Source organism: Dyella dinghuensis, assembly GCF_003977615.1.
In the GTDB taxonomy this organism is placed as follows: Bacteria; Pseudomonadota; Gammaproteobacteria; order Xanthomonadales; family Rhodanobacteraceae; genus Dyella_B; species Dyella_B dinghuensis.
Map to the genome: position 1 here is coordinate 230686 of NZ_RYZR01000008.1, position 57151 is coordinate 287836.

General features: G+C 60.3%; 53 protein-coding genes (2 of these 53 running past the window's edge). 35 read left to right on the top strand and 18 right to left on the bottom strand.

The annotated features are described in order from the left end of the window. The 3 genes from EKH79_RS18075 to EKH79_RS18085 form a co-directional block, all read left to right on the top strand. Positions 1-381: the 3' portion of a DUF2501 domain-containing protein gene (locus tag EKH79_RS18075; protein WP_126675246.1), read on the top strand. Its footprint begins 63 nt before the window's first position; the window shows 381 of its 444 coding nt (coding positions 64-444); the start codon falls outside the window, past its left edge; its stop codon occupies positions 379-381. Between the two features lie 174 nt (positions 382-555). Then, complete coding sequence (locus EKH79_RS18080) at positions 556-1305, top strand: SDR family NAD(P)-dependent oxidoreductase (protein WP_126675247.1); 750 nt, start codon at positions 556-558, stop codon at positions 1303-1305. Positions 1306-1319: 14 nt separating this feature from the next. Continuing rightward, positions 1320-1610 (top strand): putative quinol monooxygenase, encoded by a 291-nt coding sequence (locus EKH79_RS18085; protein ID WP_158621285.1) that lies wholly within the window; start codon positions 1320-1322, stop codon positions 1608-1610. Between the two features lie 51 nt (positions 1611-1661). Here EKH79_RS18085 and EKH79_RS18090 read toward each other — a convergent pair whose 3' ends face one another. After that, the gene (locus EKH79_RS18090; RefSeq protein WP_126675249.1) at positions 1662-2039 is read right to left on the bottom strand and encodes an ArsR/SmtB family transcription factor; all 378 of its coding nucleotides are present in this window, start codon (positions 2037-2039) and stop codon (positions 1662-1664) included. Between the two features lie 110 nt (positions 2040-2149). Here EKH79_RS18090 and EKH79_RS18095 point away from each other — a divergent pair, with 110 nt between their 5' ends. Beyond that, positions 2150-2896, top strand: coding sequence for a glucose 1-dehydrogenase (locus EKH79_RS18095; RefSeq protein WP_126675250.1), 747 nt, complete (start codon positions 2150-2152; stop codon positions 2894-2896). Positions 2897-2991: 95 nt separating this feature from the next. Here EKH79_RS18095 and EKH79_RS18100 read toward each other — a convergent pair whose 3' ends face one another. Further along, positions 2992-3954, bottom strand: coding sequence for an alpha/beta fold hydrolase (locus tag EKH79_RS18100; RefSeq protein WP_126675251.1), 963 nt, complete (start codon positions 3952-3954; stop codon positions 2992-2994). A 593-nt stretch (positions 3955-4547) separates the two neighbouring features. On the opposite strand from EKH79_RS18100, the gene EKH79_RS18105 reads away from it, so the two are divergent. The 4 genes from EKH79_RS18105 (at position 4548) to EKH79_RS18120 (ending at position 10898) form a co-directional block, all read left to right on the top strand. Further along, a complete protein-coding gene (locus tag EKH79_RS18105) occupies positions 4548-5783 on the top strand; it encodes a parallel beta-helix domain-containing protein (RefSeq protein WP_126675252.1) in 1236 nt (411 codons plus the stop codon). Positions 5784-5793: 10 nt separating this feature from the next. Further along, positions 5794-6948, top strand: coding sequence for an SO2930 family diheme c-type cytochrome (locus EKH79_RS18110; RefSeq protein ID WP_233590388.1), 1155 nt, complete (start codon positions 5794-5796; stop codon positions 6946-6948). 62 nt (positions 6949-7010) lie between these two features. Then, positions 7011-9476, top strand: coding sequence for a TonB-dependent receptor (locus EKH79_RS18115; RefSeq protein ID WP_126675253.1), 2466 nt, complete (start codon positions 7011-7013; stop codon positions 9474-9476). Between the two features lie 6 nt (positions 9477-9482). Then, positions 9483-10898, top strand: a complete 1416-nt coding sequence (locus EKH79_RS18120) for a coniferyl aldehyde dehydrogenase (RefSeq protein ID WP_126675254.1) — start codon at positions 9483-9485, stop codon at positions 10896-10898. 36 nt (positions 10899-10934) lie between these two features. On the opposite strand, the gene EKH79_RS18125 is transcribed toward EKH79_RS18120, so the two are convergent. From EKH79_RS18125 to EKH79_RS18135, 3 genes are all read right to left on the bottom strand, one after another. Next, positions 10935-11579, bottom strand: coding sequence for a hypothetical protein (locus EKH79_RS18125; RefSeq protein ID WP_126675255.1), 645 nt, complete (start codon positions 11577-11579; stop codon positions 10935-10937). Further along, complete coding sequence (locus tag EKH79_RS18130) at positions 11549-12709, bottom strand: mannosyltransferase family protein (RefSeq protein ID WP_158621286.1); 1161 nt, start codon at positions 12707-12709, stop codon at positions 11549-11551. The genes EKH79_RS18125 and EKH79_RS18130 overlap by 31 nt, the downstream gene beginning before the upstream one ends. A gap of 154 nt (positions 12710-12863) precedes the next feature. Then, positions 12864-14303, bottom strand: a complete 1440-nt coding sequence (locus EKH79_RS18135; protein WP_126675257.1) for an OmpP1/FadL family transporter — start codon at positions 14301-14303, stop codon at positions 12864-12866. Positions 14304-14550: 247 nt separating this feature from the next. Between EKH79_RS18135 and EKH79_RS18140 the strand changes: the two genes are divergently transcribed. Continuing rightward, positions 14551-14835, top strand: a complete 285-nt coding sequence (locus tag EKH79_RS18140; protein WP_126675258.1) for a YcgL domain-containing protein — start codon at positions 14551-14553, stop codon at positions 14833-14835. 66 nt (positions 14836-14901) lie between these two features. Beyond that, positions 14902-18357, top strand: a complete 3456-nt coding sequence (locus EKH79_RS18145; RefSeq protein WP_126675259.1) for an ankyrin repeat domain-containing protein — start codon at positions 14902-14904, stop codon at positions 18355-18357. A 16-nt stretch (positions 18358-18373) separates the two neighbouring features. Here EKH79_RS18145 and EKH79_RS18150 read toward each other — a convergent pair whose 3' ends face one another. Continuing rightward, positions 18374-19465, bottom strand: coding sequence for a glycosyltransferase family 9 protein (locus EKH79_RS18150; RefSeq protein WP_126675260.1), 1092 nt, complete (start codon positions 19463-19465; stop codon positions 18374-18376). A 246-nt stretch (positions 19466-19711) separates the two neighbouring features. On the opposite strand from EKH79_RS18150, the gene EKH79_RS18155 reads away from it, so the two are divergent. Continuing rightward, positions 19712-20497, top strand: coding sequence for a glutaminyl-peptide cyclotransferase (locus EKH79_RS18155; protein ID WP_126675261.1), 786 nt, complete (start codon positions 19712-19714; stop codon positions 20495-20497). A gap of 227 nt (positions 20498-20724) precedes the next feature. Here EKH79_RS18155 and EKH79_RS18160 read toward each other — a convergent pair whose 3' ends face one another. After that, the gene (locus tag EKH79_RS18160) at positions 20725-21600 is read right to left on the bottom strand and encodes a LysR substrate-binding domain-containing protein (RefSeq protein ID WP_126675262.1); all 876 of its coding nucleotides are present in this window, start codon (positions 21598-21600) and stop codon (positions 20725-20727) included. Positions 21601-21744: 144 nt separating this feature from the next. Here EKH79_RS18160 and EKH79_RS18165 point away from each other — a divergent pair, with 144 nt between their 5' ends. After that, on the top strand, positions 21745-22365 hold the full coding sequence (locus tag EKH79_RS18165) for a DUF4865 family protein (protein WP_126675263.1): 621 nt from the start codon (positions 21745-21747) through the stop codon (positions 22363-22365). Continuing rightward, entirely contained in the window at positions 22346-22726 is a 381-nt protein-coding gene (locus tag EKH79_RS18170; protein WP_126675264.1) for a tautomerase family protein, read from the top strand. Before EKH79_RS18165 ends, EKH79_RS18170 begins: the two co-directional genes overlap by 20 nt. An 18-nt stretch (positions 22727-22744) precedes the next feature. Here the strand turns inward: EKH79_RS18170 and hemB are convergent, their stop codons facing one another. Next, the gene (gene hemB / locus EKH79_RS18175; RefSeq protein WP_126675265.1) at positions 22745-23743 is read right to left on the bottom strand and encodes a porphobilinogen synthase; all 999 of its coding nucleotides are present in this window, start codon (positions 23741-23743) and stop codon (positions 22745-22747) included. A gap of 214 nt (positions 23744-23957) precedes the next feature. Between hemB and EKH79_RS18180 the strand changes: the two genes are divergently transcribed. From EKH79_RS18180 to EKH79_RS18195, 4 genes are all read left to right on the top strand, one after another. Beyond that, positions 23958-25493 carry a S53 family peptidase gene (locus EKH79_RS18180; protein ID WP_126675266.1) on the top strand — a complete coding sequence of 512 codons (1536 nt, stop codon included), beginning with the start codon at positions 23958-23960 and terminating at the stop codon, positions 25491-25493. A 136-nt stretch (positions 25494-25629) separates the two neighbouring features. Beyond that, on the top strand, positions 25630-26646 hold the full coding sequence (gene glk / locus EKH79_RS18185; protein ID WP_126675267.1) for a glucokinase: 1017 nt from the start codon (positions 25630-25632) through the stop codon (positions 26644-26646). Positions 26647-26752: 106 nt separating this feature from the next. Further along, the gene (locus EKH79_RS18190) at positions 26753-27436 is read left to right on the top strand and encodes an HAD family hydrolase (RefSeq protein ID WP_126675268.1); all 684 of its coding nucleotides are present in this window, start codon (positions 26753-26755) and stop codon (positions 27434-27436) included. A gap of 110 nt (positions 27437-27546) precedes the next feature. Further along, complete coding sequence (locus tag EKH79_RS18195) at positions 27547-28053, top strand: hypothetical protein (RefSeq protein WP_126675269.1); 507 nt, start codon at positions 27547-27549, stop codon at positions 28051-28053. Positions 28054-28122: 69 nt separating this feature from the next. Here the strand turns inward: EKH79_RS18195 and EKH79_RS18200 are convergent, their stop codons facing one another. From EKH79_RS18200 to secB, 3 genes are all read right to left on the bottom strand, one after another. Beyond that, positions 28123-31149: a DEAD/DEAH box helicase gene (locus EKH79_RS18200; protein WP_126675270.1), complete on the bottom strand. Its 3027-nt coding sequence runs from the start codon at positions 31147-31149 to the stop codon at positions 28123-28125. A gap of 94 nt (positions 31150-31243) precedes the next feature. Beyond that, on the bottom strand, positions 31244-32269 hold the full coding sequence (locus tag EKH79_RS18205) for an NAD(P)H-dependent glycerol-3-phosphate dehydrogenase (protein ID WP_126675271.1): 1026 nt from the start codon (positions 32267-32269) through the stop codon (positions 31244-31246). A gap of 31 nt (positions 32270-32300) precedes the next feature. Next, positions 32301-32801: a protein-export chaperone SecB gene (secB, locus tag EKH79_RS18210; protein WP_126675272.1), complete on the bottom strand. Its 501-nt coding sequence runs from the start codon at positions 32799-32801 to the stop codon at positions 32301-32303. 397 nt (positions 32802-33198) lie between these two features. Between secB and rpmB the strand changes: the two genes are divergently transcribed. Both rpmB and rpmG read left to right on the top strand, forming a co-directional pair. Continuing rightward, a complete protein-coding gene (gene rpmB / locus EKH79_RS18215; protein WP_126675273.1) occupies positions 33199-33435 on the top strand; it encodes a 50S ribosomal protein L28 in 237 nt (78 codons plus the stop codon). Between the two features lie 11 nt (positions 33436-33446). After that, positions 33447-33614 (top strand): 50S ribosomal protein L33, encoded by a 168-nt coding sequence (gene rpmG, locus EKH79_RS18220; protein ID WP_126675274.1) that lies wholly within the window; start codon positions 33447-33449, stop codon positions 33612-33614. Between the two features lie 96 nt (positions 33615-33710). Here the strand turns inward: rpmG and EKH79_RS18225 are convergent, their stop codons facing one another. Together EKH79_RS18225 and EKH79_RS18230 are read right to left on the bottom strand one after the other, a co-directional pair. Then, positions 33711-34070, bottom strand: coding sequence for a hypothetical protein (locus tag EKH79_RS18225; RefSeq protein WP_126675275.1), 360 nt, complete (start codon positions 34068-34070; stop codon positions 33711-33713). 125 nt (positions 34071-34195) lie between these two features. Beyond that, on the bottom strand, positions 34196-35395 hold the full coding sequence (locus tag EKH79_RS18230; RefSeq protein ID WP_126675276.1) for a DesA family fatty acid desaturase: 1200 nt from the start codon (positions 35393-35395) through the stop codon (positions 34196-34198). Positions 35396-35561: 166 nt separating this feature from the next. On the opposite strand from EKH79_RS18230, the gene EKH79_RS18235 reads away from it, so the two are divergent. From EKH79_RS18235 to mutM, 5 genes are read left to right on the top strand one after another with little or no spacing between them, the layout of a single operon-like run. Next, positions 35562-36314, top strand: coding sequence for an ABC transporter ATP-binding protein (locus EKH79_RS18235; protein WP_126675277.1), 753 nt, complete (start codon positions 35562-35564; stop codon positions 36312-36314). Next, entirely contained in the window at positions 36311-37084 is a 774-nt protein-coding gene (locus EKH79_RS18240) for an ABC transporter permease (RefSeq protein WP_126675278.1), read from the top strand. Before EKH79_RS18235 ends, EKH79_RS18240 begins: the two co-directional genes overlap by 4 nt. Then, positions 37084-38412: a GldG family protein gene (locus tag EKH79_RS18245; protein ID WP_126675279.1), complete on the top strand. Its 1329-nt coding sequence runs from the start codon at positions 37084-37086 to the stop codon at positions 38410-38412. The genes EKH79_RS18240 and EKH79_RS18245 overlap by 1 nt, the downstream gene beginning before the upstream one ends. Beyond that, positions 38409-38903, top strand: coding sequence for a hypothetical protein (locus tag EKH79_RS18250; RefSeq protein WP_126675280.1), 495 nt, complete (start codon positions 38409-38411; stop codon positions 38901-38903). Before EKH79_RS18245 ends, EKH79_RS18250 begins: the two co-directional genes overlap by 4 nt. Position 38904: 1 nt before the next feature. After that, positions 38905-39732: a bifunctional DNA-formamidopyrimidine glycosylase/DNA-(apurinic or apyrimidinic site) lyase gene (gene mutM, locus EKH79_RS18255; RefSeq protein ID WP_126675281.1), complete on the top strand. Its 828-nt coding sequence runs from the start codon at positions 38905-38907 to the stop codon at positions 39730-39732. Between the two features lie 7 nt (positions 39733-39739). Here the strand turns inward: mutM and EKH79_RS18260 are convergent, their stop codons facing one another. Continuing rightward, on the bottom strand, positions 39740-40519 hold the full coding sequence (locus EKH79_RS18260) for a hypothetical protein (protein ID WP_126675282.1): 780 nt from the start codon (positions 40517-40519) through the stop codon (positions 39740-39742). Positions 40520-40552: 33 nt separating this feature from the next. Continuing rightward, positions 40553-41185 carry a thymidine kinase gene (locus tag EKH79_RS18265; protein ID WP_126675283.1) on the bottom strand — a complete coding sequence of 211 codons (633 nt, stop codon included), beginning with the start codon at positions 41183-41185 and terminating at the stop codon, positions 40553-40555. A gap of 141 nt (positions 41186-41326) precedes the next feature. On the opposite strand from EKH79_RS18265, the gene EKH79_RS18270 reads away from it, so the two are divergent. Continuing rightward, entirely contained in the window at positions 41327-43309 is a 1983-nt protein-coding gene (locus EKH79_RS18270; RefSeq protein ID WP_126675284.1) for a UvrD-helicase domain-containing protein, read from the top strand. 8 nt (positions 43310-43317) lie between these two features. Beyond that, the gene (gene bluB / locus EKH79_RS18275) at positions 43318-44025 is read left to right on the top strand and encodes a 5,6-dimethylbenzimidazole synthase (RefSeq protein ID WP_126675285.1); all 708 of its coding nucleotides are present in this window, start codon (positions 43318-43320) and stop codon (positions 44023-44025) included. Between the two features lie 6 nt (positions 44026-44031). On the opposite strand, the gene EKH79_RS18280 is transcribed toward bluB, so the two are convergent. Then, positions 44032-45096 (bottom strand): AI-2E family transporter, encoded by a 1065-nt coding sequence (locus EKH79_RS18280; RefSeq protein ID WP_126675286.1) that lies wholly within the window; start codon positions 45094-45096, stop codon positions 44032-44034. 50 nt (positions 45097-45146) lie between these two features. Between EKH79_RS18280 and EKH79_RS18285 the strand changes: the two genes are divergently transcribed. The 3 genes from EKH79_RS18285 to plsB all read left to right on the top strand — a co-directional run bounded on the left by EKH79_RS18285 (position 45147) and on the right by plsB (position 49940). Beyond that, positions 45147-46058, top strand: a complete 912-nt coding sequence (locus tag EKH79_RS18285) for a 5'-nucleotidase, lipoprotein e(P4) family (protein ID WP_126675287.1) — start codon at positions 45147-45149, stop codon at positions 46056-46058. A gap of 238 nt (positions 46059-46296) precedes the next feature. Then, positions 46297-47274: a hypothetical protein gene (locus tag EKH79_RS18290; RefSeq protein WP_126675288.1), complete on the top strand. Its 978-nt coding sequence runs from the start codon at positions 46297-46299 to the stop codon at positions 47272-47274. 29 nt (positions 47275-47303) lie between these two features. Beyond that, positions 47304-49940 carry a glycerol-3-phosphate 1-O-acyltransferase PlsB gene (gene plsB / locus EKH79_RS18295; RefSeq protein ID WP_425478529.1) on the top strand — a complete coding sequence of 879 codons (2637 nt, stop codon included), beginning with the start codon at positions 47304-47306 and terminating at the stop codon, positions 49938-49940. Positions 49941-49996: 56 nt separating this feature from the next. On the opposite strand, the gene EKH79_RS18300 is transcribed toward plsB, so the two are convergent. Beyond that, positions 49997-50911, bottom strand: a complete 915-nt coding sequence (locus EKH79_RS18300) for a LysR family transcriptional regulator (RefSeq protein ID WP_126675290.1) — start codon at positions 50909-50911, stop codon at positions 49997-49999. Positions 50912-51038: 127 nt separating this feature from the next. Here EKH79_RS18300 and EKH79_RS18305 point away from each other — a divergent pair, with 127 nt between their 5' ends. From EKH79_RS18305 to EKH79_RS18330, 6 genes are read left to right on the top strand one after another with little or no spacing between them, the layout of a single operon-like run. Beyond that, on the top strand, positions 51039-52265 hold the full coding sequence (locus tag EKH79_RS18305) for an acyl-CoA dehydrogenase family protein (RefSeq protein WP_126675291.1): 1227 nt from the start codon (positions 51039-51041) through the stop codon (positions 52263-52265). Beyond that, entirely contained in the window at positions 52265-53335 is a 1071-nt protein-coding gene (locus EKH79_RS18310) for a phosphotransferase family protein (RefSeq protein ID WP_126675292.1), read from the top strand. The genes EKH79_RS18305 and EKH79_RS18310 overlap by 1 nt, the downstream gene beginning before the upstream one ends. 2 nt (positions 53336-53337) lie before the next feature. Further along, positions 53338-54027, top strand: coding sequence for a histidine phosphatase family protein (locus tag EKH79_RS18315; protein WP_126675293.1), 690 nt, complete (start codon positions 53338-53340; stop codon positions 54025-54027). Between the two features lie 27 nt (positions 54028-54054). Further along, a complete protein-coding gene (locus EKH79_RS18320) occupies positions 54055-54825 on the top strand; it encodes an SDR family oxidoreductase (protein ID WP_126675294.1) in 771 nt (256 codons plus the stop codon). 15 nt (positions 54826-54840) lie between these two features. After that, positions 54841-55629 carry an SDR family oxidoreductase gene (locus tag EKH79_RS18325; protein WP_126675295.1) on the top strand — a complete coding sequence of 263 codons (789 nt, stop codon included), beginning with the start codon at positions 54841-54843 and terminating at the stop codon, positions 55627-55629. Between the two features lie 25 nt (positions 55630-55654). Further along, complete coding sequence (locus tag EKH79_RS18330; protein WP_126675296.1) at positions 55655-56671, top strand: NADP-dependent oxidoreductase; 1017 nt, start codon at positions 55655-55657, stop codon at positions 56669-56671. A gap of 50 nt (positions 56672-56721) precedes the next feature. Here the strand turns inward: EKH79_RS18330 and EKH79_RS18335 are convergent, their stop codons facing one another. Then, positions 56722-57151, bottom strand: partial view of a c-type cytochrome gene (locus tag EKH79_RS18335; RefSeq protein WP_126675297.1) — the 3' end only. It continues 500 nt past the right edge of the window; only the last 430 of its 930 coding nucleotides appear in the window; its start codon lies off the right edge, out of view; it ends in the stop codon at positions 56722-56724.

Consider the following 57151-nt stretch of genomic DNA (forward strand, 5'->3'; position numbering starts at 1 on the left):
ACTGCAGGCCATGCACAGGATATCGGCGGCCTCGGTAACAAGCTTGGCGGCATGATGCCCGGCAGTTCCATGCAATCGGGAAGCATGGGCAATGTTGCGGGTCTTCTGCAGTACTGCGTAAAGAATAACTACCTCGGCGGCGCTTCCGGCGCGTCGGGTATCCAGAGCCAATTGCTCGGAAAGATGCACGGTCAATCCAGCACCCCACCCACCAGTGATCCGGGTTACACGAGTGGTGCGAACGGCATCCTTCAGGGCGGCAACGGCAAGACCATGGACCTGTCCAGCGTCGGCGGCGGATCGAGCGACATGAAGTCGAAGATCACCACCAAGGTGTGCGATTCCGTGTTGAAGCAAGGCAAGTCGTTTGCGGGTATGTAGTCGACTATCGATGCAAAGAATGGCAGCTCCCTGTGCGCTGCCATTCTTGTTTACATGGGTTGGATGAATCAGCGTCCGTCTTGAAGACATCGCACATGCTGGTTGATTCTAAGTTCAATAGTTCATATAATTAGAACTATTGAATAGCCCCACATTCACTCAGGAAAGACATCCATGGATAGGTTGATAGGCAAAGTCGCCGTCGTCACTGGCGGATCGCGCGGCATTGGCGCCGTTGTTGCCAGCACGCTCGCTTCTCAGGGCGCTGCGGTGGCGATCGTTTACAAAAGCAACGCCGAACAGGCACAAGCGGTAGTCGACAAGATCGCGACTGCCGGAGGCAGCGCTGTTTCCTTCGCTGCTGACGTGACAGACCGCTCGGCGGTGGATAGCGTTATCGAGGCGATCGTGAAGCGCTTCGGCCATATCGACATTCTCGTCAACAATGCCGGCATCTTCGAATCCAGCCCTTTTGGAAATATCGATGCAGCGCTGGTGCAGCGTGTTTTCAGCGCAAACATGGATAGCGTGCTGAACATGACGCAAGCATGCGTGCCGCATTTTCCGGCGTCCGGCGGACGCATCGTCAATGTGTCTACCAACCTGATCTATTCGCCACGCCCGGGCACCAGCATCTACTCGGCGAGCAAGGCGGCCGTTTCAGTACTCACACACGCTTTCGCCAAGGAATTGGGTGCGCGCGGTATTACGGTCAATGCCGTCGCTCCATCCATGACCGACACCGATATGGCAGCCGCGACGCCTGAAGCACGTCGCCAGCAAGTGATCGCCAACACGCCTGCTGGACGCATCGGCGTGCCGGCCGATATTGCAGACGTGATCGCCTTCCTTGCATCTGACGAGTCCCGCTGGATAACTGGGCGCACACTGCTGACGGATGGCGGCCTGACCGACGCTCTTTGAGCAGGTGCATCGCCGTGTATGTTCTTACCGTGCAACTGAGCATCAAGCGTGAACAGGTCGAAGACTTCCTGCGCGAACTGTCTGCGCTACGTGCCTTGATCGAACGCGAACCCGACTGCCTGCGTTTTGATGTCCTGCAGGACGCCGCATGCCCCGAGTCCATCATGTTGGTCGAGGCGTGGACCAGTCGCGACTACTTCGAGCAGGTGCAGCTGAAACGCCCCTACTACACGCCCTATCTGGCGCGCGTGCAGCCCACGTGGGCGAAAGATCGCCGCATGCAGCATTGGCATGCCATCACTTGAACGAACCCATCGGCGCTGCTCGTGCAGCGGTGATTTTCTTGGCTGAAACGCTCAGCTCGCCTTTCTGCCCGCCGACTTCTTCAGCTTGGCTTCGCGAACGCGGCCGGCCGCCTGCAGCTGATGCGCCTTCATGATGGTGGAAATCAGATCTGGGAAACGCTGCTCGATCTCCGCGCAGCGCGTGGTATTGCGCATCTCCACGCCCTGCCGCTCGCTTCGAATCAATCCCGCCTCGCGCAGTGCCCGGAAGTGCTGGGAAAGCGTAGATTTGGGAATGTCCCGATCGCTGATCTTCAGGAAGTTGGAGCAGGTGGCGCCGCTTGAAATCGCCAACTCGGCATAAATGGCAGCACGCACCGGATCGGAGAGGGCGTGCAGGATGCCTTCGACGGTGATGTCTTCGATGGATGGATGGATCAGCGGCCTCATGGCGCCATTTTAGCAGCCCCTTGACAATTAGTTCTATAGTTCATATGTTGCGAACTACGGAAGTTTAGAACCGATTCAGCCCACCCATCCCTCAAAAGTCAGGAATCGTCATGAGTAAGCTCAAAGGTAAAGTCGCCCTCGTTACCGGCGCATCCAAAGGCATCGGCGCCGCTATCGCCAAGTCCCTCGCTGCGGAAGGCGCATCCGTGGTCGTAAATTACGCCTCCAGCAAAGCCGGTGCCGAAGCCGTCGTGGCCGAAATCGAGAAGGCTGGCGGTAAAGCCATCGCCGTGGGCGGCAGCGTCGCCAAAGCGGCGGAAGCCCAGGCGCTGGTCGATACCGCCGTCAAGCATTTCGGCCGCCTCGATATTCTCGTGAACAACTCCGGTGTCTATGAATTTGCACCGCTGGAAGAGATCACCGAGGAGCATTTCAACAAGCAGTTCAACGTCAACGTGCTTGGTCTTCTGCTGACGACCAAGGCCGCCGCGAAGCATCTTGGCGAAGGCGCCAGCATCATCAATATCGGTTCGCTCGTATCGCGCATCACGCCTCCGGGCAGTGCCGTGTACACCGCGACGAAGGGCGCTGTCGATGCCATCACCGGTGTGCTGTCGCTGGAACTTGGCCCGCGCAAGATTCGCGTGAATGCCTTGAACCCCGGCATGGTGGAAACCGAAGGCACACACACTGCCGGTTTTATCGGCTCGGATTTTCATACCCACGCTACAGCGCAAACTCCGCTGGGACGCATCGGCCAACCGAATGACATCGCATCGATCGCTGTGTTCCTGGCCTCCGATGACTCCTACTGGTTGAGCGGCCAACAGTTATACGCGAGCGGCGGTATGCGCTGATCGATTTGCTTGCTTGATGCAATGAAGCGCATTCGCCAGCGAATGCGCTTCTCTCTTATACGGTAAATGGTTTTCCGCCGACGCCGATTTCACCATCAGGCAGAAGATGTCGAACGGTGATGCGTCGATTGCCTGATCAAATCCGCAACGTGATCGGGCTGTGTCACAAGAATCATGTGACCGCCACCTTCCATCACATGCAAATTTCCATTCGGTAAAGCGGCGACGAGTTGTTCGCCATGCGTTTCATGGTTCAACACGGCGTCTTGCCGCCCGAATATCACGCTCACAGGGATCGTCAGTGTTGGATAAGAAGGCGGAATCGCAGCCATCTCGCGCGAAATGGCAACCATGTCCTTGCACGCAGCAGAGAACGCCCAGGGTCGAAGTCCGAGCACAGCACCGCCTGACGTATCGAAGCTTTCCACGGCGGCTTCCGGTGCGAACACCGCCTTGAGTGACTCGCGATGAATCAGCTTGCCGATCGGTGCACTGAACATCCACGCGACCATCCATTGCACCAGCGGCGACTTGATGCGCAGGATCTTCAATCCGTTCGGCGGTGCGCGCTCTACGTTGCTCAGTGGTGCGATAAGAGCAAGCGCGCGCACGCAGTCCGGGTGATCGATGGCTAACGCCAACGACAGCGCACCGCCCATGGAATGCCCAACCACGGTCGGTTGCCCAAGATGTAGTTTGCGGATGAGTTGTGCGATAAGCGCGGCCTGCGCACGCATGCTCGGGTGTTCACCCGAACGCATAGTCGAATAACCGCAGCCGGGCCGATCCACCGCAACGACACGATGATCGACCGACAATCGTTCGATCAATGCGTAGAAGTTGCGCAAATTGCCCGCCAGACCGTGCACCATGACGATGACGGGTCCCGCGCCGCGATCCACGAAATGCAATCGCGCGCCGTCGACGTCCACGAACGTGCCGATGGGCGGCACCAGCTTTTCCGCATATCGTGCCGCCAACAGCGTGAAAAACATCAGCCCTGCACTCAGCAAAACCAACGCGCCAATAACCGCGACAACGACCCATCCGATGATCATCCCGCTCTCTTCGTTTTTCTACTGATATCAGTGGAAAAGTTTAGAGCACGGATCTTTCTTCGCGTGACGTCGTGCCTGCATGCGCAGGACACCACGCCCCCAAGCATTCAATGCGACTTCTATTGGCGACGCATCGTGCCGTCGCCAATACCTAGGCAGAGCCGGGGATGGGTCGGCGATATCTGCGCCCGGACATGCAACGGACTAGCGCCCTTCTCTCGCGGCGACAAAACAGTCTGAACACCCTGCGGCGAGTGGGCAATCAGGCCACCCATCGCCGTCCGATGAAGGAATGGAAGAACCCAGGACGAGCGCATAGCAATCTCCGAAGGCACTTGATGTGAGCTCAAGATAGGAGCGTTGGATCGCTTGGAAAAGCGACATATCTGCAAGCCAGACTTGAGCTTTATTCAACCAAAATCGTCATAAACCAACCCTTCAAAGCGTGCCAGGCCCGACCTGCGCCGCTGTCACAACTCCTACACACTGGCCGCTTTGCCCCCCATATTCGGCCCGCTTGCCCTCCCCGCCACACGCCGCTTGCGGGACAGTGCCTGCATACGGCACCGCAGGGTGCGAGGGGAGGGTTCAACATGCGCAAGACCACCACGCTGATCGCTGCGGCGTTGCTCCTGGCCGGCTGCGGCCACCAGGAAGCGGCTCAGCAAAGCCAGACCGATCAGTCGTTCGAGAGCAAGCTCGAGCAACAACTGCTCGATGCGAAGCCGGGCAGCGTCATCGACATTCCCGCCGGCCATTACTCGTTGAAGCGCGGCCTCAGCTTGCGCACCGATGGCGTCACCATTCGCGGCGCCGGTATGGACAAGACCGTGTTGTCGTTCAAGGGTCAGGTGGTCGGCCCCGAAGGTTTGCTGGTGAATGCGAACGACTTCACCATCGAAAACCTCGCCATCGAAGACACAATGGGCGATGCGCTGAAGATCAATCAGGGCAAGAACATCACCATCCATGGTGTTCGCGTCGAATGGACCGGCGGCCCGAGCAGCACCAACGGTGCGTACGGTCTCTATCCGGTAAAGACGCAGAACACGCTGATCGAAGACTCCGTGGTGATCGGCGCGTCGGATGCCGGCATCTATGTCGGGCAATCCAACAACATCGTGGTGCGCCGCAACCGCGCCGAGCAGAACGTGGCCGGCATCGAAATCGAAAACTCGGTAAATGCAGACGTTTACGACAACACCGCCACGAAGAACACCGGTGGCATTCTCGTTTTCAACATGCCGAATTTGTCGCAGGCCGGACACGCGTCGCGCGTTTTCCATAACAAAGTGGTGGCCAACAACACCGCCAACTTCGCCAAGAAAGGCGCTGCCGTGGCGAGCGTTCCGGCGGGCTCGGGCGTGGTCATCAACTCCAACGACAAGGTGGAGATTTTCGACAACGACATCAGCGACAGCCAGACCGCCAGCATCATCATTTCCAGCTACTTCTCGACGAACTACTACAACACGCGCGGTGTAGCGGCAGACTACAACCCGTATCCGAAAGGCATCTTCGTATACGGCAACCGCATTACGGGCGGCGGCGATTCCCCGGACGGTTTGAAGCTCAAGACGCTGAAAACAGCCGTTTACGGTCTAAGCGGGAAATTCCCGGACGTGCTGTGGGATGGCTACGCCGATCCGAAGGATCTGGTGAATGGCCTGCCGCCAGCCGACGATCGCATCTGTCTGCAGGACGTCAACGGCGTCATCAACGCGGACGGGCCGAACGAATACAAGAATCCGAGTACGGACATGAAACCCTTCCAGTGCACCTTGCCGAAGCTGCCGCCGGTTGTGCTGAATCCGGAACCGAAAGTCTGAGAATGTGCTGATGCCGATGAAGATGTGGATGCGCGGGCTGATGTTGCTCGCGCTCGTTTGCTTGACAGCCTGTCATCGCGGGATGGACCCGGTGACGTTTCACGACGATGGCTATCCGCCGAAGCTGGGCGACTGGCACGTGGTCGAGGCGCGTGACGGCACCTTGCAGTTGAATAACGGCGTGGTGCCTTACGAACTCAACACACCGTTGTTTACCGACTACGCGCACAAGCTGCGCACGATCTGGATGCCCAAGGGTGTCTCGGCGAAGTACAACCCGACAGAGACATTCGATTTCCCGGTCGGCACGATTATCAGCAAGACGTTCTTCTATCCGTTGCCAAAAGGCGAGGCGCGCAATGCCACCGATGTGGCGCGCACATACGACACCAGTCGTGATTTCGCCGGACAGGGATTGAATCTCAATAACGTGCATCTGGTCGAAACGCGTTTGCTCGTTCGCCGCAAAGAAGGCTGGGTCGCGATTCCTTATGTGTGGAATGCCGACCAGACCGAGGCGATACTTGCCCGCACGGGAGACGTTCAAGCGCTGACACTAGTCAGCGATAACGGCCAACGCGAGAACTTCAATTACGTTGTGCCCGATCAAAGCCAGTGCGTCAGCTGTCATGCCCACGACTGGACGACGCGCGCATTGCAACCGATAGGTCCCAAGGCGCGCCATCTGAATCGCGATTATCACTATCCCGATGGCGACGAAAACGAGCTGACATACCTCACACAGGTGGGCTACCTCACCGGCGCGCCGGCGCCCACGGATGCACCGCGCAACGCCAACTGGATGGACCAGAAAGCACCGCTCGACGCCCGCGCACGCGCTTACCTCGATATCAACTGCGGCCATTGCCACAATCCGAAAGGCGCGGCGAATACGACGGGGCTGACGCTGGATATCAACACGCCCGAAGATCGCCACATCGGCTTCTGCAAACCACCGACCGCTGCCGGCCAGGGCACTGGCGATCACATGTTCGACATCGTGCCGGGACACCCGGACGATTCGATTCTGCCTTACCGGCTTAGCTCTACCGAACCGGGCACGATGATGCCCGAGATCGGACGCAGCACCGTGCACCAGGAAGGTGTTGCGTTGATCAAGGCATGGATTGCGGCGCAGCCGGGAGACTGCGTGGTACTTCATTAAAAACCAGGGGACGCAGCGGTTGAAACAAAACCGCGCGATTGACGACCGAGGGGAGACATTGCATGACCATGCGCCAACAACCGCTGCCTGCCTACATACGCCACCTGTTGCTGGGTGGCGTTGCCATGTTGATGTGGGCGCCGATGCCGGCTCTCGCCGATACACCGGCGCAAAGCACAACCAACAACGGCAATGCGCAGAACGCACCCGATGCGAGCAAGGCCAAGCAGCTGGGCAACATCACGGTGACGGCGCAGAGCCGCACGCAGCAGATGGAACAGGTGCCGATTCCGCTGCAGATCATTACGGCGGCGCAGATCGACACGCAGGCTGCTACCGATCTCAGCAAGATCTCCCTGTTCGTCCCTGGCCTGGTGGTGGATGGCTCGCAACCAACGCAACCGAACTATTCGCTGCGCGGTATCACGACCAGCGACTTCGGCATCGGTACCGAATCGGCGGTGGGTGTGTATGTGGACGGCGTTTACGCTGCGCGCACCGGTGGCGCATTGCTGGCCTTCAACGACATCGATCGCATCGAAGTGCTGAAAGGCCCGCAAGGCACGCTGTTTGGTCGCAATGCTGCAGGTGGCGCCATTTCGATTGTCACGAAAGAACCCACCGACAAGTTCGAAGGCAAAGTCGTCGTGCGCTTCGGCAACGAAGGCGAGAAGTACACCAATGCGCTGCTGAACATTCCGATCAACAAGGACATGGCACTGCGCATCAGCGTGGTGGACAACCAGAGCGACGGCTGGATCAAGGATCAGGCCAATGGCCAGCATTACGGCAAGAACGATGACTGGGGTAGCCGCATGGTCTACCGCTGGAACATCACGCCCGACACGCGCCTGCTGTGGTCGTTCGATCACGAGCGGCTGAATCAGCCGCCGCGCCCGGCTTTCGGCTTGGTTGCGCTGTCCAACGATACGAACGAGCGCCCACCGTTTCCGCCGAACCCGCAGACGTATATCAATCCGCTGAACTCGCCGCTGTACAACGATGCGATCACCGCCGACGAACGCCGCGAGTTCAACGACTCGACGCTGATCATCGATCATTCGTTCTCCTGGGGAAGCTTCACGTCGACGACGGCGTGGCGGTACTTCAACACCTATAACGACGAAGACGACGATGGCACCAATCACATCGTCTCGTATCTCGACACCGCCAACATCGAGCACAACAACAGTTACTACCAGGAATTCAAACTGTCGGGCGACAACGACCTGATGGACTGGGTGTCGGGCGTGAGCTTCTATTCCGAGCAGGCGCGTCAGACGAGTCAGGTTAATACCAACACCAGCAGCCTCGATACGCTTGCGCAAAATGTAGATGGACTCGGCCTGCCGCTAACGGAAATTACCGAAGGGTTGCAGGCACAAGGGCTGCCCTTCAGCCTGCTTAATGATCCATGGCGCGAACAGATCAGCAACGACGGCAACTTCAAGGCGTATGCCGCATTCGGTGACGTGATCTGGCACCTGAACGAACAATGGGACCTGACCACGGGCCTGCGCTACACCGAGGATCAGAAGCAATTCACGTGGTACACGCCGCCGCGCACGGCAGCGGCGTTCGATCAAACCATCGCCGAGCTGATGGCCACTGGCATCTACGGCATGTTGCCGCCTGATGCACAGGGAGCGCTGCAGGCATTCGGCGGCAATATCATTTTTCCCAACGCTGTCGGCCAGTGGGTGCAGGCGAAAAACAGCTGGCACGACTTCAGCCCGCGCGCAGTGCTGAGCTACAAAGCCACGCCGAACGTCATGGGCTATCTGTCGGTCACCAAGGGCTACAAGGCCGGCGGTTACAACAGCCTGCAAGTCGGTTCGTTGTACGCGCCGGAAAAAGTTTGGAACTACGAAACCGGCATCAAGATGGTGGTGCCCGATTACAACCTGCTGTTCAACGCATCGGCGTACTACTACCGCTATTCGAATCTGCAATCGTCGGTGCTCAATCCGAACTCGTCGGGTTCCGGCGTGCCGTTCTATACGGTGATGACGAGCGACCAGCATGCGCACGGTCTTGAAACCGAAGTGCAGTGGCAGCCGGCCGATGCGCTGCGCTTGAATTTCACCAGCGCCTATATCGACAGCACGTATATCGAGGGCATTTCCACGTCCGGTGCCAATCTCGCGGGCGAGCCCACCGGCGAACCGTTCTTCTCGGCGACCGCAGGTCTCGATTACACCTGGCACGAGGTCTACAACGGCGATCTGGAATTCAACATGCAGTACGCGTACCGCGGCCCCACGCGCTGCAATGCGGATTCGGGTTTCCAGGGCACCTGTCTCACCACGCCGCTGTTCAGCGTTGGCACCTCGTCGAACCGTACGGACGCACGCCTTGACTGGCATACCCCGGACGAGCGTTGGGGCGTAGGCTTGTACGTGAACAATATGTTCAACAAGCGCTACGTGGTGAGTATCGGCAACGACAGCACCAACGATTTCGGCACACCGTATGCGGTCGTGACGCCACCACGCGTGTATGGTGTGGAACTACGGACCAAATTCTGAGCCGCCATGAACCTGCCCGATCGCCCTGATCTGTCTCTCGAACTGCAGCGATTGCGCGCCGCGCAGTCGCGCGATCCGCTACCCGGCTGGGTGACGCGTGCGCGACGTCTGCATGCCCTTGAAGCGCTGGTACGCGATCACCGCAAGGAGATCGCCGATGCGATCAATGCCGACTTCGGTTGTCGCCCTGCTGAAGAAACCGACATGCTGGAAGTGTTTCCCAGCCTGTCGGCGGTTCGTCACGCGCTTCGCCATGGCAAGCGCTGGATGAGACCGCAGCGTGGCCTGGCCGACATCGCGTTTCTGCCAGGGCGCACCGAAATGCTGCCGCAGCCGCTGGGTGTCGTGGGCATCATCGTGCCGTGGAATTACCCGCTGTTTCTCGCCGTGGGTCCGATGGTGGATGCGCTTGCTGCTGGCAATCGCGTGATGGTCAAGATGAGCGAGTACACGCCACGGTTCTCGCAGCTGTTCGCCGAACTTGTCGCTCGTCACTTCCAGCCGGATGAAGTGTTGGTGGTCAATGGCGACGCTTCCGTCGGTCAGGCCTTTGCCGGTTTGCCGTTCGATCATTTGCTGTTTACGGGCTCGACGGCGGTTGGGCATCACGTCATGCGTTCGGCCGCTGCACATCTCACACCGGTGACGCTGGAACTGGGCGGCAAATCGCCGGCCATCATCGGCCCTGGCGCGCGCTTCGGTCATGCGGTGGAACGCATTGTGTTCGGCAAGATGGTCAACGCCGGCCAGACCTGCATCGCACCGGATTATGTGTTGGTGCCGCGTGCGGATGTCGCACGCTTCACCACGGCCGCGCGCGAAGCGATGGCGCGGTTGTATCCGGATCTGGCGAATAACAAACAATATGCGAGCGTCGCCACCGAGCGGCACTACCAACGACTGACCGGCATGCGCGACAACGCTGTCGCCGCGGGTGCGCGCGCCGAACCGCTCAGCGACACGGCTGACCGGCCCGCGCAACGCTTGCTGACACCGGTCATGCTTACCGATGTGCCCGACAACTTGCCGGTGATGCAGGAAGAGATTTTCGGTCCCCTGCTACCGATTGTTGCGTACAACAGCTTTGACGATGCGATCGATTACGTCGTCAATCGCCCTCGCCCACTCGCGCTGTATCTCTTCGAGGAAGACCAGGCGCGCATCGACGACGTGCTGACGCGCACGCATGCCGGCGGCGTGACACTCAACGACACGCTCTATCACATCGCCCAGCATGGCCTGCCGTTTGGCGGCGTAGGGCCGTCCGGCATGGGCGGGTATCACGGCGAAGCGGGTTTTCGCACGTTCTCGCACATGAAACCGGTATTCCGGCAGGCACGGTTAAATGGCACGGGCTTGCTCAATCCACCATACGGCAAACGCTTCAAGCAGATGGTGGAAATACTGCTGCGCAGAGGTTGACGGAGAAACCTCTCGCTAAGCAGAAGTGATCTGTGATTAGCGAGCCGGCTCGTTACTACTGTCGGCCCTGCGCAGGCCGATGGCGAGCAGCAATAAATCTTGTCCGTTTCTCGCCGCACCCGTGTCTCGCCCAAAGATCGATCCAATATGATCGACATGCACACGCACGTGCCATTGACCATCGGCGACAAGCGATCGAGGCACCCGCACCTCAATGGGTTCGCGCGCATCGGCACCACCGCGCTGCCATGATCCCAGCGATGTACCGTTGATCGACACTTCGATCGTGTTGCGCGGCACCGCTTGCGTGGTGAGCACGAGCGCGTCCAGCCGCAGCAGCATGTCGGTGTCGGGCCGACCCGTCACAAATACAATCCAACCGTCCTGGGTGAGCAATCGCACACCCGGGTAAGAAGGAGCAGCGAGCCAACCACTACCAAGGCGTGCATTGTCCGGACTGTTTTGCCCGAACTGCCACGTGATCGGCGACGTTGCCGGGTGCGTCTCGCCAAACGCCATCGCCCTGCCGTTGCGTTGAACCACGAGAAAGTTCTGGCTGTGCGCAGAAAAAAACAGATAGGCAGCGATGTAGCCCACGCCAAGCGCCAGCAGCGCTGCGAATGACGTCCAACGCCGCGCAGCCGAAGGCTTCACAGCGCGATGATCGATCCCAGTGCCCATGCGCAAGCTATCACTCCGCTGATCATGCCCAACAACGCGCACAGCAGCGTTGCCCCCATAGGTCGAACCGCGACCGAACGTGCCACGGCGATCCAGATCGGAAACAGGATCATCCAGTAACGGAATAGCGACACCACACCTTGACCACACCAGATAAGCAGAATGCTCGCGATACAGAATGCGAATTCCGCATACATTCCATACTGCAGCAGCAACAAAGAACACAGCGCAACGCTAATACTGATGGCGGCACACAACGCTAGCACGCTGCCACTGTGCAACTGCTCGAGCAAATTTTCCCATGGCGGGACGAAGGCCCAACCCCATCCGATCGATTCGGTCGATTCATGCGCAAACGCGTCGCCCGTCGCTACATAGCAGTAGGTCAGGAAGAGAAACATACCTAGCGGCGCGAGCACGATGGGAACGAACTTCTCCGGCATGCGCCATGGGGCAAGCACCGCACGCAGACCGTGCTGCTGCACCAGCAATACGCCGGCAAAGACGATGAAGAGAATGCCATTGGGTCTTACCGCTGTTAACAGCGCGGCGGCGATACCGGCAACGAGATACTGCTCGCGCCGAAAGTGATACATCGCCGCAGCCATCAGCAACAGGAAGATGCTCTCGCTGAGTGGCGCACTAAAGACGATGCTTTGCGGAAACACGCACAACATGCATGCGGTCAGCAATCCTACCGAGCGATTGAGCCCGAGCTCGCGCACATACAGGTACACATAGAAGAGCGCAGCCAAAAAACACAGGTTTGATACGAGTATGCCTGCGTGCAGCACATCGCCGCCCATCAGCGGCGTGAAGAAGCGAACGATGAGCGGGTACAGCGGATAGAACCCGAATGTCGTTTCACCGGGTGCGTGCCCGTAGGCGAGTCCCGGCTCGTAGGTCGAGTAACCATGCTGAGCGATGCCCAGGTACCACTCGCAGTCCCATCGGCACAGCATGGGCGCCAATGAACTGTTCGCCCCATGCGCTCCGGAAAGCTGGAGAGTCATCGAGGCAAGTACCAGCAGCACGAGCCGCGACGCCAGAAACATCGCCACCAACGGGACTAGAACGTCGCGGATTTGATGACGTACGGAATCGTTCTGGGGCATCACATACGCCGTCATGGTTGGCATCCGGAAGTCGGTTTATATCAGAACGACCACACCCCGGTAGCGGTGCAAGGAATAACGACCGCGCATATGTGATGCATGCCGGCGTTTTTCGTAGCCAAATAAAAACCTCCCCGCCGAAGCGGGGAGGTTTTCAAACGTGGAACGCTTAGAATTTATAGACCGCCGACAGCGCGAACAGGTTGCCGTAGTCGTCGTAGGTGCCGGTCAGCGTGTCTTCCGTGGCACTTACGTCGTTGGAGATCACTGCACGGTTCACGAAAATGTGTGCATACGATGCGTTGATCGAGAAGTGCTCGGTCGCCTTGTAGCCGATACCGAACGAGAGCAGCTTGCGGGTTTCATCCGGCACGCGTGCATCGCGGGTGGGAGACGAGGTTGGCGTCGTGTCGAAACCGATACCGCCGCGCAGCGTCAGCTGATCGGTCAGGTAGTACTCGCCACCGAACGAGGTGTACCACGAGTTGTGCCAATTGAACGCCTGCGTGGTCGCGGGCTGTGCCGGGTTGGCGTAGTTCACCGTCAGGTTCTTGAAGACGTCCCATTCGGTGTAGTCAACGTCCGCGCCGAAACCGAACTTGTCTTCCTGATGCCAGTAGCTGATGGCAGCGGTGGCGGGGGTCGTGAAATCCGCCGTACCCTGGGTGTTCTGGAACAGCGAACTCTGACCCGTTGAAGCGAGCAGGTAAGCGAAGTTGGCGGGAATGGTGAAATCGGCCGAGCCGGTCAGGCGATGGCTGATCTTGGAGTGATAGTTGAAGTCGATGCGATCCTGCGAATCGATCGTCCACAGTGCACCCAGCTGGTAGCCCCACGCCCAGGAACTGCCCTGGATGTGCGCATAACCGTCGCTGCCCGGCGGAACGATCGGGTAGATCTGGGAAGTCAGCGTCGGCGCCAAGGCCTTCAGCAGCGCCGGCGTGAGCGGCACGCCCAATTGCCCGGCAGCTTGCTGGGCACCGGCGAGCACGGCGGCGCTGGAGGTGTTGATGGCGTTGGTCAGTGTGGCGCTGGTGCGCTGCGCGATGGCGCTGCCACCAATGGCCAGGTTGTCGGTGACGTTGTACGAAGCCGAGAGCGTGCCATCCAGCGATTCGAACTTCGATTCGATCGCGTTGTAACGGCCCACCCAGTCATTGTCGTACTGTGTCTTGAAGCCGAACGGCACGGAGAAGCCCGCACCGACGTGCCACTTGTCGTTGACCTGGGTCTCGAAGAAGAACGCGGGCACCGGCATGGTGGTACCGGCGTTGCCGCCGTTGCCGCCGCTGATCGGCTGGCCCAGCACGTCATGCGCGCTGCCGTTGAAGGTCGCGCCGAAGTTGATGGCGGTGACGTCCGCTTCGAAATATGTACCCTGCAGCAGGCTCATGGCTGCCGGGGCGTTGGCCACCACGGCAACGTCGCCGCCGGCGGCATCGGAACCTGCGTAAGCGCGGCCCATGGCCTGTGCGTCGTCTTCCTTCAGCTGGAAGGCGCTGGCGTGGGCGGTTTGCGGAGTAACTAGCGCGCTAGCGATGGCCAGACCGAGTCCAGCCAATGCGAGCGGACGGGCACCCCTGAAGGTGTTGCGGAAGAATGTATGCATCGGTTGCTCCTGCTTTTTTGTTGACAGCTCGGGTCGTAGCCGGGGCAGCCTTCCGCCAGAATTTCATACGCGCGTTTGATACCCCAGGCGGGCACTGTGCCGACTCGGGTCGGGCCATGCAAGTGCGGTCGCAGCAATAGACACGCAGTACACGTGGATCGGGGCTTAACAGCGCAGCAAAATCCACGGGCGACGCTGGCTGCCGGTGCTGTTAACCTTCGAAATTACAGGTTACCCGGACACCCTCATGCACTGTTTTGTCTACGCCAGCCAGCGCAAGGCCGACACCTACCTGTGGCTAGCCAAGCGGGACAACTTCGAGCTACTTCCCTCCACGCTGGTGATGCTGCTGGGCGACCTTCGCTTCGTGCTCGAAGTGGAACTGGACCCAGGGCGGAGTCTTCCTCGCGAGAATGTCGAAGCGGTACTCGAAAATCTTCGCGCGCAAGGATGGCATCTGCAGCTGCCTGCGCAAGAGACGGTCGCTGTTGCAGGCGAACCGACATCCATGCCCACACGCCAGGACGAATAGGCGATGACGAACGCTTGTTAACAAGTGATTACCGTCTAACGCGCTTCGGGTTTCTATACTGCTGACATGCCACCAATCAAATCGCGCCGCTCATCGTCCTTTCTCACTTCTCTCATCTGGTTCGCACCTGGACTGATCATGGCGGGTATCTCCGCTGCGATCGGCGCGCATCCGTTGACGCTGATACCGCTGCTCCTGGCCAACACGCTGACAATGGCAGCGGTTTGTCATGCCATCGGTTTCGATCCTGAACCGGATTTCATAAGCACCGTGGTTCGCCGTGGCGGCGCGCATCTGGCGATGTTCACCTGCTACGCCGCGCTGGTGTTCCTGCTGATTGCGTGGCCGATGTTGCTCTTCAGTCAGCACCCGACGTTGGGCGCGAGCCTGCTGCTGGCGGCGGCGCTCGTCGTAGCGCTAATGGTGCTGTGGCGTTTGTGGCCTGCCTTTGCGCTGGCTTTTGTCTGGGACGACGCTTACCCCGCACACGGCAAGCACGAAGGCTCATGGCTGTTTACGGCGACTGCGCGAAGCGTAGCGTTCGGACGTCACCTCTCGCGCGAAGAACATTTCTTCAGTCATTTTCTGCCGAGCGCACTGTCGCTGCTCGTGCTTTCCTTTGCGGCGATCGCGCTGAGCGGCCTTTACGGCATTCTTCCCTCGGAAATGCGCACCGCCGCGCTGGTGCTGTACGCCGTGATCGTGATGCCTGTCGGTTGCCTGGTCATTGCCAACCGCACGTTGCGCGTGATGTTGAGCGAAGGCCGTCCGCGCCGCCAGAACGCGTCTCGCAAGACAGCTGCGCCGATCGTCGCAGCCGTCGCTCCCACCTTGAGTGAAAAAGAACGTATCGCAGGTACACCGGAACAAGCCGACGCGTTACTCGCTGCGACACGTCAAGGCGATATCGCGCGCGCGCTGGCATTGGTCGAGGCAGGCGCCAATCCGAATACCGGTCCCGAAGCCGACGACCGCGATCAGCGTCCCGTATTGATGCTGGCCGCGCTGCTGCCTGATCCACAGCTGTTACGTGCACTGATCATCAAAGGTGCAGACGTCAATCGCGCCAGCGGTGGCCTCACCCCTTTGCTGGCCGCGACGCGCGACAGCTGGCACGGCCGTCCGGACGCGGTGATGACACTGCTCGCCAACGGCGCCAGCCCACTAGTGGCCGATGCAGATGGCAATACACCGCTGCACGGCGCCGTACTCACGGGCGAACCTACCGTTGCAGCGATGCTGCTGGACGCAGGCGCCTCGGTGGATGCGGTCAACAGCACCGGTGCTTCGCCGTTATCCATCGCATGCCGTGCGGCAAATTGGCCGCTGGTGGAATTCCTTCTGGAGCGTGGCGCGAAGACGTCGCCCGCACAGGGCGAGCCTGCATTGGTGGCTGCGTCAGGTATCACGGACGACGACAAGACCGGCGTAAAAATGCTGCTCAAGCATCGTGCCGCCGTGAACGGCGTCGATGCCAAGCAACGTAGTGCATTGATGGTCGCCGCCGCCGAAGGACACGAACACATCGCGCGCGCACTGCGCGCAGCCGGCGCCGATGTGAACCTGGCCGACCGTCACGGCAGCACGGCACTCATGGAAGCCGCGCGCGCGGGCGCCGACGGCATCGTGCAGCTGCTGGCCGAAGCGCACGTCAATGCGTTGGCGCGCGATCATCACGGTCGCGATGCGCTCACACTTGCTTGCCAGTCGCCGCACGCCAAGGCCGAAACGGTGCGCACACTGATCGCACTGGGCGCAGACCCGAAAACAGTAGGCACTGATGAACGCAGCGCGCTGGATCATGCTGCAGCCAGCGGACGATGGGATCTCGTCGCGTTGCTCGATCCGAACACGCCACTGCCCGCCAGCCTCAACCTCGACGCTATTTCCGAAGGCGCCGACACACCCGCACATCTGCTGGACGCACTGCGCTTCGGGCATTGGGCGGTCGTTTCCAGCTTTACCGCGCGCGTGCGCGATTGGTCGCAGTCGCAGCTGGCACAGCTTTATCTGGAACTGGCCGAACCCGGATTGCGCTCTGCACGGCGCTGGTTGCTCGATCACGGCTTGCAGGCTGAAGCACGTTTGCAGCCGCAACTCATTGACGACCTCGACAGCGATCAGCCCACGCTGCCACCGCTGGGGCTTCGTCTGTTCGACGCCTTGCTTCCGCTGCTTCCGCAAAGCACGGAAGCGATCGACGATCTGCTCGACGCCGGCGCAAGCCCCGCCGGTGCGGGTCTGCTTGCGCAAGCGCTGGGCCGTTTGCATGGCGCGTCGTCATCCGCGTCGCTGCCGCTGGCGATGCTCGAACGTGGTGCCGATCCGTTTGGCACGGACGATCGCGAACGCACACCGCTGCACCTTGCCGCCACCAACAATCAACCTGCGCTGCTGCAGGCGCTGCTCGCACGCGGATGCGATCCCAATGGCCGCGACAGCAGTGGCCGCACGCCCCTGTTCGCCGCACTTGAATACGGCGCAGCTGCGTTGCCGCTGGTCCGCGCACTCGTCGCGCATGGCGCGGATGCCGAAGTGGTCGATGCGAATGGCGAAACACCGCTGGGCCTTGCGCTTGAACATCCGGAACTGGAACGCTGGCTGGACTGGAATGGCTGGGAACGTCCACGCCGTCCCTTGCGCGCAGACGATCTGATCCACGCCACCAAACACGGCGCCGGCGTAGCGGTGCAGCGTTTGCTCGAACTGGGTTTCGATGCCGATGCCCGCGATACGCAAGGCGCCACCGCACTATTGCACGCATGTGGCGCAGGTCACCGCGATATCGCTGTCGCGTTAATGGATGCGCACGCCGATGTCGGCATCAGTGCAAGCAACGGCATGACGGCGCTCGCTGCAGCGGTAGCGGCACGTCGCGAACCGCTTGTCGCGTTGCTGCTTGAACGCGGCGCAGTGGTCGATCAGCGTTTGCCCGGCGATGCCACGGCACTCATGGTGGCTGCCGTGCAGGGCTATCCGGAGATTGCCGAGCAATTGCTCGAAGCCGGCGCCGATCCCAATGCGGTCGACGCACGCGGTCATAGCGCGCTGCACGCCGCCGCACAATTCGGCTTCGAGCAGAACGACAGCCTGCGCGCACGACGCCTTTTTGATGCATTGCTCAAGCGCAAGGCCGATCTGAATCTCGCCGACACGGAAGGCAAAACACCGCTGCTGTTGCTGCTTGGCGCACACCTGCGCCCGGGCAGTCCGTGCGATGCGACACATATCGGCGCTCTGCTACCCGTATTGCTCGATGCCGGTGCGCGCATCGAGCATGCCGATCAACGCGGTGTGACGGCGCTGCATGCCTGCGCCATGCACGCGTTGTTACCGCCTGCGCGCGTGTTGCTTGCGCGTGGCGCGGACCGTAATGCGGCCGACGCATTCGGCCGCACCGCGGCAGATGTGGCGCGGCACCTGGGCTTTATCGATATCGCACACGAATTGGCAGCGCGTGGCGGTGCGATTCCCAGCGTGCGGCAAACGCTGCGCCAACCGGCACAGCCGTCCGATCAATAATCCGTGAACGCTTGCGTCATGCCGATGTATCGGCATGACGTATTGGCGATGCCGTAGCGATGCGCGACGGCAATCCACGCCACGCATCGATCACTTCGTCCGGCTTGATCGCATCGACACGCCGACTGCGCGGCGGACCGCCCAGCGCGTGCACAGCCTCGGGGAAACTTGCGCGCTGCATCCAATGGCTGGGCGCCACCGACCCGAACATTACGACCAGTGGGCAACCCATCGCAGCAGCCAGATGTGCGGGCCCCGTGTCGACGGAAATCATGCTGTGTGCGACAGCAAGCAACGCTCTCAACCGCGGTAGCGGCAAGTCTCTGGCGACGACTTCGACGTTCGGCTGCGCCATGTCGGTACGAATGCTTTCCAGATAGTTCGCTTCGGCAGGCGAACCGCACAGCAAAATGCGTGCATCCGGAAGCTTGGCTTGGATCGCAGCAACCACTTTCGCCCAATTCTCGATCGGCCACGACTTATCGTCGTCGCTTGCCTTGCGCACACCGTTCCAACGCATCGTGCGTTTGTTCGCAGGTTGCATCAACACGAGCGGATGACCGGCCAATCCGCGCGCTGCCAACCATCGATCGCAATCGGCACGCTCCTGCGCCGTGATCTCGAAGGCGGGCACGTGACTGCTCGTCGAATTCACGTGTTCGAATCGGTCGCGAAAAGCGGGCGGCGTGGCATCCGCCAGCGTCAGCAGGTGTTCGATCCAATGCCCCGCTTCGGGTAGCGGAATGTCATTGAGGAAAACGCAGTGGTCTTCCGGAATACCGGCGAGTTTCAGCAGCAGACGAATGCGCGCAAGCGAACCTGCCTGCGGCTCGCTGACATAGACGGGCACGTCGCGCATCCGTCGCAACGCACGCACGACGCGCCATTGTTCAGGACTGAGCGCAAACGGGCGATGATGCGACAGCAGGCTCATCACACGCGCCACATCCGGCTGATCGCGATAGAGCTCCAACGAGTGCTTGCCGATACCCAAAAGCTCGCAAGGCTCCCCGTAGCGCGCATGCAACCGGCGCAACAACGGTTGCAGCAGGATCATGTCGCCAACGCGACCGAAGCGAATCACAAGCGGGCGGATAGGTTTTGACATGTGAGACGCGAATCGGCGCTCTTGAGGTGGGTTACGGAAGTTGACCGCTTACTGTCCTACCGACCGCTTGCTTGAAACTTACCTCCCACGAGGAGTTTTAGCTATGACGCAGGGTGGCCGCGGATAGGCATGCTTGCATCTATCTATGGCAAACGACGCTTTTCCGCCGCGATTTCGTACGAAACGCCGCATTTCGCGACCATCCCTGGCTGACGACGCGTGCCGGACATGGGATGATCCGGCGCTATGAAACGACTTGTCCCCCTGCTCGCCCTCATCGCGCTCTGCGGCGCCGGTTTTTCATGTGCGCAAGCCGAGACGCCTGTCTACGGCTACAAAGTGCTGCACACCTATCCGCACGACACCGGTGCTTACACGGAAGGTTTTTTCTACCTCAACGGTTTCTTCTACGAAGGTACCGGCACAGTAGGACAGTCAACGGTGCGCAAGGTCGACATGAAGACCGGCGAGGTACTACAGCGTGCAATTCTGCCGCCGCCGGATTACGGCGAGGGCATCGTGGCGTGGAAAGACAAGCTGCTTGAGCTGACGTGGCAGTCGCACCACGGTTACATCTACGACCTGAAAACGTTCAAGCAACTTGGAACATTTGATTATCCAGGCGAAGGCTGGGCGCTCACGGAAGACGGCCATCATATTTTGATGAGCGATGGCACGCCGGCGATTCGCGTGATCGATCCCGATACGCTCAAGCAGATCGGCCAGATCAATGTCACTGACGATGGCACGCCCGTCACCAATCTCAATGAAATCGAATGGGTGAAAGGCCAGATTTACGCGAATGTCTGGCTGACCAATCGCATTGCGCGGATCGATCCGAAGACTGGCCATGTCGTGGGATGGATCGATTTGACGGGCCTCGCTCCGAAACCGGAAGACACGCCCGATCCGCAGAACGATGTGCTTAATGGCATTGCATATGATGCGAAGCGTGATCGATTGTTTGTTACCGGCAAGCGCTGGCCGATGATTTATGAGATTGAGCTTACGGCGCCGCAAGTGAGCAAGTGAGCAAGTGAGCAAGTGAGTTTTTGTGCGCCACGCCCTTGAGGGAAACGCGTAATAACCCTCACCGTCATTCCGGCGCAGGCCGGAATCCAGTGGCGAAAGAGCGTGTGGTACGGGGCGCGTCTGGAATCTGCGGTCACTGGATTCCGGCCTGCGCCGGAATGACGGTGAGGTTTTGTTTTTATGCTCACTCCGGGCGGAAGCGTCTCAAGCACTTGGTAGCAAAAACCTCAGCCGCGCAAACTCTGCCGAATCAACTCCGCAAGCTGCTCCACCGCCGGTGGAACATCCGCATCGCTGCGATAAAGTGCAAGACCAAGTTGAGGTAACGCAGGCAGATGGCTTCGCTGCGAGTCCACGACACGCACATCCCCGGGCAAGCCAAACGGCGTGCGCACACTGATGCCCAAACCGGCTTTGACCGCCGCCCACGTTCCAGCAAGGCTGGCACTGGTGAACGCAATACGCCACGGCACACCTGCACGATCAAGCGCGTTCGTCGCCGCAGAACGCATCAGACACGGCGCATCGAGAACAACGAGCGGCACAGGCTCGTTAGCTTCTCGCAGAATCTCCATCGACTCGTCAGCGGCAGCGATCCAGCACATCGGTAAGGTAAAGACATGCTCCATGTTCGGCGTATGGGTTTCCGTCTCCCACGCCAGCGCAAGATCGAGCCGCCCTGACTGCAACGATTGCAGCAACGCGTTGTTGCGCGCGATGTGCACTTCCACGCGCAGCTTCGGATGCGCGCGCTTGAAGCGGCCGAGCACCTCTGGCAGCACGTTTTCGCCGAAGTCTTCCTGCATACCCAGACGCACACGCCCTTCCAGTTGCACGCCGCGTACCGCCGTGGCGGCTTCGTCGTTGAGTTCGAGCAGGCGCCGCGCATAGCCGAGCAGCGTCTCGCCCGCTTCGGTCAGCACCATGCCGCGGCCGGATTTGCGCAATAGCGGCGTGCCGGCCTGATCTTCCAGCTTTTTCAGTTGTGCACTGACGGCCGAGGTGGAGCGTGCAAGGCGGTCGGCCGCCTTGGCGAAACTGCCCAAATCGATGCCGGTGACGAAGCTGCGCATGACGTCGAGATCGAAAGTAACGCGTTGCATGAAATTATCCCGTTTTTCAGGATCATTAATCCTATAAATCCCGATTTTCAACACTATGCTCGCGCGCTAAGGTGGCCTCGTCAACCCAAGGAACCGCCCATAGCCCGGGCCGCCCGGGTGGGGGCAACCAGGAGCAAGCGAGCCATGATCACCATGCAATACCGCATCGCCCTGCCGGCCGATTACGACATGGGCATCATCCGCCAGCGCATCGCAGACAAGGGCCATCTGCTGGACGATTTTCCGAATCTGGCCTTCAAGGCCTATCTCTACGCCGATCGCACCGCGGCTTATGCGCAAGGCCGGGAAAATCTGTACGCGCCGTTTTATCTGTGGCACAACACGCAAGGCATGAACGCTTTTCTCGGTAGCGCGGGGTTTTCCGGTGTCGTGGCCGCGTTCGGCCGTCCCGTGGTGCGTACGTGGTCGGTGTGGCGCGCCGATATCGCAGCCGATCTTTCCAGCGCCGAGCGTGCCACGCGTGAAATCGTGCCCATTGCGACTCACACATCGCTGGACATGTTGCGCGAGACAGAATGTGACAGCGCGCAAGACGATCTGGATCGTGGCGCGCTTGCGGCCATCAGCGCCTTCGATCCAACCGGATGGACGCTGCTTCGTTTCCGGCTATGGCGCGAATCCATCCAACGGCCGGTCGGCGACGACGTCGACGTCTATGAGATCGGCCACATCTCTCAGCCCGCGGCCAACGCGGCGCATGCTGCACTTATCAAGGAGCAAACCCATGCCTCTCGTTCGCATTGATCTACGCCGCGGCAAGTCGTCCGCTTATCTCAAGGCCGTGCGCAGCGGCATTTATGCCGCCATGGAGGAATCCTTCAACGTGCCGAAGAACGATCGCTTCATGCTGGTGCATCAGCACGACGCCGAAGAATTCGACTACGACCCGAACTACCTCGGCATCTCGCGCAGCGACGATCTGGTCATCGTCCAAATCGCCTGTAACAACACGCGCACCGTGGATCAGAAAAAGGCGTTTTACAAAGCCATTGTCGACAAGCTTGTAGCCGATCCTGGCCTGCGTCCCGAGGACGTCTTGATCAACCTGCTGGAAACAACCAAGGAAAACTGGTCGTTCGGCCACGGAATCATGACGTACGCGTAGTGCGCGAGTCGCTGGGGATCAGCGACCTTCGCCTTTCAGCCAGCGTGCGGCGTCGACCGCGAAATACGTCAGGATGGCGTCGGCACCAGCACGCTTGAAGGCGGTGAGCGATTCGAGCACGACAGCGCGCTCATCCAGCCAGCCGTTTTGCGCGGCGGCTTTCAGCATCGCGTATTCACCGCTGACCTGATACACGAACGTCGGCATGCCGAATGCATCTTTCACGCGGCGCAAAACATCCAGATACGGCATACCTGGTTTCACCATCACGACATCGGCGCCTTCGGCGATGTCCAGTTCCACTTCGCGCAACGCTTCATCGCTGCTGCCGACGTCCATCTGATACGTGTGCTTGTTGCCTTTGCCAAGATTGGCGGCAGAGCCCACCGCATCTCGAAAGGGACCGTAAAACGCGGAGGCATATTTCGCCGAATAGGCAAGGATGCGCGTATGAATGTGTCCCGCGTTTTCGAGCGCGTCGCGAATGGCGCCGATGCGTCCATCCATCATGTCCGATGGCGCCACGAAATCCATGCCCGCTTCCGCCTGCGCAAGCGACATTTTGATAAGTGCCTCGACGGTCGGCTCGTTCATCACGTAGCCGTGTTCGTCGATCAGGCCATCCTGTCCGTGCGTGGTGTACGGATCGAGCGCCACGTCGCCAATCAAACCCAGATCCGGATATTTCGCCTTCAGCGCACGCGTCGCACGTTGCATCAAACCCTGCGGATTCCACGCTTCTTTCGCATCTTCGCTTTTGACCGATGCATTCGGCGAAGGAAATAGCGCGAGCGCAGGAATACCCAAGCGCACGCATTCACCCGCGAGTTCAAGCAGACCATCGATGGACACACGCTCGACGCCCGGCATGGACGGCACCGGCTCGCGCTTGCCTTCGCCATCGATCACGAAGGCCACCATGATGAGATCGCTGGGCAGCAACGTGTTTTCACGCATCAGGGCGCGGGAGAAAGCATCGCGGCGCATACGGCGCATGCGGACGGCGGGAAAGTTCATACGTCGATCTCTGGGAATGCGTAAGTTCCCCTAGTTTAGCGCTGTGAACTGCCGCACGTTTGGACACCCTACCGCGACGCGGCGACTCAGGCCCTGAGATGCCGTTCGGGAACAATCCTCACCGTAGATAAACGGCGCGCCGCGCGTACGCAAGATCGACACATAGTGTGTGTCATGGTCGGGCGGTGCATGTCCCCCTCTCAGGAGTTGAACCATGAGTCATCCTGCGCGCACGCCGCACTGGACCACCCCCGATGGCATGAAATACCTCGGACCGCACGACAGTTCCGAGCCGATGGATGTGACGCTTGTCTTGCGACGACGCCAGGGTGACGCACCACCGCTCGCGTCATGGCCGCATCCCCCGCGTTGGCCGCGCGGCGAGTTCGGTGAGCATTACGGCGCCGCACCGGCGGATCTGGAAAGTCTCCGCCGTTTCGCGCGGGAACATGGCTTGTCCGAAGTCAGCAACGATCCGCATCGACGCGTTCTGAATGTGCGCGGCACACCCGCCGCGCTGGAAAAAGCATTTGGCGTGACGCTGGGCAAGTATCAATTCAATGGCATGGGGCCGTTCGTCGGTTGCGCCCACGCGCCTGCATTGCCTACCGAGGCGATTGCGGTGCTTGGCCTGGATCGCCGGCCCGTGGCAAAACCTCAATTCCGCAAACCCCTGGCGCAACCGAACAATACGTACACGCCGTTGCAAATCGGCCAGTTGTACAACTTTCCCGCCAATACCGATGGCACCGGTCAGGCGATCGGCATCATCGAGCTGGGCGGCGGTTACAGCACCAGCGATCTCAGCACGTATTTCAGCGGCCTGGGCATTACCAAGCCGCCACAGGTAACTTCCGTTTCGGTCGCCGGTGGCCAGAACACGCCGGGTGGCGATGCCGATGCCGAAGTCATGCTGGATATCGAAGTGGCCGGCGCGTTGGCACCCGGTGCGCACATCGTGGTGTATTTCACGGCGAATACGGATCAAGGTTTTTACGAAGCGATTTCGCAGGCGGCACACGACACGACGAATAAACCATCGGTCATCTCCATCAGCTGGGGCGGTCCGGAAGACAGTTGGACGAGTTCAGCGCGCGCTGCGATGGAAACGGCGATACAAGATGCTGCGGCATTGGGTGTAACCGTCATCGTTGCAGCCGGCGACAACGGTTCCACCGATGGCGAAACCGATGGCGCACCGCATGTCGACTTCCCCGCATCCAGCCCGTATTCGCTAGCGTGCGGCGGCACCACGCTGAGCAGCAGCGGCCAGACCATCAAAAGCGAAGTGGTGTGGAACGAGACGGCGAGCAACGAAGGCGCGACGGGTGGCGGTGTCAGCATCGAGTTCGATCTGCCGAGCTGGCAGGCGAATTCCAATGTGCCGAAGTCACCCAGCGGCAACGCCGGGCGCGGTGTTCCGGATGTGTCGGGCAACGCCGATCCGATGACCGGTTATGAGGTGCTGGTCGATGGGCAATCGCAAGTGATCGGTGGCACCAGTGCGGTCGCTCCGCTTTGGGCCGCGTTGATTGCGCGTCTCAACCAGAGCCTTGGCACACCCGTAGGCGACGTACACGCGGCGTTCTATCAGATCGGCGAATCGGCCTTCCGCGACATTACGCAGGGTAACAACGGCACCTACCAGGCCGGACCCGGGTGGGATGCCTGCACGGGATTGGGCAGCCCTAACGGTCAGGCGTTGTTGACTGCGCTCGCATCGCTCAAGACCACCTCCACACCTTCTTAATTCTCGGCGATTTATGGCCCTTTCCCTTGCGGGGGAAAGGGCCATGAGCTGACCGACTCCGGTCGGCAAACCGTCAAATGCTGGACGAATCGGGTCGCAACGGGCAGTCTTGTCAGGCTCGCTGTTTGGATTACCCATGGATCGCTCCGCCTCACACCCGACCCTGCTAGCCGACCTTGGCGGCACCAACGTCCGCTTCGCGCTTGCCGATACGACGTCCGCCACACCGCTGATGATGGACAGCGTCCGCCGCTACCGCGTGAAGGATTTCGACACGCTGGCCGACACCATCCGCCAGTACTTCACCGACACCGGCCACACCGCGTCGCACGCCATCATTGCGGCAGCTGGACGCATCGCCAACGGCGAAACGGTGCAGATCACCAACAATCCGTGGAATGTTTCTGCGCACGGATTGCAGGCCGAACTGGGGCTCGACGGCGCACGGCTGGTGAACGACTTCGCCGCACAAGGCATGTCGATTCCCTTGCTGCGCAAGGATCAACTGCAACCGGTCGGTCCCGACCTGTTGCCGGAGCACGATCAAAAATCGTCGCAGACTTTCGTGGTGATGGGTCCGGGTACCGGACTGGGCGTCGCCGGTTTGCTGCTGCGCTACGGGCACTGGATCGTGCTGGAAACCGAAGGTGGTCATGCGGGTTTCGCCGCGCACACCGCCGAAGATGTGGAAATTCTGCATCGGCTCAACGCGCGCTTCGGCCGCGTGTCGAATGAACGCATGATCTGCGGCAACGGCCTGGTGAATCTCTATCTCGCGCTGGCCGACATGGCCGGTCAGCGTGCCGAGGAATACACACCCGAAGACATCACCGCGCGCGCGATGGATGGCAGCGATCCGCTTTGCGTTCGCACGGTCGAAACGCTCGCCGGCATTTTCGGCAGCGTCGCGGGCGATCTCGTGCTAAGCCTTGGTGGTTGGGATGGCGTCTATCTCACCGGTGGCGTGCTGAAAATTCTGATGCCGTGGCTGCAGAACGGCGGTTTCCGCGAACGCTTCGAAGCCAAGGGACGCTTCCGCGATACGATGGAACGCGTGCCGACAATTGCCATCACGCATCCGGAACCCGGTTTGCTCGGCGCTGCAGCGTTGGCCGTGCTGGATTCGGGTAGAGCGCTGCCATCGCAGCATTGAGCAACCTCTGAGGCCACTCGCCATGCTGCGGCTTCGACGTAGAAGGTTATCTTCCTCGTTACGCTAACCTTACCGTCGCGTAGTTATCCAAAGACGGAACTATCCCATGCCACGCTCAAGCACCGCTTTTCTTTTCGATCTCGACGGCACCTTGATCGACAGCGTTTACCAGCACGTGCTGGCGTGGAAAGAATCGCTGGATCGCGAAGGCGTAGTGCTCCCCGTGTGGAGCATCCACCGCAAGATCGGCATGAGCGGCGGCCTGTTCACCAACATCCTGTTGCGCGAAACCGGACTGGACATCACCGAAGAACGCATTCAACGCCTGCAGCGATGGCACGCGGAAGCCTTCAATCGTCATCACACACAAGGCTCCGTGCGGCCGCTGCCCGGCGCACGCGAGTTGCTGGATTTCCTGACGCAGCAGGATATCCCCTGGGCCATCGCCACCAGCGGCCGCATGGTCACGGCGGCACATAATCTTGCAGCTTTGGGCGTGGATCCCAACAAGGTGCCGGTAGTGACGCGTGACATGGTTCGTCACGCCAAACCGGACCCTGATTTGTTCCTCGCTGCTGCAGAACGTCTGGGTGTCGACATTCATCAATCGCTGGTCATCGGCGACAGCATCTGGGACATGCTCGCCGCGCAACGTGCGCGAGCACTTGGCGTGGGCCTTCTTTCCGGCGGATATGGACAGGACGAACTGCAGCGCGCAGGTGCCTTCCGCGTGTATGACGATCCAGCAGATCTTTTACGGCACATCGACGAAATCGCCGCGCGCGACTGATCGTCGCTGTGCCGCTGTAAAACAGCTTTGCTAGGATAATCCGTACCGGGTGCCCGCCATCCGGCACAGGGATATTTGTTGTTCTGAGCCACCAAACAGGGGAAACATGCATGCGTTATATCGCACTGGCACTGCTTTGTGTCGCTGGTTTGTCGGCCTGCGGATCGCATCCGTTCAAGCCGCAGGAATACCCGCTGGACAAAACTCTGGTCTCCGCTTTTCCCACTAGCGGACCCGTAACAGTCGATAACAATCAACCCGCGACCGAACAGGTTATCGTTTCGTCTTATTCGGGCATCTCGCTGACATCGAGCTTGAGCGACATCACCGACGTCATGGTGAAGCAGACGCGCGAAGAGATTGGCAAGCACGGCAATGCGGGCAACACCACGCCCAAGACGCTTTCGCTGAAAGTGAATTCGCTGCGCAGCAACTACATTGCGTTCTTCTACAAGAGTACGATCGTATTCGACGTCACACTTGGCAACGGCCAGGTCATCGAAGAGACGGTGCATCACGCCAGCGGTTCCGTGGGCCAGGATCTTGACGGCTGCATTGCCGAGGGCGTCATGACCATGTTGAACGATCCGCGCGTGCGCAGCTATCTGGCGAGCTGATCATGGTGCGCACATCTCCGATCGCGGAGATGTGCGCGTTAGTGTGCGTGGGTGAGTGCACCTGGCAACTTAGCTGGGAGCGAGCAGCGCATCCAGATCGGATTGGTCGAAGCTGAGTTTTTCGCGCGTGCCGCCACCTTCCAGAACGGCTTCGGCAAGCTCGGCTTTGCGTGCTTTCAGTTCTTCGATTCGCTCTTCGACCGTGCCTGTTGTAATCAGGCGGAACACGAACACCGGCTTGTCCTGTCCGATGCGATGCGCACGATCGCTCGCCTGCGCTTCAGCCGCCGGATTCCACCATGGGTCGTAATGAATCACGGTGTCGGCTGCAGTGAGGTTAAGGCCCACACCGCCCGCTTTCAGCGAGAGCAGGAATAGCGGCACATCGCCTTCCTGGAAACGTTGCACGGGTTCCGCGCGATCACGCGTTTCACCGGTGAGCATGACGTAACGGATGCGGTGACGCTCCAGCTCATTGGCAATCAACTTGAGCATTTCCGTGAACTGCGAGAACAGCAGCACCTTGCGGCCTTCGGCGAGCAATGCAGGCAGCATGTCCATCAGCAATTCGAACTTGGCGGAATCGCGCACGCCGCGCGCAGCTTCCAGTTTGACCAGTCGCGGATCGCAGCAGACCTGGCGCAACTTTAGCAACGCATCGAGCACCACGATGCCACTGTGGGCGATACCGCGTTGTGCGATCACTTCGCGCAATTCGTCGGCGAGCGACAAACGCAGGCTTTCATACAGCTCGCGCTGGCGGCCATCCAGCACAACGCGACGCGTGATCTCCGTCTTGGCCGGCAGCTCGGACGCCACCTGCGATTTGGTACGGCGCAGAATGAACGGCGCCAGACGACGGTTCAGTCGCGCCTGACACTCTTCGTCGCGCTGCTTTTCAATCGGCACACGATAGTGACGACGAAATGCGCCTTCATCGCCAAGCAGACCGGGCACAGCGAGATCGACCTGCGACCACAGTTCGCCGAGATGATTTTCAAGTGGCGTGCCGGTCAGGCAGATGCAACGCGGTGCGCGCAGTGTCAGCACCGCGCGGCGTGCTTGCGTACGCGGATTTTTCACCTGCTGCGCTTCGTCCAGCACGATCAGCGAGAACGCTTGCTTGCGTAGCGTGACGACATCGCGTGGCAGCAGCGCGTAACTCGTGAGGATGATGTCCTGCACCGCGATTTGCGAAAAGTCACCGCTGCGTTGCGGACCATGCAACGCCAGTGTGCGCAACGACGGCGCGAAACGAGCAATTTCAGCCAGCCAGTTCGGAATCAGGCTGGTCGGCACGACGATGAGTGCCGGTTGCTGCAAATTCCCGCTGTCCTTCAGCGCCAGCAAATGCGTGATCAGCTGCAGCGTTTTGCCAAGACCCATATCGTCGGCCAGCACGCCGCCAACGCCGGCTTCGGCGAGCGCATTCAACCAGCGCAAGCCTTCGCGTTGATACGGGCGAAGTTCGACGGTGAGTCCTTCGGGAATGGCATCGCTCGCGCGCTCGGCTGCATCGCGCAGACGTGCGGTGAAACCGCGCAGTTGTTCCGGCGCCTGCAATTCGCCACCGCTTGGCAGCGCTTCGACGATTTCTTCGAGGCGTCCTGCCTGCACGCGCGGAAGATGCAGTTTCTTTTTCGGCTTTTCCAGGTATTCGGCGAGTGGCGCGAGCAACCCGCGCAATTCTTTCAATCGAACCGGCACGCGACGGCGTTCATCCACCGGCGCATACCACACAGCGTCTTCCGGCTCGTTCGGCGCGGGACTCAGATTGAGTTGATGCTCGGCAAGCGCTTGCGCCACGGCAGGCAACAGATTGCGTCGCTTGCCTTCGACCTCGATGCCGATTTCCAGATCGAACGCATGATCGTCCGCATCTTCGACGGCGTTGCCGTACCAGCGCACCGGGCCTTCCAAGACTTCGAAGGGAAAACTCGGCGCGTACTCGAGCGTAAAACCTTCGCCTTCAAGTTTCGGACGCAGTGCGAGCCAGCGCGCAGGCGTGTTGACTTCAAGCGCGCCCGCATGGCCTTTACCGGGAAACAGCCACGCATCTTCCGGCAACGTATCGGCGAGATCCCACGGCAGCCCTTCGGTATCGACACCCAGGGTGAGACCGGCGCGCTCAAGCTGTTCCATCGCGGACAGTTCTTCCGCGCGGCGACGCGTGATTTCCACCAACTGGCCATTGCGGATGCGCCGCACCAGCGGTTCGCCGCCGCGGCCAGGCAGGCGCTCGCCGGCGTAGTCGAAGGCCAATCGCGCATAGGCGAGCGGTGGCGTCCCCGCGGCCAGGCGCGCGTGACGCGTCAACGCGTGCAGGATCAATACAGGCTTGGGCGCAAGCTCGGCGCGGTGCAATTGATCGAACACTTGCGGCAGCGGAATACGATGCGCCAGCCGGCTCGATGGCAATGTGCGGCGCAGGCTGCGGCCGTATTCGTGTTTCAGCGCTGGCAGATCAAGCCAGTGCGTTTCTTCCGGATCGGCTTCGAGATGCCCCAGCTCTGCGCGTTCCGCATCCAGGTACCAAAGCCCGTCGACGCGCAGCAGGCGCTGGCTGTGGGGGAGTGCAGGCAGCAATTTCTGGCTGCCGTCGTTTTCCAGATGCCAATGCCAGTTGAGCTGATGCGATTTGCCGCGCGAGAGGCGCAAGCCCGCCAGGCCTCCCAGGAAGCACGGCGCGGTATCGAGCATTTCGGCGAGCAGCGAGTTGCCGACGTGCCCGGACAGCCGCGCGTAGCTGCGCGACTTCCGCAAGGTTTGCGGCAGGCCCAGCACGGCGGTCGCCAGCCGCTGCTCCAGCGACTGCAGCGTGGTGTGCGCGAGCATTTTGCTTTCGAGCGGCGTCGGCCGCGCGAAGCGTCCGTGTTCGGCGGGCGCCAGCAGCACCGGGGCGGCGTCCAGCCGCGCGTAAGGCACGCCTTCCTCCGGCATCACCTCGAAAAAGAAACCCAGCACGATGTGATCGTGCGTGACGGCAGCCGCGGGCTTGGCGAGCAGCTTGCGCCATACGCCGGGCAAGCTCTCTTCGCCGCGCTCATCTTCCTTCGAGGAAGGGTCGCCGTGGTGTTTCTCGTCCGGTACGTGCATGCGCATGCGATCCCTGGAGCGATCAAAACCTTGAGCTTAGCAGCGATTCGGGTTCTTTCCGCAACCGTTGGAATGAATCGACGGGAATGACCGCTCAAGTCGGCCCGAACAGGCCCTGCGGGTACTCCGGCTTCTGCTCGCGCGCCATCAAAGCCTTCAGTCCTTCGACCGGCGTGACCTCGCCGTGCAGCACGGCGCGCACACCTTTGCTGATCGGAAGATCGAGGCCGTGCTTGTCGGCAAGACGCACCACTTCGTCCACGGTGACGACGCTTTCGACCACCTGACCGATCTGCTTGACCGCATCGTCAATACCGATGCCGTGTCCTAACGCAATGCCGAGGCGGCGGTTGCGCGAGAGATCGCCGGTGCAGGTAAGCACGAGATCGCCCAGGCCCGACAGGCCCATCAGCGTCTCCGGCCGTGCACCGAGCGCCACACCTAAACGCAGCATCTCGTTCATGCCACGCGTAATGAGTCCGGCACGCGCGTTCAAACCCAGCTGCATACCGTCGGCGACGCCTGTCGCGACCGCCAGCACGTTCTTCATGGCACCACCGAGTTCCGCGCCCAGTACGTCCTTGCCGGTGTAGGCGCGGAAGTTCGGCGCGTGTAGCAGCTTGGCCAGTTGCTGGGCGAAGTCCTCGTTCTCCGAATGCACGGTGACGGCGCTGGGCATGCCGGAGGCGACTTCGCGTGCGAAGGACGGCCCGGTGATCACCGCCGCCGCGCGGTCCGGAAACTTCTCCGCGACCAGCTCATGCAGGAAACGGCCCGTGCCCGGCTCGAAGCCCTTGGTCGCCCACGCAATGTTCGCGGCAGGATCGAGCAGCGGCTTGATCTCGCTGAGCATTTCGGCGAACGCATGGCTGGGCACCACGATCAGGACGGTCGTGGCACCACGTAGCGCCGCGGCCAGATCGGGTTCGAAAACCAGGTTGGATGGCAGCTCGAGGTCCGGCAAATAGCGATGATTGCGGCGCGTGGCCGCCATCTCGGCAAGCGCAGCAGCGTCGCGCCCCCACAAACGGGTGGCGACGCCATTGCGCGCGGCGAGCGCGGCCAGTGCGGTTCCCCAGGAACCGGCACCCAGGACAGCCAGGATCGGCTGATCACTCATGAAGAGAGCCTGTGAGTAGGGTCTAGATGGATCAGCTGTTGAGCGTGGGAGCCTCGCCGCCGCCGGCCATGCGGCGTGCCTGCTCGGCGTAGAGGGCTTCGAAATTGATCGGCTGCAGCAAGAACGGCGGGAAGCCACCTTCCTGCACCAGCGTGGAGATTGTGTGGCGCGCGTACGGGAACAGCAGGTTCGGGCAGTAGCTGCCAATGATGCTGGCATGATCGGCCTCGCTGAAACCGGCGATGCCGAAGAGGCCCGCCTGATGAACTTCGGCCAGATAAGCCGTGCGCTCGTTCACCGTGCAGGTGAGGGTCAGGCTGAGCACCACTTCGTACATGTCGTTGCCCAGACCGGTCGCGCGCTGACTCAGATTCAGCTGAACCTGCGGGGCTTCGGTCAGTTCGGCCACGTCCTGGAAGATCTGCGGTGCGTTCGGGGCCTCGAAAGAGACGTCCTTCACGTAGATCTTCTGCAGCATTAGCTGTGGCTGGTTGGCGGGGCCGTTGGTCTGGCCGTTGGTGACTTCTGCCATGAGATTCCCTCAGTTCAAATGAGCAAGCGCGATGAGCGCAAAGGAGAGGATTGTTCCATACATCCCCGATTGCCGCCATGAGACACTTCCCTGCTCAAGCCCCTGAAAACGGTAACGCCGAGGGTGAATGCGCCTTTTTCGAAGCCGCGTGCCCAGAGGATGACGATCACCGCCGCCATCCGGGTGCCCATTGATCAAAGATTGCGCATCCACCTGTTTTTCTGAGAGAATGCACGGCTCGGCCATGCCGGCCCGACCTTTCGGGCACGTTCGCGACGCGATGCGAACCTCACGGCAAACCCCGGGAGCAACACCCTCCAGTATCGCGTGGCGCAAGGCGCCACTGGGCCGATGTCGCCCTGGCCAACGGGCGGTAAACAAAATTACGGAGGTCATCATGGCCCGTGTATGCCAAGTCACCGGAAAAGGTGTGCAGACCGGCAACAACGTCTCGCACGCTAACAACAAAACCCGTCGCCGCTGGTTGCCCAACCTGCATGAGCGTCGCTTCTGGGTCGCCAGCGAAAACCGCTGGGTGAAACTGCGCGTCTCCAACCAGGCGCTGCGCACCATCGACAAGAAAGGCATCGAGGCCGTGATCGCCGATCTGCGCGCCTGTGGCGAAAAGGTCTGAGGAGATAAGTCATGGCTAACAGCAAGCAAGACAAGATCCGTTTGATCTCGTCGGCCGGTACCGGCCACTTCTACACCACGCAGAAGAACAAGAAGAACACCCCGGACAAATTCGAATTCAAGAAATACGATCCGGTTGTGCGCAAGCATGTGATCTACAAGGAAGGCAAGATCAAGTAATTGATCGGCATTCCGAGTGTTACGAAAACCCGCCCATGTGGCGGGTTTTTTTTATTACTTCGCTTGCACCGATCTAGAACGGATCGATCGAATCATTTAAGAAGACGTAACGGCCGAGGCCTTCGGCCAAAAACCTACCAACGCTCCTGCAAAGCAAGCGGCCACCATCACTACAAACCAGTCAGAGAGAAACGAGACTGGAAGACCGATCAACACAGCGATGCCGGCCAACAACGCAAGCGCAAAGGGCCAGCCTCTGGCTGCCGCGCTGAGCAAGAAGCGCAGCGCGCCTATCAGCAGGCTGACACAGGCAATCAAAGTACATACGCCCTGCACTACCGTCATTTCACCCAGATTGATCGCTCGCAGCAGGAACGGCGCTCGATAACAGACGCCCGCTACGGAAATCAAACCGACGTATACCACCATCAAACGCACGACTTTCGAGAATGTCATCGTTGCCTCAGATAGATTCTGCGTAACAGAGAGTGTTCAAAAATCCACTGCGAAGTATTGCTCGACTCACAAAAAAGCCCGCCAATTTGGCGGGCTTTTGCATTCCGATCGTTGGCAGCAACGTATCAGGCGTTGCTGGCGACCACGGAGTAACTCTTCAGGCGCTGGGCGAATTCCTGCAGTGCGCGGATACCGCTCTGCTCGGCTTCCACCACCCACTGCTGCAAACCCTTCAACGCCTGTTCGGCGCCGCGTTGTTCCATCAGGTCAGCCAGACGATTGCGGAAATCGCACACGGTGCTGAGCGTCGGACGCTTGGCCAGTACCGCCTGCATGCGCTCGCGGCTTTCGCCATCCAGCCAGCGGCCGCCATCAGCCAGCGCACGACGCATACGGCGCGGCGTGGCTTTGATGCTTTCGCCCGCATGCTGCGCTTCGTCGCGCAGGGTCGGGACGATGACGTTGCGATAGAAGTCCGTCATCGCCTGGAAGCGATGCGTGAGCACGGCCTTCAGCGTTTCGGCATCCGGCAGATGCACATTCGGGCGAACATCCAGCGTCGGCGCTACACGCAACACCTTGGCAAGACCCACGGCGCGCAGCGCGCAGATCGCAGCCCAACCGATATCGAATTCCCACTTGCGCAGCGCGAACTTGGCCGAGCTCGGGAAAGCGTGATGATTGTTGTGCAGCTCTTCGCCGCCGATCCAGACGCCCCAGGGAACGAGGTTGGTCGCCGTGTCGGAGCTTTCGAAGTTGCGGTAGCCCCACCAGTGACCGACACCGTTGACGAAGCCGGCGGCCCAGAACGGAATCCATGCCATCTGCACGGCCCACACGGCGGCGCCGATGACACCGAACAATGCGAGGTTGATGATCAGCATCAACGTCGGACCCCAGTACGGATGTCCGCTGTACAGCTTGCGCTCGATCCAGTCGTCGGGCGTACCGCGGCCGTACTTTTCCAGATCTTCCTTCACTTCACTGGCGTTGCGATAAAGACCGACGCCATCCCAGAAGACCTTCTTCAGGCCGTAGATCTGGGGGCTGTGCGGATCTTCCTCGGTCTCCACCTTCGCGTGGTGCTTGCGGTGCACGGCGACCCACTCCTTGGTGACCATGCCCGTGGTGAGCCAGCCCCAGAAGCGGAAGAAATTCGCGATAAGCGGATGCAGATCGACACCGCGATGCGTCTGGCAGCGGTGCAGATAAAGCGTGACCGTGAAAATGGTGATCTGCGTCATCACCAGCAGGTAGACGACCATCGTCAACCAACCGGCATGGAGCAAGCCGCTGGAGAGAAAATTCAGCACAGCATCAAACATCTGGATATACCCGGGTACGTTGAAAAGGCAGTCTAGTGGAGGGCGTCCATACCCACCAGCACGGACCACAGCATGGTAAAGCCCCGCCGCTTGCACTTCCGTTAAAACACCGCTTCGTGACGGCGAACGGTTGTGTAACGTATGGGGTCACCCCGACAATCAAGCAATGAACGCGCCGAAACCTGCTTCACCTCACATATTGCAACTTGAAGAGGTCACCCGGCACCGCGCCGGACGTCCTGCCGTGAGCAACCTGAGCCTCCAGCTAGAGGCTGGACAGGTCCTGGGGCTGCTCGGCGTGAACGGCGCCGGCAAATCCACCACGCTGGCCATGATCGCAGGCGCGCTCACGCCCGACAGCGGCGTGATTCGCATTCAGGGAAATGACTTCCTTGAGCATCCCGAACTGGCCCGATCGGCCATCGGCTGGCTGCCCGAAGGTGCCCCTCTATGGCCAGAACTGACCGTGCGGGAACATCTGCTGGCGCATGGCCGGTTGCGCGGTTTGAAAGGCGCGAACCTGAATCAAGCATGTGACGCGATCATCCAGAAGCTCGAGTTGAACGATCTGCAGCGGCGCCTCGCCGGCGTGCTTTCACAAGGTCAGCGGCAGCGCTTGGGGCTTGCCTGTGCGCTGCTGCATCGCCCTGCTCTACTCGTGCTCGATGAACCAGCCAATGCGCTCGACCCCGTGCAGGTCGTCGCGTTGCGCAATCTGCTGCGCGAACTGGCGGCGAACGGAACCGCCGTGATTCTTTCCACACATCAGCTGACGGAAGTAACAGCGGTGTGCGATCGCGTTGCGATTCTGCATGAAGGACGGTTGCGCCACGACGCACCGCTGCATGCCGACCAACATGAAGTGCTGGAAAAAACGTTCTTCGACATCGCAATGGCCGGCAGGGCTCAAGCCGCATGACACTTTTCGCTGTGACGCGCCTGGAACTGCGCCGTCTTTTTGTGCGCCCGTTCGGCTGGGTGATCGCCGCGCTCGCGTTGGCGGAACTCGGCTGGCGCTTTGCGCTGCTGCTGCAATTCTTTCTGCTGAGCCAGGTGCAGCTTGCCAGTATTCCTGATGGCCCCGGCTACACAGACATTGTGCTGATACCGCTATTGAGCAGTTTTGCGCTGCCGTTCGCGCTGATCGAATTGGCCTTGTTGATCGTGCCACTGTTGACGATGTCGAGTCTGGCGTCTGAGCGCGCAGCGGGAACACTACCGTTGCTGTTCGCCAGCGGCTTGTCGGCTACGCGCATTTTGGTCGGCAAATATCTGGCGGTGCTTGTTTGGCTTGCGCTGTGGCTGGTGCTCGCGCTCGCTATTCCGGTGAGCCTCGCGCACGGCGCGACGCTTGACTGGGGCAAGCTCGCCGCTGCCACGCTCGGTACCTTTCTGGCGCTGGCCGTATTGGCTGCCATCGGCTTGGCGTGTTCTGCGTTTGCGCAACATGCCGCAGTCGCTGCCGTGGCAGCATTGATCATCAGTCTGACGCTGTACTGCATCAACCTCGGCGCACAACGTGCCGGCGTCGACAACGGCTTTATCAATTGGCTGGCGATGAGCACGCATCAGGACAACCTGATGCACGGCGTGGTTTCCAGTGCTGACATTGCGTGGTTCTTGCTGGCCATCGCCGTTGCGTTGGCATTGGGCATACGTCGCCTGGCGTCGGACAGGGAGCGCGGCTGATGAGCATGTCGTTAACCCGACGCTTGAATGGCTGGCTGTTTGCGCTGCTTGTGCTGATCGGTGCAGGGGCCGTCGGTTTTCTCACCTCGCGCCACGCCATCCTCAGCGACTGGACGTATCGCAGTCGTGCCAGCGTGCCGCCGGAAACACGCGCCATACTGGCGAAGCTCGACGGCCCGGTCGATATCGTCAGCTACGCCAGCCCGCAAGGTGATCTGCGCGAGAGCATCGCCACGGTGCTCAAACGCTACCAGCAGGTCAAACCCGATCTGCACTTAAGTTTTGTCGATCCGCAGCAAGATCCCGCCGCCATGCGCAACCTTGGCATTACTGTGGATGGCGAAATGATTTTGCATTACCGCGATCGCGAGCAGCGCCTCGAAGCCCTGACGGAACTCTCGCTCACCGACGCGTTTGAGCGCCTCGTTCGCGGCAGCGATCGCATCGTTGCGTTTGTCACAGGCGATGGCGAGCGGCGCGCCGATGGGCAGGCCAACGCCGATCTCGGCACGTTCATGTCGCAGCTTGAACATGGCGGCATGCGGGCGGTGCCGCTGAATTTCTCGCAAGTGACTAGCGTTCCCGATCACACCGACCTCGTTGTTTTGGCCAGTCCGCAGGCGGCGCTTTCGGCAGGCGCCGGCAAAGCACTCAGCGATTACATCGCCAACGGCGGAAACGTGCTGTGGCTCGCCGATCCGGGCAATCAGGATCCGAGCTTGCAGCCGCTCGCCGATACGCTTGGGATACGTGTGCTTCCCGGTGAAGTCATCGATGCATCGAACGCGGCACTCGGCCTGAAAGATCCGCGCATGATTGCACTGGGCGACTACCCACCAAGCACGATCACACGCGGCTTTACCTTGGCCACACTTTTTCCCGAAGTCGCGCCACTTGCACAAACGCGCAAGAGCGAATGGAAAATCGATCCGATTCTGCGCACCAGTCCGCAAGCGACGATGCAATCGCTGGACACCACATCGTCGTCGGTACCGCTGAAGGGGCCGCTCGACTTTGGCTTTGCGCTTAGCCGACTCTCACCGAGCCCGGCGAAAAGCGAACAGCGCGTTGTCGTCATCGGCAACGGCGATTTTCTCTCCAACAGTTTCCTCGGCAACGGTGGCAATCGCGCACTGGGCGAACGCATTTTCAATTGGCTGCTTGGCGACGATCAGCTGCTTAGCATGCCGCCGCGCGGCGCGCCGGATCGCGCCTTGAATGTGTCGCAGGCCAAGCTGGATATATTGAGCATCGGCTTCATTGTCGTGCTTCCGTTGTTGCTGTTGGTCATCGGCGGCCTGATCGCGTGGCGCCGACGTCGCGCATGAAGCGATCGACACGCCGGCTGATAGGTTTTGCTTTGGCGGTGGTCGTGCTGGCCGCTGTCGCATGGTGGCAAGTGCGCAGCGATCAACAGTCGGCGCCCGGCACGCTCACATCGCTAAAGCCCGATTCGATCACGCGCGTGAATCTGGAAGTGGGTAAGACCGCGACGGAACATTACGTCAAACGCGACAACCACTGGTGGCGCGCCGATCAGGCAGAACCCGAACGCGCCGACGATCTGCGTCTCGGCGAACTGGTGAACATCGCTGCTGCACCCGTGCAGAGTTGGCAACCGGCGACGACATACGATCTCTCCAAAATCGGCCTTTCGCCACCGCAAGCCCGGCTCGAAGTGGACGGCCAAACGATACTGTTCGGCGGCATGACAGCCATCGGCCAGGGCGCCTATGCGAAGGTTGGCGATCGCGTAGGCATCATCTCGCTGCGCTACATGCCGCGCTCCGCGCAAAGCAGCAACATCAAGGCGTTCTGAAGTGCCCGAGTTACCCGAAGTCGAAACCACGCGGCGCGGTATCGCACCGCATCTTGTCGGCCGGCGCGTCGTCAGCGTGACGCTTCGCCGCCCGGATCTGCGCTGGCCGATTCCACGCGAGATTTCCGAGCTTCTTCCCGGACAGCGCATCGATGCTATCGAGCGCCGGGCAAAGTATCTCTTGCTGGAAACGCAAGCAGGCAGCGCGATTCTGCATCTTGGGATGAGCGGCGTGTTGCGCGTGCTGCCGCCGGATATCGCGCCCGGCGCGCACGATCACGTGGATATACTTTTCGATGCTGCGAAAGGGAAACCCGCGCGCATCCTGCGCTTCACCGATCCACGCCGTTTCGGCTCTCTGCTTTGGCAGCCGCCCGGCACAACGCACGAGTTGCTAGCAGGACTCGGGCCTGAGCCGCTTACCGATGATTTTGACGGCGATCTGCTGTGGCAACGCTCGCGCGGCCGCAAGGCCGCAGTGAAACTTTTCCTGATGGACAACGCCAATGTTGTCGGCGTCGGCAACATCTACGCGAGCGAAGCCTTGTTTGCCGCCGGCATCGATCCACGCAAGCCGGCGGGATCCATCTCACGCGCGCGCTATCAACGGCTCGCTGCCGAAGTCAAACGCATCCTTGCGTGGGCCATCGAGCGCGGTGGCACCACGCTGCGCGACTTCCTCAATCCCGATGGCGCGCCGGGTTACTTCTTCCGCGAATTGTTCGTCTACGGGCGCGAAGGCGAGCCGTGCAAAGCCTGCGGCACGCCGATTCGTCAAAAAGTGATTGGCCAACGCTCGACGTTCTGGTGTCCCACCTGCCAGAAGTGAAAACGCCTCACACTTCGTCGGCACCAGGCCAATAAAATTCGACGTACGTGTTGTTGAAATGCGGATCGTCGTAACCGCCGCCGAGTTCGGCGATCAATCCGCCAACGATGCCATCGACTTCGAGCGGCTGCCCATCGGTGAAGTGCGCACCAAGCGCTTCCAATTCAGCGAGACGTTGGCAAAGCGCACCGGCGTGATCACCCTGTTCCACCGGCACGTTATGCACGCTGATGTCGGGGCGGCCGAATTTGCGCATACCACGCGTGTGAATCCAGATGCGGCGGGTATCTTCCTCCTGATCGCGCAGAATCAGCATGTGATTGCGCAGCGGCGCGCCGTCCTTGATCAGGTAGCGGTGACGCCATTCCTCAGCCGTAAACAGCGAGAGAATCTGCGGATCGACAATTGCCACGCCGCCGATGTCGAGCAAGCCGGCCAATACGCCGAACGTGTCGCGCAGATAACCCGTGTCGCGGCTGTCCTTGAAACGCCCGCGCACCACCAACACCTGCGGTGCTTTCGTCGCTGCTTCGAAAGCCTCGGGTGCATCGTTCTTGAACAAGTCGCCCAACGCGCCTTTCAGCGGATAGCCTTCCCAATCGCGCAACACGCTGTTGTGGTAGCTGTTGACTTCCATGCCTTCGGGCAAACCGTCGCTGCCATAGGGTTCGGACGGCACGCGAATCGGCTTGAAATCGCCGAACACGTAGAAATGCAGAATGATTTCCTCGTCGCTCGGCTGCCAGTGCGGGCGCTGCCACGCGGGGAAGTAAATCGGATTGCTCATGCGTAGTTCCTTGATATGCGGCGCTGATGCGGATCAGTGCTTGCCATCCAGCGGCAAACCCGGCTGTTGCAGTTCGATACGGCCGTGTCCCTGGGTAATTTTCTTGAACTCGGCGCGGCTTACCGAGACATAGCGCTCGTTGCCGCCAATCTCAACCTGCGGACCTTCGGTGATGGCGCGGCCTTGGTCATCCACGCGCACCACCATCGTGGCTTTGCGGCCGGTGTGGCAAATGGTCTTGATCTCCTCAAGACTGTCGGCCCACGCCAGCAGGTATTTGCTGCCCTCGAACAATTCACCGCGAAAGTCAGTACGAAGACCGTAGGCGAGCACGGGAATGTTGAGTTGATCGACCACGTCGCCGAGCTGCCAGACTTGCGCCTTGCTTAAGAACTGCGCCTCGTCGACGAATACGCAGTGCAATGCACCATGCTTGGCGATGTCTGCGTTCACCAGCGCCAGCAGATCTTCCTTGCCGGTAAAACGACGGGCCTGCGATTTCAACCCGATACGCGACGCGACCACGCCCTCACCGTAGCGATTGTCCAACGCAGGCGTGAGAATCAGCGTCCGCATGCCGCGCTCGAAGTAGTTGTAAGCGCTTTGCAGCAGGTTGGTGGTCTTTCCGGCATTCATTGCCGAGTAGTAGAAGTAGAGCTTGGCCATGCGGATCCGGGCTTGCGGGATGGCGCATGGTAACGCGAGGCGCTGCCACCTGGACGCCTTCCGCGCAAGCCTGCTCCCGTAACCGCCGGTTTGCTAGGATCGACCGCTACGCCGTATCCACCTCATCGAATTGCCTGCCGCATGCTGAACCCCCAACAATTGGCTGCCGTCGAACACGTCGAAAGCCCGCTGCTGGTGCTGGCTGGCGCCGGTTCCGGCAAGACCTCCGTGATCACGCAGAAAATCGCGCACCTAGTGCAGCGGCGAAAGCTGCCTGCGTCGAAGGTTGCGGCGATCACGTTTACCAACAAGGCGGCACGCGAAATGCGCGAGCGTGTGGGCAAACTGGTGAGCGCGGAGGATTCGCAGGCGCTGACCGTCTGCACGTTCCATGCGCTGGGTTTGAAATTCCTGCAGATCGAGCACGACCGCGCTGGCTTGCGTCGCGGCTTTTCCGTGCTCGATGCGGATGACACCGAGAACATCGTCAAGGAACTGGCGCCAAAGGGTGTCAAACCCGATGTGCTGTTCGGCTTGCGCAATCTGCTCAGCCGCGCGAAAAACAGTGGTCTGTCGCCGGAGGAAGCACTCGCTGCGGCACGCAGCCCGCGCGAACTCGAAGCGGCGACGATCTATGAGATGTACCAGCAACGCCTCGCCGCGTTCAATGCTGTCGATTTCGACGATCTGATTCGCCTGCCGCTGCGCACGCTCGAAAGTAACGAAGAGTGTCGCAATGCGTGGCGCGAACGTCTGCGTTATTTGCTGGTGGACGAATATCAGGACACCAACGATGCGCAGTATCGCTTGCTGAAAGCGCTCTCCGGCGATCGCGGCAATTTCACCTGCGTGGGCGACGATGACCAGTCGATCTATGCATGGCGCGGCGCCAATCCCGAAAATATCGACCAGCTCGGCAAAGACTGGCCGACGCTGCGCGTGATCAAGCTGGAACAGAACTACCGCTGCGGAAAACGCATTTTGCGCGCCGCGAATCAGCTGATCGCCAATAACCCGCATCTTCACACCAAGAAGTTATGGAGCGAGCATCCGGAAGGCGCGCCGATTCGCATCATCGAATGCAAGGAAGCGGAGCACGAGGCCGAACGCATCGCCGGCATGGCCGCCACGCTGGCGGAAAAGCACAAGGTGCGCTGGCACGACATCGCCATACTCTATCGCGGCAACTTTCAGGCGCGTCCGCTGGAGAAAGCGTTGCGCCTGGCGCGCGTGCCTTATCACCTGACCGGTTCGATGTCGTTTCTCGACCGCGCCGAAGTGAAAGACCTGCTTTGCTATCTGCGCCTGCTGACCAATCCCAGCGACGATGCCGCGTTCCTGCGCGTCGTGAATATACCCAAGCGCGAGATCGGCTCGACGACGCTGGAGAAACTCGGACAAATCGCGCAAACGCGACACTGCTCGCTGCTGGAAGCAACGCGCAGCGACAGCGTATTGAAGCAGCTCACTCCGCGTCCTGCCGCAGCGCTCGCATCGTTCTCCGATATTCTCGACGAACTGCGCAGCGCTTCGCTTCACGAAGGCGCCGCGGATCTGGTGGAACGCGTACTTACTCGCACAAATTACGCCGCACACGTAGCGGGAACGACGCCAGATCCCGCATTACGCGAGCGCCGCCTCGGCAACCTGCGCGAACTCGCCGACTGGTTCCGCGCCATGCAGCGCGGTGGCAGTGGTGCGGGCGATCTGGCATCGCAATTGGCGTTGCTGAATCATGCCGACCGCGATGAGCCCGGCAACGAAGTTCGCATGATGACGTTGCACGCCGCCAAAGGCCTGGAGTTCCGTTTCGTCTTCATCGTCGGCTGCGAAGAGGGCACGCTGCCGCACGAAGGCGCGATCGACGAAGGCCGCGCGGATGAAGAGCGCCGCCTGATGTACGTCGGCATCACACGTGCGAAAGAGTTGCTGACGCTTTCGTGGTCGTCGAAAACCAAGCGCTACGGCGAAGTGCATAACAATCAACCCAGTCGCTTCCTGCATGAATTGCCACAGGACGATCTGCACTGGGAAGGCAAAGACCCCGAGGCGGACAAGGAAGCCGTGCGCGAAACGGCGGAATCGCATATGGCGAAAATCGCGGCCATGCTTGCCGGCGGTTGAGGTGCATCATGACTGATCATTGTTTTTCGGACGAACAGCGCGAAGGGCTGTACCGCGCCATTCGCGAACGCCGCGATGTGCGCTCGCAATTCTTGCCCGATCCTATCGCGCCTGAAGTCCTTGCACGCTTGCTGCACGCCGCGCATCGCGCACCCTCGGTGGGCTTCATGCAACCGTGGGATTTTCTCGTGATCGACAGCATCGACATCAAGCGCGCGGTCAAGGCGCTTTACGATGACGCGAACGCCAGCGCAGCCGCCAACTATGCGGGCGATCGCGCAGCGCTCTATCGCCGGTTGAAGCTGGAAGGCATTGTCGACAGCCCCATCAACCTTTGCATCACCTGCGATCGCCTGCGCGGCGGCCCGCATGTGCTGGGTCGTAACACGATGCTGGAAACCGATCTATTCAGCACCTGCCTCGCCGTGCAGAACCTTTGGCTGGCGGCGCGCGCGGAAGGCATCGGCGTGGGTTGGGTGAGCATTGTCGATCCGGCGAAACTGGCACAGACGCTAGGTCTTCCCGAGCATGTGCAGCCCGTCGCCTATCTTTGTCTCGGCCACGTCAGTGAATTTCTGCCGCAGCCGGAACTGGAAATCGCCGGATGGCGTTCTCGCTTGCCGTTGGAGCAACTGCTTCACGGCAACACGTGGGATAACACCGTGAAAGACGACGCGTTACTGGACGCCGTGCGCAAGCCGTTCGATGCAAGCTGAGCGCACTCAGACCATCCCTTCGGTCTCAAGCTCGCTTTTCAGATACGCGTAGTAGATCGGCGCCGCGATCAATCCCGCGATACCGAACGCCGCTTCCATCAACAGCATCGCCACCAACAGTTCCCACGCACGTGCGCGAATCTGCGTCCCGATGATGCGTGCGTTGAGGAAGTATTCCAGCTTGTGGATCACGATCAGAAAACCGAGCGCTGCCACCGCGACCCAGATCGATATCGACAAACCGGCGATGGTGATGGCGGTATTGGAAATCAGATTGCCGATCACGGGCAGTAGACCGGCGACAAATGTGAGCACAGTGAGTGTCTTCGCAAGCGGCACGTGAATGCCCATCAGCGGCAGCACGCCAAGCAGGAAAACACCGGTCGCCAGCGTGTTGATCAGCGAGATCTTCACCTGCGCGAACACGACGTTGCGGAACGCCTCTGCCAGATGCTGACATCGCTCACCCAACGCAGCCGCCAGCGGGCCCACCTGATGCGGTGGGCGTTCGCGGTTGAGTGCTACCAGTGCACCAAGCACAAGGCCGACCAGGATGCGCACCACTACGCGCACCGTTTCTTTACCTACGTTCTGCAAACTCAATGCATGTTTGCGCGTGAGATCGAGCGCCATATCGCGCAATTCATCCACACTATCGGGCAACCAGCCGGACAGCGTTACGGGCAATTGCTCGCGCGCTTTTTCGACCATCGGCATCAGCTGCTGTTGCCAGAGCAGACTCGGGTCGCCGAATTCTTTCCGGAAAAAACCAATCGCCGCGATCACCAGCAAAATAATCACGCCGACCACAATGGTGCCCAGAAGGGTTACCACGACCAGTCGCGCACGTTCGCCGGAAATGCGCTGACCGAGCAGCGGCGTCATCGCATGGACCACCACGTAGACCAGCAAGCCGGCAAACAAGGCCGGAAGCAGATGCAGCAACAGCACCACCAGCAGCGCAATCGCCGCAAGGACGTAGCTGGTGATACGAATGGTGCGAGTGGATGCGGGAATGGCGGGCACGTGGCTAACCTTGGGGAGCAACCCGGATGGCGGCCAGTCTGTCATAAACTTGCTCCATGCTCCGCAGACTTCGTTCGTCTTCTACAGGGTGTTTCATGTCCAAGTCCTTGCCCGCGCTTGCCGGCGCGTTGTTGTTGCTTTGCGGTTGCGCCAGCCAGGCGCCGCATTCTTCCTCGCCTGCGGCATCCGCACCGGCTGCGGCAGCCAGCGCGCCCGCTGCGCCCGTCGCCACCACACCGGCCGACGACAACCTCAACGCGGTCGCCTGGAGCCAGACGGCGGTCGAGCACGACCTGATCTATCTGGAAACCTACCGCAACGCGCAATCGCAATTGCTCGGTGCACTGAAGGACAAGCAGTGGGATGCATTGCCCAAGGACGATCGCATCGCCGCGTACAAAGGGCTGAAACCCGCCGTCATTCTGGATATCGACGAAACCGCCCTCGACAACTCTCCCTATCAGGCACGCTTGATCCATAGCGGCGGCGAATACAACGAGGCTGACTGGGCGGCATGGTGCAAGGAAGAACGCGCACGTGCATTGCCGGGTGCCGTAGCGTTCACGCAGTTCGCGGCCAAGCACGGCATTGCGGTGATCTACATTTCGAACCGCTCGCAAGATCTGGATACCGCGACCATCGACAACCTGCGCAAGGTCGGTTTTCCTGTATCCGGTCCTGAGGCTTTCCTCGGCCTGGGCACCATCCTGCGCGGTTGCGATCAGGTCGGCACCGAGAAGAATTGCCGCCGCCAGCTGGTGAGCCAGCACTATCGGGTGCTGATGCAGTTCGGCGATCAGCTCGGCGATTTTGTGAGCGTGCTGACCAACACCGACGCAGGCCGCGCACAGGCGATTGCGCCCTACATGAATTGGATCGGCACCCGCTGGTTCGTGCTGCCTAATCCGACCTATGGCTCGTGGGAGCCGGCCTTGTTCAACAACGAATGGGGCACCCCACGCGACCAGCGTCGCCATCAGAAGATCGACGCGTTGCGAACAGATTGATTCAAAATCAATAACTTAGATAGTTATATCTAAAGTATTGCATGAACTTAGGCGGACCCGTATCATGGCGTCCGCCGATCCTGCTGACCTCCAATTTCTGCGGGCACGGCCATTTCCCTTCCGGCAATGCCGGCATCACCCCGCGAGGCCCAACGCCCGTGGGGTTTTTCTTTAAGATGCACCGCCAGCCTCATGCTGGCCCGGTCACGCGAGACCGCCCTCCTACGTGAGATATTCCATGCGTTTTCAGACACTTGGCCGTAGCGTGCTGCTTCTGGCGATGGTCGCCCTGGTGGCCTGTCATAACAAAGAAGAGGCCACTTCGGCCGCGCCCGGCGGCGATACGCCCGAGGCAGCCGTGGAGCAATCTGTGACGCTGATCAAGAACGGCGATTTCGACGGCTTCTGGAAGCACGCCTTGCCTCCGGCCGACTACGCCACCATGCGCGCCGACTGGGCGCACGCCAACCCGAATCAACGCCCGATCACCGACGACGACCGCGCCCGCTTCAATCAGGCCGTCCAGCAGCTCACCGCGCCGGGCGCGGAGACCACGCTTTACGATCAGATCAAACCCAAGATCGCGCAGATGGATGCCCAGTATCACGACCAGCTGCCGGTGATGATCGGCATCGGTCAGGCGATCATCAGCACCGGCATCGCGCAGAACAAAACGATGACGGAACCGCAGAAACAGCAGGCGCGCGACGTGCTCAACGTGCTGCTTCCGTGGGCGCAGCAGACGCCGTGGTTCGATCAGGACAAGGCCAAGCAGGCAGTGGGCGTAGCCGTCACCACGACACGGCAGCTCGATCTGAAAAGTGCCGACCAGCTGCAGAACATGGATTTCGACACCGCGATGAAGAAGTACTCCGTCGCGTACGGTGGCATCAAACAGCTGCTGACGATTTACGGACTTTCCGTCGACGACACGCTGAATTCCGTGAAAGTCAGCACCGTCAGTCAGGACAACAACCAGGCACACGTGAAGATCGACTACACGCTACTCGGCAAGCCGCTTAGTACCGATTCGCAGCTGGTGCAGGTCGACGGCCGCTGGTACAGCCAGGATCTGATCAACAGCGAACACGCGCAGCACGAGCAAATCCTGCATCCGGCGCCGGCGGCAAGCAGCAGCGTTCCCGCGCCCGCCGGTACAGCGCCCGCACCTGCCAGCAGCGTGAAGATGGCCAGTGCCGCGCCTGCTAAACCGTGAGCTAAGGCCCTAGCCGCTACACTATGCAGATGCCGACTATGACGACCGCGGAAACCACATACCGCAGCCGCGCGCCCTGGTGGTTCAACCTCGCCGGGCACCTGCTCGAACCCTGGGTACGCATTCGCCGTGACCCGGCGGAACCGGCTGCGTTGCTGAAAAGCGATGCGCCCGTTTGCTATGTGATCGAACGCGATGGTTTTTCCGATGCGTTGATTCTCGACCGCGCCTGTCGCGAAGCCGGATTGCCAAGTCCAATGCAACCGCTGTTGCATACGCGCCGCAGGCGTTCGGTATTCGCCCTTGCACGTCGCGATGGCGAAGTGTTCGGACGCAATCGCGCCCGCTCGCCGAACGAACCGTTCGGTCAGTTGTTGCGCTCGATCGAAGGTTTCCCCGATCGCGATATCCAAATCGTGCCGGTGTCCATCTATGTAGGCCGCGCACCGACGCGTGAAACCGGTTGGTTCAGCGTGCTGTTCTCGGAAAACTGGGTCATGGTCGGCCGCTTCCGCCGCATGCTCGCGTTGTTGCTCAACGGGCGCGACACGGTAGTGCACTTCTCCGCGCCTGTATCGCTGCGCGAAGTCTTGAACGAAGCCGGCGAAGTTCAGCCCCAGCGCTTCGCCCGCAAGATGGCGCGTGTGCTGCGCACCCATTTCCGCCGCATCCGTGCTGCGGTCATCGGGCCAGACCTTTCGCACCGCCGCACCGTGGTCGATGCGGTGCTCAATGCCGAACCCGTGCGTGCGGCAATCACTGCCACGGCGGTGAAGGAAAACATCAGCTACGCCAAGTCGTGGCAGAACGCGCACAAGATGATGATGGAAATTGCCGCCGACTATTCGCACCCGGTGGTGCGTTCGGCGTCGTTCCTGCTGCGCAACTTCTGGAACAAGCTGTACGACGGCATCACCATGCATCACTTCGACAAGGCGCGCGCCGCCGCGCCTGGCTATGAAGTGGTGTATGTGCCCAGTCATCGCAGTCATGCGGATTATCTGCTGCTGTCGTATCAGCTGCATGCATCGGGTGTCGTCGTTCCACACATTGCGGCGGGTGTGAATCTCAATCTTCCGCTGATCGGTCCGCTTCTCCGCCGGGGCGGCGCGTTCTTCCTGCGCCGCAGCTTCAAGAAAGGCAGCGCGCTTTATCCGGTGGTCTTCAACGAATACGTCGCGCAGCTGATCGATCGCGGCGTGCCGATGGAATACTTCATCGAAGGCGGCCGCTCACGCACCGGTCGCTTGCTTGCACCGCGCGCCGGCATGCTGGTGATGACGGTGCGCGGATTCCTGCGTGCACCGCGTCGCCCGGTGCTGTTCCAGCCGGTCTACATCGGCTACGAAAAGCTGATGGAAGGCAAGAGCTACGCGGGCGAGTTGTCGGGACAGCCAAAAGAAAAGGAATCGCTGATCGGCTTGATTCGTGGCCTTGGCGTGTTGCGCCAACGCTACGGTCATGTCGCGCTGAATTTCGGCGAGCCGATCGAATTGACGCCGCTGCTCGATGCAGCCAGCGACAGCTGGCGCGATACGGTTGTCGATCCCAGCAGCAAGCCGGAATGGCTCAACAAGGTGGTCGACGACCTATCTGAAAAGATCCAGGTCAATATCAATCGCGCTGCGGACGTCAATCCGATCAATCTGCTCGCGCTCGCTTTGTTGGCAACGCCGAAGCACGCGATGGCAGAGAGCGATCTGCTCGCGCAGCTCGATCTGATGAAGGCACTGCTCGAAGAACTGCCCTATTCCGAGCGCATGACACTGACGCCAATGGACCCTGCCGCCATCGTCGCATACGGCGAACAGATGGGCTGGATCGTGCGCGTACGCCATCCGCTCGGCGATGTGCTCACCGTAGAGCCCGAACAAGCGGTACTGCTGAGCTACTTCCGCAACAACGTGCTGCATCTCACGGCGTGCGCAGCGTGGGTGGCGTGCTGCTTCCTCAACAATCGCCGCATGACGCGCGCATCGATTCTGCGACTGGGCCGCATCATTTATCCCTTCATCCAGAACGAGCTGTTCCTGCCGTGGGATAGCGACGGGTTCGGCACGCAGTTGCAAGCCACCATCGATTTCTTTGTGCGCCGCGGCTTGCTTGAAGCGACGGGCGAAGGTCGCCTGCTGGAACGCGGCCCGGGTCAGGACGATGCGGCGTATCAACTGAAAGTGATCGCACGCAGCCTGATCCAGGCGTTCGAGCGCTACTACATCGCCATCGCCGCGTTGGCGAAGAATGGCCCGCACACGATTACCGCGGCAGAACTCGAAAACGTCTGCACGCTCACCGCGCAACGTCTGAGCCTGCTCAACGAGCCTTCTGCGCCGGAGTTTTTCGACAAGGCACTCTTCCGCGGGTTCATCCAAAAACTGCGCGAACAACGCGTGGTGTGGACCGACGACAATGGCAAGCTCGATTACGACACGGCGCTGGAAGGCATGGTGCGCGACGCTCGCGTAATTCTCGCTCGCGAAATGCGCCACTCCATCCTCAAGATCACCGGCAACGACACGGAAACGCAGCGCGCCGCTGCCGAGCCTGACGCGGCACCCGCGTCGGCAGAAGAAACGGTAAATACCAGCGAAGAACTGCACCAGCGCCACGTGATCGCCGAACACCACGAACACGAGCATGAGCACGTCGATCAAAGCAAGGATTGATCGAACCGTCTGATCACAGCCGTTGCATCATTCCATGCAACGGCCAGCATCACCAATTACCGCGCGATGCCTTGTGTCACTGCATCGATGACGCACCGGCGAAACCAGACGTGTGCAGGATCGTCATTCGTTGATTCGTGCCAGAACGCAAGAATCGGCACAGCTTTCAGCTTGATCGGCAGCGGCACTATCGCGATCGGCAACAGCGATGACAGATGGATGGCGTACGAACGCGGCACCGTCATCAGAAGATCCGTCGACGAGGCAATTTGACAAGCTGAAAAATAGTGCTGGCATACCAACCGCACGTGGCGAAACGTGCCGCTTTGCCCGAGCAACACATCCAGCGCGCTTGCTTCGCCGAGTGGCGAGACGGTGACATGTTCGGCCGCAAGATAATCGTTGCGTTTGAGCTGCGCCGATAAGGGATGCCCTTTGCGCATGACCACCACGAGCGATTCATCGACAAGATGCTGGCGAGCGATTTGTGGCCCAGCACGAAGCGGACGATCCACAACCAGATTCAACGTTCCAGCGCGCAATTCACGCTCCACATCATCCGCCGCAATGCGATGACTCACCACACGCACCTGTGGCGCCTCGCGTTCAATCTGCTTCAACAACGCAGGCAACGCAATCGATTCGAGAATGTCGCGGAAGCCGATCGTGAACTCCAGCTCAAGCGTGGCAGGATCGAAGTGCCCCTGTGCATGCGTGCTCGCATGCAATCCTTCCAGATGCATTTGCACGGCGGGCATCATCGTGCGCACTTTTTCAGTGGGCAGTAGACGATTGCCCTGCCGAACGAAAAGTGGGTCGCCGAGATGATCGCGCAGGCGCTTCAACGCGTGCGTCACGGCGGGCTGCGTAAGGTGCAGCACACGCGCCGCGGCGCTGACGCCGCCATAGGTGTAGATCGCATCGAGCACGCGAAAAAGGTTCAGATCGATGCGGCTGTCGGTACGGTCCATGAAGGCTCCAGAGATTGGCGAAAGGATACGCCAATCCATGCATGAAATTAATGACTACCCATAAGACATATTCATTTCATTAATTCCATGGAAGTGCGTAGGCTGGCTGCATTCAGGAGGAGAATCCGTGGATTTCGCCCCATCCGAACGTAGTCAGGCACTGGCAGAACGCCTTACGCGCTTTATGCGCGAAGAGGTCGGCCCTGCTGAATCGGTTTTCGCCGCCTCGTTGACCGGCAGTCCCGATCACCAGGTCTGGCGACAACCCGCCATCATGGAAACGCTGAAGGCCAAAGCCCGCGGTGCGGGGCTCTGGAACCTGTTTCTGCCCGACGCCGAACATGGCGCGGGGCTCAGCAACGCGGAGTACGCGCCGCTGGCGGAAATCATGGGGCACTCCTTCATCGCGCCCGAAGTGTTCAATTGCAGCGCGCCGGACACCGGCAATATGGAAGTGCTGCATCGTTACGGCAGCGACGAACAGAAAACGCGTTGGTTGAAGCCGCTGTTGGCGGGAGAGATACGTTCCGCCTTCGGCATGACCGAACCCGACGTTGCTTCTTCCGACGCGACCAACATGCAAGCCACCGCTCGCATCGACGGTGATCAGGTTGTGTTGAATGGCCGCAAGTGGTGGACGACGGGCGCCGGACATCCGCATTGCCGCTTCGTGATCTTCATGGGCGTGAGTAATCCCGACGCGCAGCCGTACCAGCGGCATACGATGGTGATCTGTCCACTTGATACGCCAGGCGTGAAGATCGAACGCATGTTGCCGGTGTTTCATCATTACGACGAACCGTCCGGTCACGGCGAACTCAGCTTCACCGATGTGCGCGTACCGATTGGCAACATCATCCTCGGACCCGGGCGCGGTTTCGAGATTGCACAAGGTCGACTTGGACCAGGGCGCGTGCATCACTGCATGCGCGCCATCGGCGCTGCGGAACGCGCGTTGTCGTTGCTATGCAAACGTGCCGCGTCGCGTGTCGCGTTCGGAAAGCCGCTCGCTGAACTCGGCGGCAACGCGGACATCATCGCGAATCTACGCATGGTGATCGACCAGGCGCGGCTGCTGACGCTCAAGACCGCGTGGACGCTCGACACACTTGGCACCAAGGCGGCACTGAGCCTGATTTCGCAGATCAAAGTCGTGGTGCCGAACGTCGCCCAACAAGCGGCGGAAGCAGCGATACAGATTCACGGCGCCGCAGGCCTTTCCGACGATTTCCCGTTGACGCAACTGTTCGCCTACGCACGCGTGCTGCGCATCGCCGACGGCCCGGACGAAGTGCATCGTGGTGTCGTCGCCAAACTGGAAGCCAAGGCTCAAGCCAGCAAGGATTTTTTCTGATGAGCGACTCAGTGGATCAGGCACGCACGCTACGCGATGAAGACGCGTTCGACATCGCAAAGGTCGATGCATTCCTCAAGCAACACATCGAAGACCTTCACGGCACACCGACCGTCCGGCAGTTTCCGGGTGGCGCATCCAATCTGACGTATCTGCTCTCCTACCGGGATCGCGAACTGGTTCTTCGTCGGCCACCCAAAGGTGCCAAGGCGAAATCCGCACATGACATGCTGCGCGAAGCGCACATCATGTCGGCGCTCAAGCCTCACTACGCCTACGTGCCGGCCATCCTTGCCACGTGCGACGACGAATCCATTATTGGTCAACATTTTTATGTCATGGAGCGCCTGCGCGGCATCATCCTGCGCAGCGACTTTCCTGCCGATTTACAACTTCCCCCTAACGATGTCCGCACCTTGTGCACCAGCTTTGTCGATCGCCTGATCGAATTACACAAAGTCGACACGTCGAGCCCGGACCTGCAATCCATCGGCCGTGGCGAGGGTTACATCGGACGTCAGGTTGGCGGCTGGAGCGAACGCTGGCATCAGGCACTCACCGAAGGCACTGACGCATGCGAAGACGTGCTCGCGTGGCTCGCACAAAAGCAACCGGCACGCGACACCGCAGCCTGCGTCATCCACAACGATTTCCGCTTCGACAATGTAGTGCTGGATCCGGAACAACCGCTCCGCATCACTGGCGTACTCGACTGGGAACTGGCAACCATTGGCGATCCGCTGATGGATCTGGGCTCATCGTTGGCGTATTGGGTACAGGCGGACGACGAGGCGACGTTTCAGGCATTCCGCCGCCAGCCATCCAACGCACCCGGCATGCTCACGCGTCGCGAAATAATCGACTACTACGGCGAGCGCACAGGTTGGAGTGTCGACAACTTCGACTTCTACGAAGTGTTCGGCCTGTTCCGCCTGATGGTGATCATCCAGCAGATTTACCGGCGCTTTGTGCTTGGTCAAACCACCAATCCGCAATTTGCAGGCTTCGGTCATGCTGCACGCTATATGGGTAGCCGCTGCCGCCACATCATTGCCCGCTCGGTGCTGTGACCGTGCGCAGCCTGCTGCTCATCCGTCACGGCCAGGCCAGCTTCCGCGCGGCAGATTACGACCGGTTGTCGGAGATCGGCGAAGAACAATCGCGCCGTCTCGGCGCATGGTTGTCGGCGTGTGGAGAAGTACCGGATCTTGTTGCCATAGGACCACGGCAACGGCATCTGCGCACGGCGGAAGAGTGTCTGCATGCCACAGGCGTCGATCGTCCGCTGCTGAAACTCGACGGCCTGGACGAAGTGGATCACGAAGAACTGCTGGCGCGTTTTCGCCCGGATCTCGCCGATCACGACGCATTGCGTGCCGAGTTGAAACAATCATCCGACCCGCATCAGGCATTTCAGCGGCTATTCGCATCCGCTGTTGCGCGCTGGGTCAGCAGCGAACACGACGCCGATTACACGACGACTTGGGCGCAATTTCGCCACCATGTTTTGCAAGCGTTGCAAACTCTTGCGCAGCGCGACTCAAAAACCATTTGGGCGTTTACCTCTGGCGGCCCGATCGCCGTCATCGCCAATGACATTCTTGAAGCGCCAATCGCGAAGACATTCACGCTTAGCTGGTCGTTGGTAAACACAAGCCTCACGAAACTGCGCCTTGGCAAACAGGGGCCCAGTCTTATCACCTATAACGCATGGCCCCACCTGGAACGAAGCGAAGACCAACATCTGGTCACGCTTCGCTAACCTCATCGACCCTTCGGACGACACATCATGAGCACACCGCCAAGCTTCGATCTCACCGGCAAAACCGCCATCGTCACGGGAGCAAGCCGAGGCATCGGGGCAGAGATTGCCAAACTTTTTGCCGCATGCGGCGCGCACGTTATTGCGTCGAGCCGCAAGCACGCCGACTGCGAAACTGTGGTGGGACAAATCACCGACCTCGGCGGTTCGGCGGAAGCAATTGCGTGCCATATCGGCGAACTGGAGCAAATCGAGGCGCTGTTTGCGCATGTCGAAAAGAAACACGGCCGCCTCGACATTCTTGTGAACAACGCTGCCACGAACCCGTTTTTCGGCCACATTCTCGATACGGATCCGTCTATCTTTCAAAAGACGGTCGACGTGAACATCCGCGGCTACTTCTACATGTCCACGCACGGTGCGCGGTTGATGGCTAAGGATAGCGGCGGATCGATCATCAACGTGGCGTCCGTCAACGGCGTAGTACCCGGGCCTCAACAGGGCATCTATTCGATTACCAAGGCCGCCGTGATCTCGATGACCAAGGCGTTTGCCGTGGAGTGCGCGGAATCGGGCGTGCGCTGCAACGCGCTGTTGCCTGGACTCACCGACACCAAGTTCGCATCGGTGCTGGTCAACACGCCGGCCATTCTCAAGAACGCGCTCGCCCACGTACCCATGCGCCGCGTTGCGCAGCCATCGGAAATGGCGGGTGCTGCGCTTTATCTTGCTTCGGACGCAGCGTCCTACACCACCGGCGCCGTGCTGAATGTCGATGGCGGTTATCTCAGCGTTTAAACCACGGAACCACACATGACAGACATAACAGCTCAACGCGTCGCCGGTAAGCGCGCTTTCATCACCGGCGCAGCAGGTGGTCTCGGCGCTGCGACTGCGCGAATGCTCGCCAGACACGGCGCCAAGGTGTTCATCACGGACATCGACGAAACCGCAGTCAAGTCGCTGGCCGACGAGATCAATCGGGATGCGGGCTCCCAAATCGCATGGTGCGCCGCTCAGGATGTACGCGATGAAGCGACGTGGCAACGTTTGCTGGCCGAGGCAGCGCAGGCCATGGGCGGCCTTTCCGTGCTGGTGAATAACGCTGGCGTCGGCTCGCTTGGCAGCGTCGAAAATATCGACATGAAAGAATGGCGTCGCGTGATGGCCATCAATGTCGAAAGTATCGTGCTGGGATGCAAATACGCGATGCCGTTTCTGCGCGATCAACAGCCCGGCTCGATCATCAATATTTCCTCTGTTGCAGCATTCAAGGTCGATCCGGATTACACGGCGTACAACACCTCCAAAGCCGCGGTGGCCATGCTGACTAAATCGGTGGCGGTCGATTGTGCGCGACAGAAGATGGACGTGCGCTGCAACTCCATCCACCCCGCGTTTATTCGCACGGGCATCGTCGCGCCCTTTTTCGCGTCGCTTGGCGAAGAAGAAGCTACGCGAAAACTCACGCGCGGCATTCCGATGCGCCGCCTCGGCGATCCGGACGATGTCGCGTATGCCGTGCTGTATCTTGCGTCCGATGAAAGCCGCTATGTCACGGCCGCCGAGCTGGTGCTCGACGGCGGCGCTTGCGCTGTCTAACCCTCACGATCACAGGTATCCCGCGATGTCTCTTATCAATCGTCAGCTTCGGCTCAAGTCCCGTCCGGAAGGTCTAGTCAAGCGCGAGGACTTCGATCTGCAACAGCAGCCCGTCCCCGAACTCAAGGACGGGGAATTTCTCGTACGCGTGTTGTACCTGTCGATGGATCCGACCAATCGCGTCTGGATGAGTGACATCCCGCAGTACATGCCGCCAGTTGCGATCGGCGAAGTGATGCGTGCGCTGGGACTGGGCCGTGTGGTTGCCTCCAAATCGCCGCATTATGCCGAAGGCGATCTCGTGCAGGGCCTGATGAATTGGCAAGACTATGCCGTCATCGATGACCGCCGCCGCAAGGACTATGTGAAGTTGCCGCCTCAACTGTCCGTGCCGTTGCCGACGTTGTTGGGTGCATGCGGCATGAGCGGTGTCACCGCTTACTACGGCCTTACCGACATCGCACCCGTGCAACCGGGCGAAACACTGGTGGTGTCTGCTGCCGCGGGTTCAGTGGGATCGATTGCCGGTCAGATCGGCAAATTGCGCGGTGCACGCGTGGTGGGCATCGCCGGCGGCGCGGACAAATGCCGTTATGTTGTCGACGAACTCGGCTTCGATGCAGCCGTTGATTACAAAGATGAAAACTGGAAAAAAGCACTCGCGGACGCCACGCCCGACGGCGTGCATGTGAATTTTGAAAACGTCGGCGGTCCCGTCATGCGTGGCGTGCTGTCACGCATGGTCAACGGCGGCCGCGTGGCGCTGTGCGGATTGATTGCCAACTACAGCAGCGGATCGCGCCCGAGCGACGACTACAGCGTCATCATCGTCAAGCGCCTCTCGGTGCGTGGCTTCCTCGTATTCGACTACGCCGACACGAACAAAGCGGTGCTCGATCTTGCGGGCTGGGTGCAATCGGGCCGCATCAAAGCCGAAGAAACCATCGAGGACGGCTTAGAAAATGCGCCCGTGGTGCTCAACAAACTGTTCGACGGCAGCCATCGCGGCAAGCTTCTGTTGCGCGTCGCGAACGACGATTAATGTATTGAATCCCCGCATTCGTCGCGCGGACGAACGCGGGGGAAAGACGGCTATTTGGCTGTACCTTGTCCCAGCAATTGACCATTCACGGCGACACCATAAAGCGAATCGGGGGTGTCGTGGTAGGCCGCGCGTGTGGCGGGGATCGAGCCGTTGAAGCGGGGATCTTGCGGGCGCTCGTGGGCATTCATGAAATACGCAACGTCCCAGGCGTCCTGGTCGGTCAGCGTGTTGCCGCGACCCAGTGGCATGTTGGCTTTGATAAATCCGGCAGCATTGGTGATTTGCTCCATGCCGGCACCCCAATTGAAAGACTGCGGTCCCCAAAGCGGCGGGAATACCGTGCGATCAGCTGTTTGTTGGCCCTGACCGTTGTCGCCGTGACAAAGCGCGCAGTCGCTTTTGAAGACTTTTTCGCCGCGTGCGTAATCGGGCGCCATCGCAGGCTTGGATAATTTTGGATAACTACGGCCCGGCAGC

What these genes read in the sequence shown, in the direction of transcription:
- EKH79_RS18080 (WP_126675247.1), top strand. Translation starts at nt 556, where the DNA reads ATGGATAGGTTGATAGGCAAAGTCGCCGTCGTCACTGGCGGATCGCGC.
- EKH79_RS18090 (WP_126675249.1), bottom strand. Translation starts at nt 2,039, where the DNA reads ATGAGGCCGCTGATCCATCCATCCATCGAAGACATCACCGTCGAAGGC.
- EKH79_RS18095 (WP_126675250.1), top strand. Translation starts at nt 2,150, where the DNA reads ATGAGTAAGCTCAAAGGTAAAGTCGCCCTCGTTACCGGCGCATCCAAA.
- EKH79_RS18100 (WP_126675251.1), bottom strand. Translation starts at nt 3,954, where the DNA reads ATGATCATCGGATGGGTCGTTGTCGCGGTTATTGGCGCGTTGGTTTTG.
- EKH79_RS18105 (WP_126675252.1), top strand. Translation starts at nt 4,548, where the DNA reads ATGCGCAAGACCACCACGCTGATCGCTGCGGCGTTGCTCCTGGCCGGC.
- EKH79_RS18110 (WP_233590388.1), top strand. Translation starts at nt 5,794, where the DNA reads ATGCCGATGAAGATGTGGATGCGCGGGCTGATGTTGCTCGCGCTCGTT.
- EKH79_RS18115 (WP_126675253.1), top strand. Translation starts at nt 7,011, where the DNA reads ATGACCATGCGCCAACAACCGCTGCCTGCCTACATACGCCACCTGTTG.
- EKH79_RS18120 (WP_126675254.1), top strand. Translation starts at nt 9,483, where the DNA reads ATGAACCTGCCCGATCGCCCTGATCTGTCTCTCGAACTGCAGCGATTG.
- EKH79_RS18125 (WP_126675255.1), bottom strand. Translation starts at nt 11,579, where the DNA reads ATGGGCACTGGGATCGATCATCGCGCTGTGAAGCCTTCGGCTGCGCGG.
- EKH79_RS18130 (WP_158621286.1), bottom strand. Translation starts at nt 12,709, where the DNA reads ATGACGGCGTATGTGATGCCCCAGAACGATTCCGTACGTCATCAAATC.
- EKH79_RS18135 (WP_126675257.1), bottom strand. Translation starts at nt 14,303, where the DNA reads ATGCATACATTCTTCCGCAACACCTTCAGGGGTGCCCGTCCGCTCGCA.
- EKH79_RS18140 (WP_126675258.1), top strand. Translation starts at nt 14,551, where the DNA reads ATGCACTGTTTTGTCTACGCCAGCCAGCGCAAGGCCGACACCTACCTG.
- EKH79_RS18145 (WP_126675259.1), top strand. Translation starts at nt 14,902, where the DNA reads ATGCCACCAATCAAATCGCGCCGCTCATCGTCCTTTCTCACTTCTCTC.
- EKH79_RS18150 (WP_126675260.1), bottom strand. Translation starts at nt 19,465, where the DNA reads ATGTCAAAACCTATCCGCCCGCTTGTGATTCGCTTCGGTCGCGTTGGC.
- EKH79_RS18155 (WP_126675261.1), top strand. Translation starts at nt 19,712, where the DNA reads ATGAAACGACTTGTCCCCCTGCTCGCCCTCATCGCGCTCTGCGGCGCC.
- EKH79_RS18160 (WP_126675262.1), bottom strand. Translation starts at nt 21,600, where the DNA reads ATGCAACGCGTTACTTTCGATCTCGACGTCATGCGCAGCTTCGTCACC.
- EKH79_RS18165 (WP_126675263.1), top strand. Translation starts at nt 21,745, where the DNA reads ATGATCACCATGCAATACCGCATCGCCCTGCCGGCCGATTACGACATG.
- EKH79_RS18170 (WP_126675264.1), top strand. Translation starts at nt 22,346, where the DNA reads ATGCCTCTCGTTCGCATTGATCTACGCCGCGGCAAGTCGTCCGCTTAT.
- hemB (WP_126675265.1), bottom strand. Translation starts at nt 23,743, where the DNA reads ATGAACTTTCCCGCCGTCCGCATGCGCCGTATGCGCCGCGATGCTTTC.
- EKH79_RS18180 (WP_126675266.1), top strand. Translation starts at nt 23,958, where the DNA reads ATGAGTCATCCTGCGCGCACGCCGCACTGGACCACCCCCGATGGCATG.
- glk (WP_126675267.1), top strand. Translation starts at nt 25,630, where the DNA reads ATGGATCGCTCCGCCTCACACCCGACCCTGCTAGCCGACCTTGGCGGC.
- EKH79_RS18190 (WP_126675268.1), top strand. Translation starts at nt 26,753, where the DNA reads ATGCCACGCTCAAGCACCGCTTTTCTTTTCGATCTCGACGGCACCTTG.
- EKH79_RS18195 (WP_126675269.1), top strand. Translation starts at nt 27,547, where the DNA reads ATGCGTTATATCGCACTGGCACTGCTTTGTGTCGCTGGTTTGTCGGCC.
- EKH79_RS18200 (WP_126675270.1), bottom strand. Translation starts at nt 31,149, where the DNA reads ATGCACGTACCGGACGAGAAACACCACGGCGACCCTTCCTCGAAGGAA.
- EKH79_RS18205 (WP_126675271.1), bottom strand. Translation starts at nt 32,269, where the DNA reads ATGAGTGATCAGCCGATCCTGGCTGTCCTGGGTGCCGGTTCCTGGGGA.
- secB (WP_126675272.1), bottom strand. Translation starts at nt 32,801, where the DNA reads ATGGCAGAAGTCACCAACGGCCAGACCAACGGCCCCGCCAACCAGCCA.
- rpmB (WP_126675273.1), top strand. Translation starts at nt 33,199, where the DNA reads ATGGCCCGTGTATGCCAAGTCACCGGAAAAGGTGTGCAGACCGGCAAC.
- rpmG (WP_126675274.1), top strand. Translation starts at nt 33,447, where the DNA reads ATGGCTAACAGCAAGCAAGACAAGATCCGTTTGATCTCGTCGGCCGGT.
- EKH79_RS18225 (WP_126675275.1), bottom strand. Translation starts at nt 34,070, where the DNA reads ATGACATTCTCGAAAGTCGTGCGTTTGATGGTGGTATACGTCGGTTTG.
- EKH79_RS18230 (WP_126675276.1), bottom strand. Translation starts at nt 35,395, where the DNA reads ATGTTTGATGCTGTGCTGAATTTTCTCTCCAGCGGCTTGCTCCATGCC.
- EKH79_RS18235 (WP_126675277.1), top strand. Translation starts at nt 35,562, where the DNA reads ATGAACGCGCCGAAACCTGCTTCACCTCACATATTGCAACTTGAAGAG.
- EKH79_RS18240 (WP_126675278.1), top strand. Translation starts at nt 36,311, where the DNA reads ATGACACTTTTCGCTGTGACGCGCCTGGAACTGCGCCGTCTTTTTGTG.
- EKH79_RS18245 (WP_126675279.1), top strand. Translation starts at nt 37,084, where the DNA reads ATGAGCATGTCGTTAACCCGACGCTTGAATGGCTGGCTGTTTGCGCTG.
- EKH79_RS18250 (WP_126675280.1), top strand. Translation starts at nt 38,409, where the DNA reads ATGAAGCGATCGACACGCCGGCTGATAGGTTTTGCTTTGGCGGTGGTC.
- EKH79_RS18260 (WP_126675282.1), bottom strand. Translation starts at nt 40,519, where the DNA reads ATGAGCAATCCGATTTACTTCCCCGCGTGGCAGCGCCCGCACTGGCAG.
- EKH79_RS18265 (WP_126675283.1), bottom strand. Translation starts at nt 41,185, where the DNA reads ATGGCCAAGCTCTACTTCTACTACTCGGCAATGAATGCCGGAAAGACC.
- EKH79_RS18270 (WP_126675284.1), top strand. Translation starts at nt 41,327, where the DNA reads ATGCTGAACCCCCAACAATTGGCTGCCGTCGAACACGTCGAAAGCCCG.
- bluB (WP_126675285.1), top strand. Translation starts at nt 43,318, where the DNA reads ATGACTGATCATTGTTTTTCGGACGAACAGCGCGAAGGGCTGTACCGC.
- EKH79_RS18280 (WP_126675286.1), bottom strand. Translation starts at nt 45,096, where the DNA reads ATGACAGACTGGCCGCCATCCGGGTTGCTCCCCAAGGTTAGCCACGTG.
- EKH79_RS18285 (WP_126675287.1), top strand. Translation starts at nt 45,147, where the DNA reads ATGTCCAAGTCCTTGCCCGCGCTTGCCGGCGCGTTGTTGTTGCTTTGC.
- EKH79_RS18290 (WP_126675288.1), top strand. Translation starts at nt 46,297, where the DNA reads ATGCGTTTTCAGACACTTGGCCGTAGCGTGCTGCTTCTGGCGATGGTC.
- plsB (WP_425478529.1), top strand. Translation starts at nt 47,304, where the DNA reads ATGCCGACTATGACGACCGCGGAAACCACATACCGCAGCCGCGCGCCC.
- EKH79_RS18300 (WP_126675290.1), bottom strand. Translation starts at nt 50,911, where the DNA reads ATGGACCGTACCGACAGCCGCATCGATCTGAACCTTTTTCGCGTGCTC.
- EKH79_RS18310 (WP_126675292.1), top strand. Translation starts at nt 52,265, where the DNA reads ATGAGCGACTCAGTGGATCAGGCACGCACGCTACGCGATGAAGACGCG.
- EKH79_RS18320 (WP_126675294.1), top strand. Translation starts at nt 54,055, where the DNA reads ATGAGCACACCGCCAAGCTTCGATCTCACCGGCAAAACCGCCATCGTC.
- EKH79_RS18325 (WP_126675295.1), top strand. Translation starts at nt 54,841, where the DNA reads ATGACAGACATAACAGCTCAACGCGTCGCCGGTAAGCGCGCTTTCATC.
- EKH79_RS18330 (WP_126675296.1), top strand. Translation starts at nt 55,655, where the DNA reads ATGTCTCTTATCAATCGTCAGCTTCGGCTCAAGTCCCGTCCGGAAGGT.